The organism is Apibacter adventoris (assembly GCF_002964965.1).
In the GTDB taxonomy this organism is placed as follows: Bacteria; Bacteroidota; Bacteroidia; order Flavobacteriales; family Weeksellaceae; genus Apibacter; species Apibacter adventoris.
The window spans coordinates 57672-114905 of sequence record NZ_PSZN01000019.1; the positions used below are offsets into that span (position 1 = coordinate 57672).

At 29.4% G+C, this 57234-nt stretch carries 64 protein-coding genes (1 of these 64 cut by a window edge); 48 read left to right on the forward strand and 16 right to left on the reverse strand.

Annotation, left to right across the window (positions count from 1 at the left end):
• The 7 genes from ppk1 to C4S76_RS07915 form a co-directional block, all read left to right on the forward strand.
• Positions 1–628: the final stretch of a polyphosphate kinase 1 gene (gene ppk1 / locus C4S76_RS07890; RefSeq protein ID WP_105193930.1), read on the forward strand. Its footprint begins 1442 nt before the window's first position; only the last 628 of its 2070 coding nucleotides appear in the window; its start codon lies off the left edge, out of view; its stop codon occupies positions 626–628.
• Between the two features lie 526 nt (positions 629–1154).
• Positions 1155–2042 carry a Ppx/GppA phosphatase family protein gene (locus C4S76_RS07895; RefSeq protein ID WP_317045853.1) on the forward strand — a complete coding sequence of 296 codons (888 nt, stop codon included), beginning with the start codon at positions 1155–1157 and terminating at the stop codon, positions 2040–2042.
• Positions 2043–2431: 389 nt separating this feature from the next.
• Complete coding sequence (locus C4S76_RS07900) at positions 2432–3100, forward strand: DUF4290 domain-containing protein (protein WP_105193932.1); 669 nt, start codon at positions 2432–2434, stop codon at positions 3098–3100.
• A 3-nt stretch (positions 3101–3103) separates the two neighbouring features.
• The gene (murA, locus tag C4S76_RS07905) at positions 3104–4414 is read left to right on the forward strand and encodes a UDP-N-acetylglucosamine 1-carboxyvinyltransferase (RefSeq protein ID WP_105193933.1); all 1311 of its coding nucleotides are present in this window, start codon (positions 3104–3106) and stop codon (positions 4412–4414) included.
• A 10-nt stretch (positions 4415–4424) separates the two neighbouring features.
• Complete coding sequence (locus C4S76_RS07910) at positions 4425–5516, forward strand: glycosyltransferase (RefSeq protein ID WP_105193934.1); 1092 nt, start codon at positions 4425–4427, stop codon at positions 5514–5516.
• A gap of 70 nt (positions 5517–5586) precedes the next feature.
• Positions 5587–5757, forward strand: coding sequence for a hypothetical protein (locus C4S76_RS11800; RefSeq protein WP_181044086.1), 171 nt, complete (start codon positions 5587–5589; stop codon positions 5755–5757).
• A 213-nt stretch (positions 5758–5970) separates the two neighbouring features.
• Positions 5971–6306 carry a hypothetical protein gene (locus C4S76_RS07915; protein WP_105193935.1) on the forward strand — a complete coding sequence of 112 codons (336 nt, stop codon included), beginning with the start codon at positions 5971–5973 and terminating at the stop codon, positions 6304–6306.
• A 39-nt stretch (positions 6307–6345) separates the two neighbouring features.
• Here the strand turns inward: C4S76_RS07915 and C4S76_RS07920 are convergent, their stop codons facing one another.
• A complete protein-coding gene (locus tag C4S76_RS07920; protein WP_105193936.1) occupies positions 6346–6594 on the reverse strand; it encodes a hypothetical protein in 249 nt (82 codons plus the stop codon).
• Here C4S76_RS07920 and C4S76_RS07925 point away from each other — a divergent pair.
• The 4 genes from C4S76_RS07925 to C4S76_RS11665 all read left to right on the forward strand — a co-directional run bounded on the left by C4S76_RS07925 (position 6582) and on the right by C4S76_RS11665 (position 7757).
• Positions 6582–6983: a hypothetical protein gene (locus C4S76_RS07925; RefSeq protein WP_105193937.1), complete on the forward strand. Its 402-nt coding sequence runs from the start codon at positions 6582–6584 to the stop codon at positions 6981–6983. The two genes, C4S76_RS07920 and C4S76_RS07925, sit on opposite strands and share 13 nt — an antisense overlap.
• A gap of 6 nt (positions 6984–6989) precedes the next feature.
• A complete protein-coding gene (locus C4S76_RS07930) occupies positions 6990–7232 on the forward strand; it encodes a hypothetical protein (protein WP_105193938.1) in 243 nt (80 codons plus the stop codon).
• Between the two features lie 33 nt (positions 7233–7265).
• On the forward strand, positions 7266–7406 hold the full coding sequence (locus C4S76_RS11805; RefSeq protein ID WP_181044087.1) for a hypothetical protein: 141 nt from the start codon (positions 7266–7268) through the stop codon (positions 7404–7406).
• 126 nt (positions 7407–7532) lie between these two features.
• Positions 7533–7757 (forward strand): hypothetical protein, encoded by a 225-nt coding sequence (locus C4S76_RS11665; RefSeq protein WP_146105715.1) that lies wholly within the window; start codon positions 7533–7535, stop codon positions 7755–7757.
• A gap of 85 nt (positions 7758–7842) precedes the next feature.
• On the opposite strand, the gene C4S76_RS07935 is transcribed toward C4S76_RS11665, so the two are convergent.
• Positions 7843–8265: a hypothetical protein gene (locus C4S76_RS07935; protein ID WP_105193939.1), complete on the reverse strand. Its 423-nt coding sequence runs from the start codon at positions 8263–8265 to the stop codon at positions 7843–7845.
• A gap of 416 nt (positions 8266–8681) precedes the next feature.
• Here C4S76_RS07935 and C4S76_RS07940 point away from each other — a divergent pair, with 416 nt between their 5' ends.
• From C4S76_RS07940 to C4S76_RS11810, 8 genes are all read left to right on the forward strand, one after another.
• Complete coding sequence (locus C4S76_RS07940) at positions 8682–10889, forward strand: anaerobic ribonucleoside triphosphate reductase (RefSeq protein ID WP_105193940.1); 2208 nt, start codon at positions 8682–8684, stop codon at positions 10887–10889.
• Positions 10882–11385 (forward strand): anaerobic ribonucleoside-triphosphate reductase activating protein, encoded by a 504-nt coding sequence (gene nrdG / locus C4S76_RS07945; RefSeq protein ID WP_105193941.1) that lies wholly within the window; start codon positions 10882–10884, stop codon positions 11383–11385. Before C4S76_RS07940 ends, nrdG begins: the two co-directional genes overlap by 8 nt.
• A 189-nt stretch (positions 11386–11574) precedes the next feature.
• Positions 11575–14127 (forward strand): DNA gyrase subunit A, encoded by a 2553-nt coding sequence (gene gyrA / locus C4S76_RS07950; RefSeq protein WP_105193942.1) that lies wholly within the window; start codon positions 11575–11577, stop codon positions 14125–14127.
• 1 nt (position 14128) lies between these two features.
• Positions 14129–15508: a tetratricopeptide repeat protein gene (locus C4S76_RS07955; RefSeq protein ID WP_105193943.1), complete on the forward strand. Its 1380-nt coding sequence runs from the start codon at positions 14129–14131 to the stop codon at positions 15506–15508.
• Positions 15509–15639: 131 nt separating this feature from the next.
• Positions 15640–16269 (forward strand): LemA family protein, encoded by a 630-nt coding sequence (locus C4S76_RS07960; RefSeq protein WP_105193944.1) that lies wholly within the window; start codon positions 15640–15642, stop codon positions 16267–16269.
• 11 nt (positions 16270–16280) lie between these two features.
• Positions 16281–16703: a TPM domain-containing protein gene (locus C4S76_RS07965; RefSeq protein WP_105193945.1), complete on the forward strand. Its 423-nt coding sequence runs from the start codon at positions 16281–16283 to the stop codon at positions 16701–16703.
• The gene (locus C4S76_RS07970; protein WP_105193946.1) at positions 16687–17493 is read left to right on the forward strand and encodes a TPM domain-containing protein; all 807 of its coding nucleotides are present in this window, start codon (positions 16687–16689) and stop codon (positions 17491–17493) included. The genes C4S76_RS07965 and C4S76_RS07970 overlap by 17 nt, the downstream gene beginning before the upstream one ends.
• Before the next feature lie 103 nt (positions 17494–17596).
• Positions 17597–17755: a hypothetical protein gene (locus C4S76_RS11810; RefSeq protein ID WP_181044088.1), complete on the forward strand. Its 159-nt coding sequence runs from the start codon at positions 17597–17599 to the stop codon at positions 17753–17755.
• A 25-nt stretch (positions 17756–17780) separates the two neighbouring features.
• Here C4S76_RS11810 and C4S76_RS07975 read toward each other — a convergent pair whose 3' ends face one another.
• The 4 genes from C4S76_RS07975 to C4S76_RS07990 all read right to left on the reverse strand — a co-directional run bounded on the left by C4S76_RS07975 (position 17781) and on the right by C4S76_RS07990 (position 23660).
• Positions 17781–19007 carry an aminotransferase class V-fold PLP-dependent enzyme gene (locus C4S76_RS07975; protein ID WP_105193947.1) on the reverse strand — a complete coding sequence of 409 codons (1227 nt, stop codon included), beginning with the start codon at positions 19005–19007 and terminating at the stop codon, positions 17781–17783.
• A gap of 74 nt (positions 19008–19081) precedes the next feature.
• On the reverse strand, positions 19082–21766 hold the full coding sequence (locus C4S76_RS07980) for a PD-(D/E)XK nuclease family protein (RefSeq protein WP_105193948.1): 2685 nt from the start codon (positions 21764–21766) through the stop codon (positions 19082–19084).
• Between the two features lie 247 nt (positions 21767–22013).
• Positions 22014–22598, reverse strand: coding sequence for a YdcF family protein (locus tag C4S76_RS07985; protein ID WP_105193949.1), 585 nt, complete (start codon positions 22596–22598; stop codon positions 22014–22016).
• A gap of 81 nt (positions 22599–22679) precedes the next feature.
• Entirely contained in the window at positions 22680–23660 is a 981-nt protein-coding gene (locus C4S76_RS07990) for a long-chain-fatty-acid--protein ligase (protein WP_105193950.1), read from the reverse strand.
• 165 nt (positions 23661–23825) lie between these two features.
• Here C4S76_RS07990 and C4S76_RS07995 point away from each other — a divergent pair, with 165 nt between their 5' ends.
• Both C4S76_RS07995 and dnaJ read left to right on the forward strand, forming a co-directional pair.
• Positions 23826–24383, forward strand: a complete 558-nt coding sequence (locus C4S76_RS07995) for a nucleotide exchange factor GrpE (RefSeq protein WP_105193951.1) — start codon at positions 23826–23828, stop codon at positions 24381–24383.
• Between the two features lie 24 nt (positions 24384–24407).
• Positions 24408–25532, forward strand: a complete 1125-nt coding sequence (gene dnaJ, locus C4S76_RS08000) for a molecular chaperone DnaJ (RefSeq protein WP_105193952.1) — start codon at positions 24408–24410, stop codon at positions 25530–25532.
• Positions 25533–25612: 80 nt separating this feature from the next.
• Here the strand turns inward: dnaJ and ric are convergent, their stop codons facing one another.
• Positions 25613–26338: an iron-sulfur cluster repair di-iron protein gene (gene ric, locus C4S76_RS08005; protein WP_105193953.1), complete on the reverse strand. Its 726-nt coding sequence runs from the start codon at positions 26336–26338 to the stop codon at positions 25613–25615.
• Between the two features lie 12 nt (positions 26339–26350).
• Positions 26351–26797, reverse strand: a complete 447-nt coding sequence (locus C4S76_RS08010; protein ID WP_105193954.1) for an RrF2 family transcriptional regulator — start codon at positions 26795–26797, stop codon at positions 26351–26353.
• 327 nt (positions 26798–27124) lie between these two features.
• Between C4S76_RS08010 and C4S76_RS08015 the strand changes: the two genes are divergently transcribed.
• From C4S76_RS08015 to C4S76_RS08110, 20 genes are all read left to right on the forward strand, one after another.
• The gene (locus C4S76_RS08015) at positions 27125–27547 is read left to right on the forward strand and encodes an RrF2 family transcriptional regulator (RefSeq protein ID WP_105193955.1); all 423 of its coding nucleotides are present in this window, start codon (positions 27125–27127) and stop codon (positions 27545–27547) included.
• A gap of 89 nt (positions 27548–27636) precedes the next feature.
• On the forward strand, positions 27637–29112 hold the full coding sequence (locus tag C4S76_RS08020; protein WP_105193956.1) for an MFS transporter: 1476 nt from the start codon (positions 27637–27639) through the stop codon (positions 29110–29112).
• Between the two features lie 41 nt (positions 29113–29153).
• Positions 29154–30509 (forward strand): MFS transporter, encoded by a 1356-nt coding sequence (locus C4S76_RS08025; RefSeq protein WP_105193957.1) that lies wholly within the window; start codon positions 29154–29156, stop codon positions 30507–30509.
• A gap of 17 nt (positions 30510–30526) precedes the next feature.
• The gene (locus tag C4S76_RS08030) at positions 30527–31582 is read left to right on the forward strand and encodes an MFS transporter (protein ID WP_105193958.1); all 1056 of its coding nucleotides are present in this window, start codon (positions 30527–30529) and stop codon (positions 31580–31582) included.
• Between the two features lie 23 nt (positions 31583–31605).
• The gene (locus C4S76_RS08035) at positions 31606–33828 is read left to right on the forward strand and encodes a molybdopterin oxidoreductase family protein (RefSeq protein WP_105193959.1); all 2223 of its coding nucleotides are present in this window, start codon (positions 31606–31608) and stop codon (positions 33826–33828) included.
• Positions 33829–33845: 17 nt separating this feature from the next.
• Positions 33846–34415, forward strand: a complete 570-nt coding sequence (locus C4S76_RS08040; protein ID WP_105193960.1) for a 4Fe-4S dicluster domain-containing protein — start codon at positions 33846–33848, stop codon at positions 34413–34415.
• Positions 34416–34438: 23 nt separating this feature from the next.
• Positions 34439–34948 carry a QcrA and Rieske domain-containing protein gene (locus C4S76_RS08045; RefSeq protein ID WP_105193961.1) on the forward strand — a complete coding sequence of 170 codons (510 nt, stop codon included), beginning with the start codon at positions 34439–34441 and terminating at the stop codon, positions 34946–34948.
• A 4-nt stretch (positions 34949–34952) separates the two neighbouring features.
• Positions 34953–35225, forward strand: coding sequence for a DUF6755 family protein (locus tag C4S76_RS08050; protein ID WP_105193962.1), 273 nt, complete (start codon positions 34953–34955; stop codon positions 35223–35225).
• Positions 35218–36201: a GTP 3',8-cyclase MoaA gene (gene moaA, locus C4S76_RS08055; RefSeq protein WP_105194127.1), complete on the forward strand. Its 984-nt coding sequence runs from the start codon at positions 35218–35220 to the stop codon at positions 36199–36201. Before C4S76_RS08050 ends, moaA begins: the two co-directional genes overlap by 8 nt.
• A gap of 40 nt (positions 36202–36241) precedes the next feature.
• Positions 36242–37429, forward strand: coding sequence for a molybdopterin molybdotransferase MoeA (locus C4S76_RS08060; RefSeq protein ID WP_105193963.1), 1188 nt, complete (start codon positions 36242–36244; stop codon positions 37427–37429).
• The gene (locus C4S76_RS08065; protein WP_181044089.1) at positions 37417–37740 is read left to right on the forward strand and encodes a winged helix-turn-helix domain-containing protein; all 324 of its coding nucleotides are present in this window, start codon (positions 37417–37419) and stop codon (positions 37738–37740) included. Before C4S76_RS08060 ends, C4S76_RS08065 begins: the two co-directional genes overlap by 13 nt.
• Positions 37737–38303, forward strand: a complete 567-nt coding sequence (gene mobA / locus C4S76_RS08070; RefSeq protein ID WP_105193965.1) for a molybdenum cofactor guanylyltransferase — start codon at positions 37737–37739, stop codon at positions 38301–38303. Before C4S76_RS08065 ends, mobA begins: the two co-directional genes overlap by 4 nt.
• Complete coding sequence (locus tag C4S76_RS08075) at positions 38303–38536, forward strand: MoaD/ThiS family protein (protein WP_105193966.1); 234 nt, start codon at positions 38303–38305, stop codon at positions 38534–38536. Before mobA ends, C4S76_RS08075 begins: the two co-directional genes overlap by 1 nt.
• A gap of 12 nt (positions 38537–38548) precedes the next feature.
• Positions 38549–39637: a HesA/MoeB/ThiF family protein gene (gene moeB, locus C4S76_RS08080; RefSeq protein WP_105193967.1), complete on the forward strand. Its 1089-nt coding sequence runs from the start codon at positions 38549–38551 to the stop codon at positions 39635–39637.
• Between the two features lies 1 nt (position 39638).
• Positions 39639–40085: a molybdenum cofactor biosynthesis protein MoaE gene (locus C4S76_RS08085; RefSeq protein ID WP_105193968.1), complete on the forward strand. Its 447-nt coding sequence runs from the start codon at positions 39639–39641 to the stop codon at positions 40083–40085.
• Positions 40086–40275: 190 nt separating this feature from the next.
• Positions 40276–41538 carry an alginate export family protein gene (locus C4S76_RS08090; RefSeq protein WP_105193969.1) on the forward strand — a complete coding sequence of 421 codons (1263 nt, stop codon included), beginning with the start codon at positions 40276–40278 and terminating at the stop codon, positions 41536–41538.
• A 33-nt stretch (positions 41539–41571) separates the two neighbouring features.
• Positions 41572–42483: a bifunctional molybdenum cofactor biosynthesis protein MoaC/MoaB gene (gene moaCB / locus C4S76_RS08095; RefSeq protein WP_105193970.1), complete on the forward strand. Its 912-nt coding sequence runs from the start codon at positions 41572–41574 to the stop codon at positions 42481–42483.
• Between the two features lie 27 nt (positions 42484–42510).
• A complete protein-coding gene (gene modA / locus C4S76_RS08100) occupies positions 42511–43296 on the forward strand; it encodes a molybdate ABC transporter substrate-binding protein (protein WP_105193971.1) in 786 nt (261 codons plus the stop codon).
• Position 43297: 1 nt separating this feature from the next.
• Complete coding sequence (modB, locus tag C4S76_RS08105) at positions 43298–43975, forward strand: molybdate ABC transporter permease subunit (protein ID WP_105193972.1); 678 nt, start codon at positions 43298–43300, stop codon at positions 43973–43975.
• Between the two features lie 28 nt (positions 43976–44003).
• Positions 44004–44660, forward strand: a complete 657-nt coding sequence (locus C4S76_RS08110; protein WP_105193973.1) for an ATP-binding cassette domain-containing protein — start codon at positions 44004–44006, stop codon at positions 44658–44660.
• A gap of 10 nt (positions 44661–44670) precedes the next feature.
• Here the strand turns inward: C4S76_RS08110 and C4S76_RS08115 are convergent, their stop codons facing one another.
• The 4 genes from C4S76_RS08115 to C4S76_RS08130 all read right to left on the reverse strand — a co-directional run bounded on the left by C4S76_RS08115 (position 44671) and on the right by C4S76_RS08130 (position 47594).
• Positions 44671–45324, reverse strand: a complete 654-nt coding sequence (locus tag C4S76_RS08115; RefSeq protein WP_105193974.1) for a T9SS type B sorting domain-containing protein — start codon at positions 45322–45324, stop codon at positions 44671–44673.
• Positions 45325–45575: 251 nt separating this feature from the next.
• Positions 45576–45929, reverse strand: coding sequence for a T9SS type B sorting domain-containing protein (locus tag C4S76_RS08120; protein ID WP_105193975.1), 354 nt, complete (start codon positions 45927–45929; stop codon positions 45576–45578).
• A complete protein-coding gene (locus tag C4S76_RS08125; protein WP_105193976.1) occupies positions 45895–47142 on the reverse strand; it encodes a PKD domain-containing protein in 1248 nt (415 codons plus the stop codon). The genes C4S76_RS08120 and C4S76_RS08125 overlap by 35 nt, the downstream gene beginning before the upstream one ends.
• A complete protein-coding gene (locus C4S76_RS08130; RefSeq protein WP_105193977.1) occupies positions 47094–47594 on the reverse strand; it encodes a hypothetical protein in 501 nt (166 codons plus the stop codon). Before C4S76_RS08130 ends, C4S76_RS08125 begins: the two co-directional genes overlap by 49 nt.
• Positions 47595–47763: 169 nt before the next feature.
• On the opposite strand from C4S76_RS08130, the gene rpsF reads away from it, so the two are divergent.
• The 7 genes from rpsF (at position 47764) to cysK (ending at position 53209) form a co-directional block, all read left to right on the forward strand.
• Positions 47764–48105, forward strand: a complete 342-nt coding sequence (rpsF, locus tag C4S76_RS08135; RefSeq protein WP_105193978.1) for a 30S ribosomal protein S6 — start codon at positions 47764–47766, stop codon at positions 48103–48105.
• 3 nt (positions 48106–48108) lie between these two features.
• Complete coding sequence (gene rpsR / locus C4S76_RS08140; RefSeq protein ID WP_105193979.1) at positions 48109–48414, forward strand: 30S ribosomal protein S18; 306 nt, start codon at positions 48109–48111, stop codon at positions 48412–48414.
• 18 nt (positions 48415–48432) lie between these two features.
• Positions 48433–48891 carry a 50S ribosomal protein L9 gene (gene rplI / locus C4S76_RS08145; protein WP_105193980.1) on the forward strand — a complete coding sequence of 153 codons (459 nt, stop codon included), beginning with the start codon at positions 48433–48435 and terminating at the stop codon, positions 48889–48891.
• Between the two features lie 275 nt (positions 48892–49166).
• Positions 49167–50264 carry a Nif3-like dinuclear metal center hexameric protein gene (locus tag C4S76_RS08150; protein ID WP_105193981.1) on the forward strand — a complete coding sequence of 366 codons (1098 nt, stop codon included), beginning with the start codon at positions 49167–49169 and terminating at the stop codon, positions 50262–50264.
• Between the two features lie 163 nt (positions 50265–50427).
• On the forward strand, positions 50428–51216 hold the full coding sequence (locus C4S76_RS08155) for a zinc ribbon domain-containing protein (RefSeq protein WP_105193982.1): 789 nt from the start codon (positions 50428–50430) through the stop codon (positions 51214–51216).
• A gap of 200 nt (positions 51217–51416) precedes the next feature.
• Positions 51417–52271 (forward strand): serine O-acetyltransferase EpsC, encoded by an 855-nt coding sequence (gene epsC / locus C4S76_RS08160; protein ID WP_105193983.1) that lies wholly within the window; start codon positions 51417–51419, stop codon positions 52269–52271.
• Between the two features lie 29 nt (positions 52272–52300).
• Positions 52301–53209: a cysteine synthase A gene (gene cysK, locus C4S76_RS08165; RefSeq protein ID WP_105193984.1), complete on the forward strand. Its 909-nt coding sequence runs from the start codon at positions 52301–52303 to the stop codon at positions 53207–53209.
• Between the two features lie 61 nt (positions 53210–53270).
• Here the strand turns inward: cysK and C4S76_RS08170 are convergent, their stop codons facing one another.
• The 4 genes from C4S76_RS08170 to C4S76_RS08185 are packed head-to-tail and all read right to left on the reverse strand — an operon-like array spanning position 53271 to position 57221.
• Positions 53271–54974, reverse strand: a complete 1704-nt coding sequence (locus C4S76_RS08170; protein WP_105193985.1) for a phospho-sugar mutase — start codon at positions 54972–54974, stop codon at positions 53271–53273.
• An 18-nt stretch (positions 54975–54992) separates the two neighbouring features.
• Positions 54993–55706, reverse strand: a complete 714-nt coding sequence (locus C4S76_RS08175) for a GIN domain-containing protein (RefSeq protein ID WP_105193986.1) — start codon at positions 55704–55706, stop codon at positions 54993–54995.
• A complete protein-coding gene (locus tag C4S76_RS08180) occupies positions 55703–56668 on the reverse strand; it encodes a glycosyltransferase family 2 protein (protein WP_105193987.1) in 966 nt (321 codons plus the stop codon). Before C4S76_RS08180 ends, C4S76_RS08175 begins: the two co-directional genes overlap by 4 nt.
• Positions 56634–57221, reverse strand: coding sequence for a DUF4199 domain-containing protein (locus tag C4S76_RS08185; RefSeq protein ID WP_105193988.1), 588 nt, complete (start codon positions 57219–57221; stop codon positions 56634–56636). Before C4S76_RS08185 ends, C4S76_RS08180 begins: the two co-directional genes overlap by 35 nt.
• Between the last annotated feature and the right edge of the window lie 13 nt (positions 57222–57234).

The following is a 57234-nucleotide window of genomic DNA, read 5'->3' on the forward strand; positions in this document are numbered from 1 at the left end:
TCAGATAGATGAAGTATTTAATTTTTTTGGAGCTAATTATTTAGTAAAACATTATAAAGATATAGCCGTAAGTCCTTGGGGAATAAGAAGAAAACTAATTTTAGGAATAAAAAGAGAAATAAAAAACAAAAAGTTAGGTTTGCCGGCACAAATAAATATTAAAGTAAACAGTATTTGTGATAAAGAAATTATAGATTATTTATACGAAGCTAGTCAAAATGGGGTAGAAGTAAGGATGGTAGTAAGAGGCATTTGTTCCATTATACCACAGGTACCGGGGTTAAGTGATAATATTAAAATAATTAGTGTTGTGGATAAATTTTTAGAACATCCAAGGATATATTGGTTTAAAAATGGAGGAGATGATATGATATATATATCTTCTGCAGATATAATGCCTAGAAATTTAGATCACAGAGTAGAAGTAGCTTGTCCCGTTCTTAGTCTAAAAAATAAAAAAGAAATAATAAAAACTTTCGAATTGGGGTTTGAAGATAATGTAAAAGGAAGGCTTATTAAAGAAGGTTTGGAAGAACCCTATCAAAGAAACAGGCGTAGAAAAAATCGCTCACAGGAAACTATCTATGAATTTATTAAAAATTTAAATAAGTTAAAATTATATAATTAAATAATTAAAATAATTTATTAATTAATAGTATTAATATTTAAGCATTTTAAATGTAAGTAAATAAATTATTGAATGAGTAAATTATCAAATAATTAAACGATTAGGATTCTTTTAAACGAATCTAATATCAATTAATTTTTATTAATTTATGATATTGAAGTAATTTATATTTTTAAAATTCTCCTTTCAGTCTTTTTTATAGACTCAAGTAAATGTTTTTAATAAACAATCAAATTAAGATTTTTGGTCAAAAATAGATATGTTATATTATAATTAATCTTCTGTAATTATTTATATTTTATCTTATATTTATATAATTTTCCAATTATTTCATAAATTTGATTCATTTTAAAATATTAAATTAAATATTTAATAAACCTAAAAATTGTACTATATAGATATATATTATTAGAAAAATAAAATATAGAATTTATAAATATAAGTTGTAAAGATATATTCTGTTTAAAATATAAAGCAATTTTCTATCTTTGTTTTATAAGAATAATTATTAAAGATTGAATAAATAATGAATATTCATACATATGCAGCTATAGACATAGGATCAAATGCCATAAGATTACTGATAAATACTATTTATGAAAACCCCCAATCTGTTACCTTTAATAAAACTAGTTTAGTTAGAGTGCCTATAAGATTAGGACAAGATGTATTTACAGTGGGAAAAATATCAAAAAAAACTATAAATAGGCTGGCAGATGCTATGACAGCTTATAAATTACTTATGAAAATTTATAATGTAGACCGCTATAGAGCCTTTGCAACTTCTGCAATGAGAGAAGCGGAAAACTCTTCAGAAGTTATAAAAAAAGTAAAAGAAAAAAGTGGAGTTAAGATTGAGATAATATCAGGGAAAGAAGAAGCTAAAGTAATTTTTAGTTCAGAACTTAGAAATTATTTAGAATCAGATAATTACTACTTATATGTAGATGTTGGAGGGGGAAGCACAGAAATATCTTTATTGAATAAAGGGTCTGTTCTTTATAGTCAATCATTTCCTATAGGTACAGTTCGTCTATTAGATGGAAAAGTAGAAGAATCCTATATACCAAAAGTAATAAAACCTTGGGTAGAAAAAATAACACAGAATAAACATATAGAGTTAATAGGTTCAGGAGGAAATATCAATTATATATTTAAAGAATCCGGAAAAAAAGAAGGGAAATTTCTTTCATATCATTACATCCATCAACAATATGAATTGCTTAAAAATCTTACTTACGAGGAAAGGATAGAAAAATTTAACATGAAACCCGACAGAGCGGACGTTGTAGTTCCGGCGCTATTAATTTACAATTCTATTATGAGATATGCTCATGCAACAAGGATTCACATCCCTAAAATAGGCGTAGCAGATGGAATGATAAATCTTATGTTTAAAAGAAATCGAAAATGATAATATAAATAATTAATACACTTAATTTATAATCAAAATTTATTTTTTCTAAAAGAACATTCAGATTCACATTTTTTTGTTAATTTATTTTAATAAAACAGCTTAGTATAAATACAAAATATCTATAAAAATATATAAGAAAAAGCAGATAAATAATAGGGAATTACAAGAATATTTTTATATTTGTGCCACTCTACAGCTTTAAATATTTAAAAAATAGAATTGAAATAATACATTTATATAAAAAAGGGATTAAAATTATACACAATTGTTAGCCCGGTGTTTAAATAAAATATTACCCAACACAAAATACAAAATAACTTACAATTTAAAATTTTTTAATAAATTTTAAATCAAAATAATTGCAAATAAACAGTATTTAAATAATTATGGAGTATAATACTCAAAGGAAAAAATTAATTATTCCTGAATATGGCAGACATATTCAATTGTTAGTAGATCATTGCATGACGATTGCAGATGAAAAAGAAAGAAATAAATTTGCAAAATCCATTATAGATGTAATGGGAGATCTAAATCCGCATTTAAGAGATATTCCCGATTTTCAGCATAAATTATGGGATCAGCTTTTTATGATGTCAAATTTTCAGCTAAAAGTAGATTCACCTTATCCCATCCCTACAAGGGAAACCATGTATACCCCTCCAAATAAAATGAAATATCCCGTTAATGAGTCAAAATATAGATATTATGGCAATAACGTAAAAAAAATGATTGAAGTTGCCGGTGCATGGGAAGAAGGAGAAAAAAAAGATGGCTTGACATATGCAATAGCCAATCAAATGAAAAAAAATTATTTAAAATGGAATAAAGACCAGGTAGAAGATGAAGTAATTTTTCACCATTTGGAAGAATTATCCGGAGGTAAGTTAAAGACAGTAGAAGGCGAAACGCTAATGAATGTAATTCCGACAAATACTAATTATAATTCCCATAGTTCAAATAAAGGGAAAAATCGTAACAATATAAATAATAATAGAAATAATAATTTTAAAAATCAAAAGAAAAACAATAATTACACTAAAAATAAAAAATAACTTATGAATACTTTTCAAATTGTTGGAGGTAATCCCCTACATGGAAATTTCCATCCTCAAGGAGCAAAAAATGAAGCATTACAAGTTATTTGTGCCATATTACTCACATCAGATTCAGTGAGAATAAAAAATATTCCTGAAATTCAAGATGTACTAATACTTATAGAAATACTAAAAACTGTCGGAGTAAAAGTAATCAGAAATTCCAAAGGCGATTATACTTTCTGTTCAGAAGAAATAGATTTCGATTTTCTGAAAAGCAAAGAATTCCGAAAAAACGGAGCGCAACTAAGAGGGTCTATAATGTTGCTAGGCCCCTTATTAGGAAGGTTTCAAGAAGCCTATATTCCTGTACCCGGAGGAGATAAAATAGGACGAAGACGGCTAGATACTCACTTTCAGGGATTTATAAGTTTAGGTGCTAAATTTTTATACGATGAAGAAGAAAAATATTATGCAGTAACAGCAGAAGAATTACAAGGTAACTATATACTATTAGCAGAAGCCTCTGTGACCGGTACAGCCAATATTATTATGGCTTCCGTATTAGCAAAAGGAACCACACAAATTTATAATGCGGCTTGCGAACCTTATATACAACAATTATGTAAAATGCTTAATTCCATGGGAGCAAATATTCAGGGAATAGGTTCCAATTTTTTAACTATTGAAGGAGTTGAAAAACTTAGAGGAACAGAGCATACCGTACTCCCAGATATGATTGAAATTGGAAGTATAATAGGATTGGCAGCAATGACAAAATCCGAGATTACCATAAAAAATGTAAGTTGGAAAAACCTGGGAAATATTCCCGATACATTTAAACGCTTAGGAATACACATAGACAAACAAGAAGATGATATGCACATTCCAGCACAAGAACATTATAAAATCCAAAAGTTTATGGATGGGTCTATCCTTACCGTTTCCGATGCCCCTTGGCCTGGTTTTACTCCCGATTTATTAAGTATAATATTGGTAGTATCTACACAAGCCCAGGGAAGTGTACTTATCCATCAAAAAATGTTTGAAAGCCGTTTATTTTTTGTCGATAAACTTATAGATATGGGAGCCCAAATTATTCTTTGTGATCCCCATAGAGCTACGGTTATAGGTTTAAATCAGGAAATTCCGTTAAGAGGAACAATGATGACTTCTCCCGATATTCGTGCAGGAATCTCTTTATTAATAGCCGCTCTTTCTGCAAAAGGAACCAGTCTTATCCATAATATTTATCAAATTGACAGAGGCTATGAAAACATTGATGGAAGATTACAGGCCTTAGGAGCAGACATAACAAGGATTAAAATTTAATTTGAAACCTATGCACGGAGATTTACGAGTACAATTTTCCCTTATTATTGCCGTATATAATCGAAAAGATGAACTTCGGGAATTATTAAACAGTCTGGTAGAACAAACAGATAAAAACTTTGAAGTTATTATAGTTGACGATGGTTCTGCTGAAAAACTGGAATCTGTAGCCCTTAACTACTCAGGTAAATTAGATATAAAATATGATTACAAGCAAAACAGCGGTGCAGGACTTGCCAGAAATTATGGTTGTAAAAAGGCAAACGGAAATTATTTTATTTTTTTAGATTCAGATTGTATCGTACCCAAGCATTATATTGAAAATGTACGAAAAGAATTATACACCCGGTATACAGATGCTTTTGGAGGAGCAGATGCAGCCGATAAAAATTTCAATACCCTTCAAAAAGCCATTTCCTATTCTATGACTTCTTTGTTTACAACAGGTGGAATAAGAGGAAACAAAAAATCCGTAGATAAATTTCAACCCAGGAGCTTTAACATGGGAATATCCCGAGAAGCCTTTCAAGACACAGGAGGTTTTTCAGAATTGAGGGTAGGAGAAGATCCCGATTTAACCTTAACCCTTTGGGAAAAAGGATTTCAAACCCGTTTTTTTCCCGATTGTAAAGTATTTCATAAAAGAAGGGCTACTCTTAACAAATTTGCCCGTCAGGTATATCATTTTGGCATAGCCCGTCCTATACTAAACCAAAGACATCCCACTTATGCCAAAATTACCTTTTGGTTTCCAAGTCTTTTTATGATTGGCACTATCATTGCCGTGCTTTGCGGACTTTTTTACTTTTTTATTTCCCAAAAATTATATCATTTTGCTGTTTGGGGAGCATATTCTTCAACCATAACTGCCATAAGAGAAATTTCCCTAATTCCTTTTATTCTGCTATGTATTTACAGTATCCTCTTAATTTCCGATTCTTCCATAAAAAATAAAAGTCTTACCGTTGGCCTACTTTCTTGGATAACCACCTTTATACAGTTCTTTTCTTACGGTTTTGGATTTTTACAATCCTTTATAGTCCTCAATATTTTAAAACAAAAACCCCAAAAAGCCTTTCCTTCGCATTTTTATACACAATAAGTGTATTATTAAATAAAAAATAGTATATTTACCCTGTTATTATAGCATTTGCATTATTATTTATTTTTTTATGGGAGAAGAAAATATACATTTGATCTCTTTGGGTAAAGCAGAGTTTTCCTATGGAGTTATCTTTAGGTATGATCAAGGAGATAACAAAGAAAAACAAATTCATTATTCTGTAGATTATAGCCTTTGTTCCCTAAGGGAGACACAATCTACTTACCCTATCCAAAGCTAAGGTATATTATAATAATGAATGTGCCGATTTAATATCTGAGCAGTTTTCCGAAGCCGTAGGAAAACCCTTATTTCCGCTTGAGTAGGAAGTTTACCGGCAAATGGAGCTGATAAGCCTTCTCTATGCCTATAAAATTGAAGAACACTGGAAGAAGAAGCGAGCTTTTTTACAGAACTATTACATAGAAAGACCGCATAAAAAGTATTTTCCCTTATGCACGAAGCTTATAGTCATTCAGCCCATATAAGGCAGATCATTAAGAAAAACCTATTTTTCGATTTATATTTTTTTCCTGCCATATACCGGGAAGTAAAAGAAGAAGTTAGTTTCAATATTTATCACTTTATTCCACCCATCACTTATACCCTTAATGAACGAAAAATAGATAAAAGCCGCAGTGGGAAAATCAGGGTACCTCTTAAAGGAAACTGTACTGATACACGTTCTTGGACCAGTATTGAAAATAAAGACCATATTTTTATTCCAGCTCGGCAGCAGGAACTTATCGGTAGCCTAGATCTCCAATATAAATTGGATGAATCTTCGTGACTGTTATATTCTCTTATCGGAAACCTTTCTATAGGAATATCAAAAAAACAAAAAAGAAAAATAGAAGCGGAAATCCTTAGGAGTTGTCTGTGCATACCATACAATATCTTTAACTAGCACATCAGCCAGTGCTGTTATTAACGGAGCTGGAGCTGGATTAGCCGGAGCTATAGGTAGAATATCAGCAGTAGCAACTGGTGGAACTAGTGCGGTTGCTTCTGCTTCAGCATCAAAGTTTAGTAAATAAAATAGTAAATAATATAAACTATAATAAAATGAAAAGAACAAAATGTAAAACAGTTAAAAATTTATCAGTAATACTATTTATCGCTTTGTTAACAATGGTTTCATGTAATAGCAAACCAGAAAATAACACAACCGATTTAAATAAACTAAATGGAAAATGGGACAGGCTAGAATCTACTATACGGGCTCAGTATGCTAATATTAATATGAGTAAAGTTCCTCCTCTTTATGAATTTAAACTTGAGAACGACAGTACAATTAATGTAAATCAAAATAGTATTACAGGTTTTAAAAATTTTAAAATCAAAATAGATAGTGTAAAAAAAGATACCATATATACAAATTATGAAGATTTTGTATTTAAAAATGATACTCTTTATATGGTAGATTATAAATATAAGAGATTTATCCGTCTTTTAAAAAGAAAATAAATTAAAATGAAAGAACTATACAGCATAAGGCTCAGAGAAAAAACGTATAGAATTATTATTATTGCTTCTTTTCTTGTGTCCGGAACTATTTCCGCAGTCAGCCTTATTTATTCGTATAATACTATTCAGGAAAGTAAAAAAAATATTTATGTATTGGAAAATTCTAAATCATTAGTAAAAGCGAAATCTACTAATATTAATAATTCCTATGATATTTTAGTCAAAAACCAGATTCAAACTATAAATTAATTAATATATCAACAAGATCTAGATCCAGGCAACATGAACAAACAATTGAGCTTTACCGATAGTCTGTCTTTTGTATCTAGCGTACCCTATCATTTGCAAGGCTGGACCGACGGAGAAGTTTTTAAAGAAGAATATTCCCTTCAACTCAAAGCTCAGGTAGTTGCTTTTTATTAGGATATGATAAATGCCTATTAAAAAAAGGAATGGAACTATATACGAACACAATATTTACAATCAAATAAGGAAGTATATCAGGCAGAATATATCACAAATGAGAATATTGAAAAATTTCAAAAAGGATTGGAGAATAGTAAAATAGATCGAAAGTTTTTTCCATTAGAGTATTATAAGTTGGGCATTTACGGAAACGGAAGGGTTTTATGTTTTAAAACGGTCTCAGGAAAAAATATGGGAAAATCTTCTTTTGATTATACCTATGAAAATGAGGAAGAAAGAGGAATTATGTATTTAGATTTATACCTGTATCGCCCTAAAGGCTCTTCCCAATTTCAGATTATTCGTTAATAGAGAATGAAAAGAAATATATACAGAATAAAAATAATTACTGTAAGTTAGTATTTGTTTGCCCGTTAAAGATAACATATAACATTTAGTTAAAAGAAGAATTGTTGCTTATTTTAATCAATTTTCCACTACTTGTTACCTCTTTTTTCCCGTCAAAATAAGAAGTTTTATAATACAAAATGTCATTTTCTATTTTCACCATTTTAACAATAATTCCACCATTATGGTTTATATATTTTTTAAAAGGGTCTTTTTTACTGTCTTTTTTAGAAAAAAATAGAGAATAATCACAATCATTTAACCAATGAATTTTTTTGTAGGTATATTCTTGATTGGTAATCTCTAATTGTTTTTGTCCGTTTCTTATAATAATCGAACTTAAAGTAGCATTATCGTCATTAATACTTTTAAACTCCCCTTTAGTAAAATCTAAACAGGTCAAGTTTTTATTTTGAGCATGTAAAATACACGAAAAAATAAAAAATAAAAAAAATATAGTTTTATTCATGAATCAAAGATAGTAAAATAATTTATCCAATATAAAAATACTGTTAATAATTAAAATGATTATTTTTTATAATGTATAGAATTGTTTGATATTTTATTTATAATGTAAATTATTTATTTTAAACTGTAATTCTATTAAATTATTATAAATTATTTATATTAATTATATAATAATAATTATGTTGAAAAGTTAAAAAGACCTCCAAATATATTTTTAGAGAAAAAAATTACCTTTGTACAAGCATCTAAAATAAAGGAAAAAATAAAATTTCGCTATATTTTTTCGATATATAGCTTGTAGGAAGGTTAGTCACGATAAGCAATACTACTTAAATAATTATCTGAAAGCAATCATTTTTTAAGTGATTAAAATTTCTTCCGTGGAGCATAAACGTTGTTAATAAAAAAATAAATAACATGATTCAGACAGTTGTTAAAAGAGATGGTCGCATTGTAGAATTTAATGAAGATAAAATTATTAGTGCAATTCGTAAAGCTATGCTGCAAACAGATGAGGGAGAAGACCTTTTCCTAATAAAAGCAATAGCAAAAAATATATCTTGTCAGGGTATAAAGCAAATGACTGTAGAGGATATTCAAGATATGGTAGAAATGGAACTCATGAAAAGTCCACGTAAAGAAGTCGCAAAAAAATATATAGCTTACAGAGATCAGCGAAATATAGCTCGTAAAGCAAAAACCGGAAATATGTTTTTGGAGATTATTGAAATCCAATCTAATGAAGTTACTCGTGAAAATGCAAACATGAATGCCGATACGCCTGCCGGAATGATGATGAAATTTGCCAGTGAAACCACTAAACCTTTTGTTGATGATTATTTATTAACCCCGGAAGTTCGAGAAAGTATACGTTTAAACTATTTACATATTCATGATAAAGATTATTTTCCTACCAAAAGTCTTACCTGCGTTCAACATCCGTTAGATAAAATATTACATGATGGGTTTTATGCCGGGCATGGAGAATCCCGTCCTGCAAAAAGAATAGAAACAGCAAGTATGCTTGCTTGTATTTCTCTTGAAACTGCTCAAAATGAAATGCATGGAGGACAGGCTATTCCTGCTTTTGATTATTATCTAGCTCCTTTTGTTCGTAAAAGTTTTATAGAAGAAATAAAAATTTTAGAACAAATTAACGGGAAAAATTATGAATCTCTTTATAACTCAGAAATAGATGATTATTTATATCATCCATTAGAACAGCTGGAAGGAGATAAACGCATTATACAACATGCTATTAATCGTACGGTCAGCAGGGTACATCAATCCATGGAAGCATTTATACACAACATGAATACCATACACTCACGAGGAGGAAATCAGGTAGTATTTAGTTCTATAAATTACGGAACCGATACAACAGCGGAAGGTCGGTGTGTAATCAGAGAATTGCTTAAAAGTACTGAAGAAGGAGTAGGAAACGGAGGAACCGCTATATTTCCCATACAAATATGGAAGAAAAAACGCGGAATCAATTATCTTCCGGAAGATCGAAATTACGATTTATATCAATATGCATGTAAAGTAAGTGCCCATAGGTTTTTTCCTAATTTTTTGAATTTAGATGCTACTTTTAATCAACATGAGGAATGGAAATCAGAAGATCCTGAACGTTATAACTACGAAGTGGCCACTATGGGATGCCGTACGCGTGTATTTGAAAATCGTTTTGGAAAAAAAACATCTGTGGGTAGAGGTAATATTTCTTTTTCCACCATAAATTTAGTACGCCTTGCCTTAGAATGTAGAAATATAGAAATCAGAAAAGAAAGGTTAAACACATTTTATCAAAAACTGGATAAACTATTAGATATAGTGGCTGTACAATTACATCAACGTTTTGAATTTCAAAAAACGGCAGCCCCCAAACAATTTCCTTTGCTTATGTCTGTATTATGGGAAGGAAGTCATGAACTCAGCAATGAAGATACCATAGAAAAAGTTATAAATCAAGGAACGTTAGGAATTGGTTTTATAGGTTTGGCAGAATCATTAATAGCTTTAATTGGTAAACATCATGGGGAAGATGAAGAAGCTCAAAAATTAGGTTTAGAAATAATCACCTATATGAGAGATAAAGCCAATGAATTTTCAGAAAAATACCAACATAATTATAGTATATTAGCTACGCCGGCAGAAGGGCTCGCAGGCAGATTTACACGTCAGGACAAAAAAGACTTTGGAATAATAGAAAATATTACAGATAAAGAATACTATACCAATTCTAACCATGTGCCGGTTTATTATAAATGCAGTGCTCATCATAAAGCAAAAATAGAAGCCCCATATCATGAATTGACACGAGGTGGCCATATTTTTTATGTGGAAATAGACGGCGACGCAACCCATAACCCCGAAGCCATTATGACAGTAGTAGATATGATGGATAAATATAATATGGGATATGCCTCTGTGAATCATACCCGTAACAGATGTTTACACTGTGGATATGAAAATGCCTCTTCTCATATAGAAGAATGTCCAGAATGCGGAAGTGAAAATATTGATCGCTTACAACGTATTACCGGTTATTTAGTAGGAACCACAGATCGATGGAATAAGGCGAAACTTGCAGAGCTAAATGACCGTGTAACCCATGGGTAAATTATCTATATTAAATATAATACAAGATACTACTGTGGATGGTCCTGGTTTTAGGACTTCCATTTATGCTGCCGGATGTATTCATAAATGTGAAGCCTGTCATAATCCGCAATCTTGGGACAAACATAATGGAAAACTTTATCATATAAATGAATTGTTGGAGGTTGTTAAAGAGGCAGATTTTGCAAATGTAACATTTACAGGCGGAGATCCTCTAATACAGGTCGAAGGATTTACAGAATTGGCTACTTTAATAAAGAAAGAAACACGCAAAAATATCTGGTGTTATACAGGTTTTACTTATGAACAAATATCCAAATCAAAAAAACTATCCCTAATATTGCCTTATATAGACGTCATTATAGATGGAAAATTTATAAGTTCACTACATAAAGAATCCTTACTATTTCGTGGTAGTTCCAATCAAAGGATAGTTGATGTGCAACAGTCAATACTTAACAAAAAGCTAACCTTATGGGGAAAGGAAAACTATTGAATATAAGTAAAATACTTTTGCTATGTATTTCCTAATTTTTTAATGGTTCTGACAAAAATATTATAACTACTCATTTTTATTTTATAATAAGGGATGAAGCTCATTTGGTAAGAATTGTCTGTTCCATAAAAAATTATTAATTTTACAGAAATAATCATATACACATAAAGAAAAAATAAACACGAAAATATGACAGGAGAAGGGGAAAAATTGATTCCTATAAATATTGAAGATGAAATGAAATCTTCATATATAGATTATTCCATGTCCGTAATAGTATCCAGAGCCTTACCAGATGTAAGAGATGGTTTGAAGCCGGTACACAGGAGGGTTTTATTTGGGATGTATGAATTGGGGGTAACTTCAAGCAGTGCCTACAAAAAATCAGCAAGAATTGTAGGGGAGGTAATGGGAAAATACCACCCTCATGGAGATTCTTCCGTTTATGATACTATGGTTCGTTTAGCGCAAGAATGGTCTATGCGGTATCAATTAGTAGACGGACAAGGAAATTATGGTTCTGTAGATGGTGACCCACCTGCAGCTATGCGATATACAGAGGCAAGATTAAAGAAGATTTCAGAAGAAATTTTATCAGATATAGATAAAGATACTGTAGATACACAATTAAACTTTGATGATACTTTAGAAGAACCAGAGGTAATGCCTACACGCATTCCTATTTTGCTGGTTAACGGAGCTTCCGGTATAGCAGTAGGAATGGCTACGAATATGGCACCTCATAATTTGTCAGAATCCATAGATGCCATTTGTGCCTACATAGATAATAATGAAATATCAGTAGAAGGCTTAATGAAGTATATAAAAGCTCCCGATTTTCCGACAGGTGGAACTATTTACGGTTATGAAGGAGTGAAATCTGCTTTTGAAACCGGCAGAGGGCGAATTATAATTAGAGGAAAAGCCAATTTTGAAGAAGTTCACGGAAAAGATGCAATTGTTGTTACAGAAATTCCTTATCAGGTAAATAAAGCAGATATGATTGCCCGTACTGCAGAACTGGTTAAAGAGGATAAATTACAAGGTATTGCAGAGATTAGAGATGAATCTGACCGGAAAGGGATGAGAGTGGTTTATATACTTAAAAATGAAGCAATACCTAATGTAGTCTTAAATCTTTTATATAAATATACAGCCTTACAAACTTCATTTAGTGTAAATAATATAGCGCTGGTCAAAGGAAAACCTGTTCAGCTTAATTTAAAAGATATTATACATCATTTTGTAGATCACAGACATGATGTTGTAGTTAGGCGTACCCAATACTTACTTAGAAAAGCTCAGGAAAGAGCTCATATCCTGGAAGGTTTTATGAAAGTAATAGCCACTCAGGATTCATTAGATTTAGCCATAAAAATAATACGTGAAAGTGCAAGTCCGGCAGAAGCTAAAACCGGATTAATTCAAGAGTTTGAACTTTCAGAAATACAAGCTCAGGCTATTTTGGATTTACGATTGGCTCGTCTAACAGGAATGGAGCTAGATAAAATTCGGGATGAATATGAGGCTATAATGAAGGAGATTGAAAATTTAAATAATATTTTAAATGATAAAGGGCTTCGTTTTCAAATTATTAAAGACGAATTATTAGAAATTAAACAAAAATACGGAGACGAAAGAAGAACAGATATAGATTTTGCCGGTGGTGAAATGAGTATTGAAGATATTATCCCTGATGAAAAAGTGGTATTAACAATTTCTAAAATGGGTTATATTAAGCGAACTTCACTATCTGAATATAGAACCCAATCACGAGGAGGAGTAGGAAACCGTGCTGCATCTACAAGAGATGAAGATTTTTTAGAGTATGTAGTTTCTGCCACAGCGCATCAATATATGTTATTTTTTACAGAAAAAGGAAAATGTTTCTGGCTTCGTGTATTTGAAATACCGGAAGGTTCAAAAACCGCTAAGGGTAGAGCAATTCAAAATCTTATAAATATAGAGACTGACGATAAAATTAAAGCCTATATTCTTACCCATGACTTAAAAAATGAAGAATATACCAGCAATACATTTTTAGTGATGGTAACCCAAAAGGGAACGGTTAAAAAAACCAGTTTAGAAGCATATTCACGTCCTAGGGCTAATGGTATTAATGCCATTAATGTTAAAGAAGGAGATACATTAGTTAGTGCCAGTCTTACCTCTGGAAAAGATGAAATAATGATAGCTACCAAATATGGAAAAGCGATCAGATTTCCTCAAGAAACTTTAAGACCTATTGGAAGAAATGCTTCAGGAGTGAGGGGTATAACTTTAGGAAGTGAGAATGATGAAGTGATAGGTATGGTTATTATTTCAGACCCAGAAAATGATACTATTTTAGTAGTTTCAGAAAAAGGTTATGGAAAAAGAACCCATGTAGATGCATATAGAATTACAAATCGTGGCGGAAAAGGAGTAATAACTTTAAATATTACCGATAAAACCGGAGATTTGATAGCCATTCAAAAAGTAACAGATGAGAATGATTTAATGATTATTAATAAGTCTGGTGTTGCTATACGTATGTCAGTTGAAGAATTGAGGGTAATGAGCAGGAATACTCAAGGAGTAAGGTTGATTAATTTAAAGAAAAACGATGAAATTGCCGCAATTACAAAAATTGAAAAAGAAGAAGGAGTGGAAGAAGAGGAAAATTCGGAAACTATGAATTCAGATGAAACAACAAATAAAGATGAAAGATCACAAGATCCAAATATAGAAATTCAAGATTAAGATGAAAAAGATAACTTTATCATTATTGACTTTATTTTCAATACTTTCTTTTGGACAAGAAAAAGAAATAAAAGAAGCCTTTAATTTTTTTGAAAATGGAAATAAAGCACAAGCGCAGACCTTAATTCAACAGGTAGATCCTGTAGTGTTAGAAAAGGCTCAGGCTTTAGAACCCGATGTTTATGCTAAATTTTTATATATTAAAGGGAGTACCCTTTTAGAAAATGGGAAAAACTTAGAAGCTGCACAAACATTTTCGATTTTGTCTGCTTATGAGCAAGGTCCGGTATATTCACTGAAAAATAAAAGTAATAAACAAAAAGCTTTTACTTTGTCTAAACAAGAAGCTAATAACTTGCAGACACAAGGATTTAGCGGTCTTAAAGAAACTAAATCAGGGACTAATTTTTTACAAAAAGTACTTCCAGTTATAGAACAAAAAAAACAAACCATAGCTAACCAAGCTACAGAAGAATACAATGCTAAAAATTATGCCAGCTCTGCCAATGATTTTTTAGAAGCACATTATTTAAATAAAGCCGCTGGTAGCAATGATGAAATATATATGTACTATGCTGCCATTTCTTATCATGCAGCCAAGAACAATGCTAAAGCTCTGGAATTATATAAAGAACTAATTAATACCGGGTATACTGGAAAAAAGACTTTATATACAGCTATACAAAATGGAGTAAGAGTAGGTTTGACGGAACAACAGTATAATTTATTCAAATCTACCCCTAATTCCGGATTTTCTGATTTTAAAACGGAAGAAACACCCTCTGTAGAGGCAGAAATATACAGTTATGCTATAGCAATATTATCAGCAGATAAAAAATATGATGAGGCCTTAACTATTGCAGAAAAAGGATTAGTTAAATTTCCTGGAGATAAAAATTTAAATAGTCAAATAGGGGAGCTTTATTATCAGACCGGACAAACTGATAAATATATAAATCAATTAAAAAGTGCGGTACAGAAAGATCCAAATGATTATATCTCTTTATTTAACTTAGGGGTAATATATAGTAAAGATCCTAAAACTTATGATTTGGCTAAATCTTACTATAATAAGGTTATATCTATAAAACCCGATTATGCTGTTGCTTATCTTAATTTAGCTTCATTAAGTTTATCTCCTGATAAAGAAATTGTTGAAAAAATGAAAGCTTTAGGGGCTAATAAAGCGGATCAACAAAAGTATGATGTATTATTATCTCAGAGAAAAAATATGTTTAAAGAAGCTCTTCCTTATATAGAAAAAGCTTACGAATTTGATAAAAAAGATATAGAAATTATTCAAGTACTTAAAGAAGCATATAGAGTTTTAGGAATGAGAGATAAACTAGATGAGATAAGAAAAGCAGAAAATGCATTATAAATATAAAATTTTTTATAATAAAAATAAAAAAAACTATCTTTTTTGGGATAGTTTTTTTATTTTTCCTGTAAATTATATAATTAAATAGTCTATCTTTGTAAGCAATAATAGTATTATAATATTTAAAGAATATGAAAAGTAAAGGATGTCTAATAGGAGGAGGTATATTTCTTATATTGTTTTTAATTTGTATTGGTATTTTCTTTTGGGGATTATCTATATATAATAATTTGGTTCAGCTAGATAATGATGTGAATCTTAAATGGGGAAATGTAGAAAGTTCTTATCAAAGAAGGGCAGATTTAATACCTAATTTAGTAGGGACTGTTAACAAGGCTACAAATTATGAAAAAGAAACTTTAACTGATGTTATAAATGCACGAGCTAAAGCTACGTCTGTACAAATAGATCCCTCTAATCTTTCTCCTGAAAAATTAGCAGAATTTCAACAAGCTCAATCCGGCTTGGGATCAGCATTGAGCCGATTATTAGTTTCAATTGAAAGATACCCGGATCTGAAAGCTAACCAAAATATATTATCTCTTCAGAATCAATTAGAAGGAACTGAAAATAGAATTAAAATAGATCGTGATAATTTTAATCAATCTGCAACTACATATAATATAAAAATACAACAATTTCCTTCCAGTATTATAGCCGGATTAAGAGGATTTAAAGAAAAGGGATTATTTAAAGCAGATTCAGGAGCACAAAAGGCTCCAGATGTAAATACCCTATTAAACGGTACAGATAATAAATAAAATAGAAAAACATGTTGTTTTCGTCAGAAGATGAAAAAGAAATTATAGAAGCTATTAGAAATGCTGAGCTATTATCTACCGGAGAAATTCGGGTTCATTTGGATCAACATCTAAAAGGTGATGCTTTAGCTACAGCACAAGATATATTTTATAAAATTGGCATGCAAAAAACAAAGAACAGAAACGGTGTTCTTTTTTATGTTTCCGAAAATTTGAGAAAAGTGGCGATAATTGGAGATGAAAATATACATAAGTTAGTAAGACAATCTTTTTGGAACGAAATTTTGGAAGAAATTATAGAATCTTTTAAAAAAGAAAAATATAAAGAAGGCTTGATTAATGCAATTTTTAAAACAGGAAATCAATTAAAAAAATATTTTCCCTCTGACGGAGACAATAATGAAAATGAACTAGCTAATGAGATTTCGCGTTAAGAATTTATTTATTTTATGCACTTTTCTTTTTGGATTTTTATCTTATGCCCAAACAGAATTTAAAATTCCTGAAAGACCAAAAATTATATATCCTGTTAATGATTATGCAGGAATACTTACTACGCAACAAAAACAAGAGATAAATCAAAAACTTATTTCTTATAGTGATTCTACTTCTACAGAAATTATAGTTTGCACAATAAAAACCTTAGATGGTGACGATATAAATTACGTTGGAGCCAAATGGGGAACTCAATGGGGAATAGGGCAAAAAGATAAAAACAATGGTATTTTATTATTAATAGCAGTAAATGATCATAAGTTGGCAATTCAAAATGGAAAAGGAACAGAAGATGCAATGACAGATCTTTATTCTGGCATAATTATAAACCAGTATATGGTGCCTTATCTTAAAAATAATGATTTTTTTGGAGCTATAAATTCAGGAACAGATCAAATTATTAAAGTATTGCAAGGTAAGTTTAAAGCATCTCCGAAAACGGATGATACAGACGATGGTATGTCAGGATTTGTTGTAGCGTTGATTCTTTTTTTCTTTATTTTATTTATAGTATTGATGAAAAAAAAATCAACAAGTAGTACCTACTACGATAGAAATGGAAAGAAGAAAAAGAAAGATGATGATGATGATTTTTGGGGAGGTTTTGGCGGAGGTTTCTTAGGCGGAGGCTTTGGTGGTTTTGGCAGAGGAAGCTCAAGTGGTGGAGGTTTTGGAGGTTTTGGTGGCGGAGGAAGCTTTGGAGGTGGTGGAGCCAGTGGTAGTTGGTAAGAAAACAGTTATTATTATAAATTAAAAAAACTATAAATAAGGATTTTAAAATCCAAAAAATTAAGATTTATATTCATGTCTTAATTCAAATGAAAAAATCAATATGATTATAAATAGATTATTTTTATTATTTCTCTTACTTACGTGTTTAAGTAGTTGTAAAACATTAAACAATTCTCAATTAAATCCCTATGATCAAGATGATTACTATTATGATTTAGATTATGATTATTATGATTATGATGATTATGACCGAGGATAATCTCTGATCATATAATTTTTATAAGCTATTGCAGCATTTTTTGTGCTAATGTAATTCCTTCAATCAAAAGATCTATTTCTTCTTTTGTATTATATATAGCTACAGAGGCTCTTACAGTGCCTGTTACTCCAAGATGTCTCATAAGAGGTTGTGCACAATGATGTCCCGTTCTTACTGCAATTCCTTGCTTATCCAAAATGAATCCAACATCTGAAGAATGTATGTTATTAATATCTAAATTAAAAGAAACCACTCCGGTTTTAGAAGTGCTATTTTTAGCATAAGTAGTAATACCATCTAATTCCTCTAATTTTTTCGTAATATATTTTAAAATGCTATTTTCATATTTTTCAATATTTTCTAAACCAATATTCTGTATAAATTCAATAGCTTTTTTTAATACAATATTTCCTGCTATATTAGGAGTTCCTGCCTCAAATTTGAAAGGTAAATCTGCATAAGTCGTTTTCTCAAAAGTAACTTCTTTAATCATTTCTCCTCCACCCTGATACGGTTTCATTCTCTCTAGTAATTTTTCTTTTCCATATAAAATACCTACCCCTGTAGGTCCATACATTTTATGTGCTGAAAATACATAAAAATCAACATTTAGCTTTTGAACATCTATTTTTTTATGGGAAATTGCTTGAGCTCCATCAATTAATACATAAGCTTGCGCTTCATGAGCTTTTTTTATTATATGTTCTATAGAATTTACAACCCCTAAAGCATTTGAAATATGATTTATAGCAACAATTTTTGTTTTATCTGTTATAAGTTTTTCATATTCATTTAATAGTAATTCTCCATTTTCATCAATGGGAATAACTTTTAATATTAAATCTTTTCTTTCTGCTAAAAATTGCCATGGAACTATATTAGAATGATGTTCTAAAGTCGATATTATGATTTCATCTCCTTTGTTTATCAAAGTCTCTATGCTTGAAGCTACTAAATTGATTCCATCAGTAGTGCCTTTGGTAAATATAATTTCATAATCTTTTTTAGCATTAATAAATTCTTTTACAGCTCCTCTAGTAGCTTCCATTTCAATAGTTGAAAGCTGGCTTAATGTATGCACACCACGATGTACATTGGAATTAATAGTTTTATAATAAATATCTTCAGCCTCCAAAACGGAAAATGGTTTTTGGGTAGTAGCAGCATTATCCAGATAAATTAAAGGTTTCTGATTAACAGTTTGAGTTAATATAGGGAATTGGCTGCGAATATATTTAAGGTCTATCTCCATGAGGTAAATTATGTTTTCAAAGATAATTATCTTTTAGTACATATAAAAAATATAATTTTTGATACTAATAAAACCTAATCTTTTTCAGAAAACGGAATATTAGGATTTGCAATTTCTTCTATGAGGAAAGTTACATTTTTAAATAATGTAATTACTTCAGAATAAGTAAAAACATCATTATTATCCATAGATAGTATTTCTAAACCTTTGAAAGGTTTTTTAAAACTCCAGATGCCTACTTTTACAGTTTCAGACATTTTTTCATTTAAAATCATATAAGCATAAAATATTAATTGAATAAAAAATTTGTAATTATTATTCTCTCTTATTTTATCTATTTTTTCATATTTAAATTTTAAAGGATTTACAGAAGATGTTTTGTAGTCTATAATACGATTTTGACCATTAAAAATATCCCATCTATCAACGAAACCTTTTAAGTGAATTTCGCCTATATGATCAAGGGTAATTTTTGAAAATAACCTTTTTTCAATATCTTTAATGAAAATTGTATTTCCATTTTTTATATCGGTAATATCTCTGAGAATTATCTTTTCAACGGTTTTTTCTGCTAATAATTTTTGTAAATAATTATGGCCTCTTTCAAATAGATCTTTATTTAAATTTTGATTTATGTATGTATTTAATTTCAAAGGATATTCTTTTAACATTTGTTCTAAAATATCTATTGAAAGTTGTTTTTCTTTATAAGGAGAATAAAGAGATTCTAAGGTATGATGAATTAAATTCCCATAATTAAGAGGGGAAATTTCTTCTTCTATTTCCTGTTCTTTCTCTAAATGTAATATTTTCTGTATATAAAAAATAATAGGATTATAATGGTAATTTGTCAAATGAGTAGGCGAGATAGGTTCCTGTAGCCACTCATTTATTGCCTTCATTAATACAGGAGTTTTAAGTATAGATAATTTTTTATTTTTTTGTAAATTTCCGGAATAGGTAGCTACAATTTCATTTATTTGATAACCGGATTCAAATTGTAGTTGACTGATAAACCTGCTTTTTTCACCAGAATTTATTCCCTCAGTATAATTATTATATAGTAAGGTTATATTTTCTGCATGTTGCAATAATCGGTAAAAATGATAGGCATAAATAGCGTCATTTTCTAAATAAGTATTGATATTATAATTTTTCTTTACATCAAAAGGAATAAAAGAATTATCTGTTTTACCGGCAGGCAGTATTCCCTCATTAACTCCAAGCATAATGATATTTTTGAAGCTTAATAAACGAGATTCCAATAATCCCATAAGCTGAAGTCCCTCTAAAGGTTCTCCAATAAAATCAATTTTTTCATTGTTTAATAGATGATGGTAAAAGGTTTGTAAAACAGAAAAACTATCTATAATTGGATTTTCTCCTAATTGAAAAATAAGTTGAGAAAAAATATTTTTAAATCTTAAAAAATTTTCTTTTAATATCGGTTCTGTTTCCTTTGTTTCTTCATGCATAATTTCACAGAACTCTTTCAATTTTATTAATAAATGTATAGGGCTTGAATATTCTTTAAAAATAAAGAGAATATTGAGATTCGATAATTGTTTATAAATTAAAGAATCAGATATAAACACACGGTTAGATTGCTTAATTTCATTAACAAAATTAGAAATAATAGGATCGGAATTTATAATGGAGTGAGTTAGTATATTTATAACATCTTCAAAATAAAATCCTTTAGAATTATTTTTTTCTTTAAAAATATGAAGTTGAAATATTTGTTTAAAAAAAGAAGCCAAAAGAGAGTTTTTTAAAGAATAACCCATTGTTATATTAACCTTTTGTATATTTTTTGGAAGGCTTTCTATTACTGAAGGGAGTATTGTTTCATCACATAATATAAGGGCGGTATTTTTTAATTCTTTATTAGAAAAAGTGTTTAAAAGGTTTCCAGCATATTTAGCTTGTGTAACTTCTTGTGAAGTACTTATAACATTAATAATTTTTGGTTCTTTAAAATTATTTTGTATCCATTGAAAGTCTCTGCTAGCATAATAATTCCATTTTAAATAATTTCTTAAAAAATATCCGGCTTCCTGCGTAGGATTATTTAAATAATAACTATCAGCATCCCAATATAAAAAGGTGTTGAAATTTGAAATAAAATATTTAATTATTTTTTCCTCTTTAGGAGTTAGCGCATTAAAACCAACAAAAACAAAATTTTCTTTTTGAGGTATAGAAATTGTTTTTAAATTTTCAACAACAGAAGTTATAAGCATACCCTTAGTTCCTAGCCCTTTTTCTTTTAAGGATTGGGTTAATTTCTTATAGAGTATAAGATTATTTTCCCAAAATTTTATATTTTTAAAAAATAGTTTATCTTGATGTTGAGAGTTCAGTGATTCTCCCCAATTTTCTATTCTCTCAATTGAAGAAAGGTGTTCTATAATCTTTAATGGATGATCAGAAAAAGTTTCAATGTCATTAAAATCATTGAGAAGTGTAGGTATCCATTTTAAAAAATCTTCAAATTTTTCCTCAGGATTAATATATTCTTTCTGAATTTTGTAAGCTTCAAACCATAACGGAATATTTTCTATTTGAATTAAATCAGAATATTTTGATATAAAATCTTCTATTGTAAAAAATGCAGGAATAAAACCATTATATTTTTGTTCAGCAAAATATTTTTTAAAAAATATTATAGGTCTTTTACTGGGAAGTATTAGATTCGTTTTTGATAAATCTAAATTTTTATCAAGTAAAGCATTAATTACATTTTCTATAAAATTCATTATTTGCAAAATTAATAAATAAAGATATGGATTTCTATTTAATCGCAAATGTTCTTATAATGTGTTTTATTATAAATAATAACAGGGTCATTTATTTATAAATAATTTAATGGGGAATTTTAAAAATAATCTTATTTTTAGCTAAAAATTGTATTATTAATGAGGAAATTTAATGTATTTATTACTATTCATAAAAAAATTATGAACCAAAAATATAAACCTAATTTTATAATATTTCTATTATTAATTAATAGAAAAAATAGTAATAATAAAAACCTAAGAATTCTCGAATAAATATTTTCGGATCGTGTTTTTTACTAAAATGTCTTGAACTTACAGATCCAATATTATAAAATCCTCGTTTATAATACATTAATTTTATACGTGAAATATGATAATACTGTGAAATAATAATTAATCTTTTATAATTATTATTTTTAATAATTTCAAGAGAGTTATCTACATTCTCTTTTGTATTTTTTGCTTTATTATCAATAATTATATCCCCTAAACGAACTCCTTTACTTATAAGAAAATCTTGCATTAAATCAGATTCACAGAATCCCTTATTGGCTATTCCGCCAGATAATAATATTTTTTGTATTCTTCCTTCCTGATATAGTTTTAAACCGATATTTAATCTTCTTAACATTGATTGTGAGAGAGAACCATCTTTTTTATTCTTGGTACCAAATATAACTCCAATATCAGCCGGTCTAGTATCTTCTTGGGTTCCGTCTGTTATAATTGTTAAAGTATGTAAAATAAACCAAAAGAAAATGAGAAAAATACACAAAAACATATATTTTAATATTTTCTTGTAGTAATACATATGTATAGTTTGATTTTTTTATTAATTATGCAAAAAAAATGCCATACAAGTTTTATTATTCTTATTTAAATGTTAAAAATATTATAATAAAAGGAGACTACACCCTCTAATATCAGAATTATCCATTCTTCCCAATATTTCAAAATTATTATCACTTTGACGACCTAAATCTTGTGTAGAAATAAAAGAACAACTATACACATTAGCTAAATCTATAATGCTTATTCCCCCTGATTTATTATTATCAACATAAAAATGAAAGGGATCTTCTATATCTCGAATTAAAACTTTCATCCAAGGAGGCGTTTGATAAATATTATTCCCCATAGAATAAGCTTGCGATAATAATTCTGTCATACTATACTCAGAAAAAATATTCGATGTGTGGAAAGAATTCTGCAATTTTTTTAATAACTCTTCTTTGGTTATTTCTTCTTTTCTTCCTTTCATACCTCCAGTTTCTATTATTACCGAATTTTTGAGTGTTTGCGGGAACTTTTCAGAAAAATCTATTAAAGCATAGGAAACCCCAAATAAAATAGTTTTTTTATTATTTTTTTCTAATTTTTTTAATAAAGAATTTAATGCTTCCCAATTATTTAAGAAATATCCATTTTCCTCATGATTAGATTGTTGCATCAGATAATTAACCATATATATTAGAGAAGAATTTTCTCTTTCCAAATAAGAAGGTAATAAACCTAAAAATACATATTGTGAGGGATCACCGAAAAAAAGTTTAAAAGAATTAATGATACTTTTCTGATATATGGATTCATCTGCAATATAATGTTTAGATAAATTCATAGATGTAGTTCCACTACTTTGAAAATATAATTGAGAATTATAATTTTGATGGATTATTTTTTTTGTTTTGTAAAATTCTATAGGAATAAAAGGAATTTGAGTGTAATGAGAAATACCATTAATATCTATATTAAACAAATCAACAAATTTTTTATAAATCAAAGTATTATTATATTGAAACTTGAAAATTTCTAGAGCTTTTTTATTAAAATCTTCTTCTGATTGTATTGAAAAAATATTAAAATTGTTAAGCATAATTATTTCGTGTAGGCTTATGCAAATTTAATAACTAGAATTTTAATTTTATGTATCACTATATATGTATCTATAATTTGCTATATGATCCAGTCGATTTGACAGTTTAAATAAACATGGCAATAAAATTGATTAACATTAGGTAATTTTTTAAATAGAACAGCCATGTCGAAACATAAAGATCAAGAAGAAAATGAGTTAATTGAAGAAAACAATAATCAAGAAAACTCAGTTAAAGAATCAGAAAGTACTGAAAATATGTCAGATAATAAGAAGGAACTTACTCCAGAAGAAAAACTGGCACAAGAAAAGGATAAATTTATTCGTCTTTTTGCAGAATTCGATAACTATAAAAAACGGACTACAAAAGAACGACTAGACCAGATTAAATACTCAAATAAAGATATGGTTGAGGCTTTGTTACCAGTTTTAGATGATTTTGATAGAGCAATTAAAGAATTAGAAAAAGATGATAAAAGTGCTGATGCTTTAGAAGGGATTAAATTAATTTATAACAAGCTTTTTAATATTTTAAAAGAAAAAGGTGTATCTATAATAGAAGTAAACCCTGGTGACGATTTTAATATAGATTTACATGAAGCAATTACACAGATACCTGCACCAGATCAAAATTTAAAAGATAAAATAGTAGATGTAGTACAACAAGGATATTTATTGCATGACAAAGTCATCCGATATGCAAAAGTAGTAGTAGGTAAATAAAATTTTAATAGACTATTAAAAATCATGTCAAAGAGAGATTATTACGAAATATTAGAAGTTTCAAAGAATGTTACTGAGGTAGAATTAAAAAAAGCATATAGAAAAAAGGCATTGAAATATCATCCAGATAAAAATCCGGGAGATAAAGATGCCGAAGAAAAATTTAAAGAAGCAGCAGAAGCTTATGAAGTGTTAAGTGACCCTCAGAAAAGAGCTAGATACGATCAATTCGGTCATGCTGGAGTAGGAGGTGCAGCTGGAGGAGGTTTTAGTGGTGGAGGAATGAATATGGAAGATATATTCTCTCACTTTGGTGATATTTTTGGAAGCGCTTTTGGAGGTGGTGGTTTTGGAGGATTTTCTTCAAGACCTCAACAAGTACAAGGATCTAATTTAAGAATACGTTTATCACTCACTTTAAAAGAAATTATTAATGGAGTTGAAAAAACTGTAAAAGTAAAGAGATTTAAATTAGCTCCGGGTGCCACTTCAAAAACTTGTACAACTTGTAAAGGTTCTGGACAAACCCGAAGAGTGATGAATACTCCTTTTGGGCAAATGCAAACCCAGACTGTATGTGGGACTTGCAACGGAACTGGGAAAATAGCAGATCATATTCCTCCCGGAGCCAATAATATGGGCTTGATAAAAGTTGAAGAAGAAGTTTCTATAAAAATACCTGCAGGGGTCAGAGAAGGAGTTCAACTTCAAGTAAGAGGTAAAGGAAATGATGCACCATTTGGAGGAATACCCGGAGATTTGATTGTTGTTATCGAAGAAATTGAAGATGAAAACCTAAAAAGAGAAGGAGACAATCTTCATTATGAATTATATATAACAGTTCCTGAAGCAATTTTAGGAATAAAAAAAGAAGTGCCTACTGTTGCAGGAAAAGTTAAAATAACTATTGAAGCAGGAACACAGTCTGGAAAAATTTTAAGATTAAAAGGAAAAGGCTTACCTCAGATGCAAGGATATGGGCACGGTGATTTGTTTATTCATGTAAATGTTTGGACGCCAAATCCCAATAAGTTAACTAAAATACAAAAAGACTTTTTTGAAGAAATGATGAATGATGAACATTTTACACCCAAACCTACAAAAAATGATAAAACATTTTTTGAAAAAATAAAAGATATGTTTTCCTAATATTTACTATTTTTATATGTCATAAAAAAATGCTAATACTTCATGTATTAGCATTTTTGTTTTAAGAAAGAGGTGTATATTTATGATAAATGCATAGATTTTTCCATGATTATAGCTTTAGGAAAAAGAATATTATTTTCCAGATGAATATGTTTATGAAGTTTTTGCTCAAAGTCATCTAGCATTGCAAAAGAAACTTTATAAGTATTGCATGCTTCAGGGGGAGGAGTATATCCTTTAGAAAGTTCAGATATTCTTTTGAATCTTTCTCCTTCCACAGAATGGTCATCCATCATCATTCTTATAGGATTTTCTACACTTCCGAAATGAGCATTTTCTAAAGGAATTTGTGTAATTTGAGCATGTACCATATTTCTTATGAAAGGAAATAATATCATTTCTTCCTTTTGTAAATGATTTAATAAATCATTGGAAGATTTAGAAAACAAATCAAAAATTTCAAATAATTCAGGATGTCTTTCCCCATGAACTTTCTGTACTTTATTTAAAAATTGAGATAATGGTGGAATTTTTTCACGTATGTATCTATGAAATGTTTTTTCAATATAATCTGCCAGTAGATCTAAGGGCCAAGACTGATAATCAATATTTTCATTTTTACTATCAGTAACAATTTCATTTAATTTATTCTTTAATTCATCAATATTGATGGATTTTCTTTCACAAGCCTGTTCTATTGTACGATCACCCTTACAACAAAAATCAATTTTATATTTAGAGAAAACGGCAGCAGTTCTGAAGTCATCTGCAACAATGCTACCAATAGTGCCATCAAAGTTTTTCATACTATTATTTTTTTAAATTAACTCTTTATATTTTAAAAATGTTATACCCTTATTTATATTCATTGCAAGTTCTTCAACGCTGATTGAAGTAAGCATATCTTTCAGTTGCTTCCTAATAGGTTTAAATTTATTATGTACAGGACAAGGGGAATGTTCAGAACATTTAGGAAGGCCAAGAATACAACCTTCATAAATAGAATCTCCATCTATAGCTTTTACTATATCTAAAAGTTTTATGTTGGAGATATGTTCTTTTTTCACACTAAATCCGCCAGAAGGGCCCTTAGTAGAATTAATTATTTCATGCTTAACAAGTATTTGTAAAATTTTTGCTGTAAATGCTTCTGGTGAATTTATTTGATTAGAAATTTCTTTAATACCAGGTTTGTTTCCCTTGTAGTATTCTGAAATAATAAATAATGTAGCACGTATTCCATATTCGCAACTTTTTGAAAACATATTTATATATATAATTTTTCAAAGTTAGCAAATATTTCTCCAATAAAAGACATAAATATCTTTTATTATTTTTCTTGATTTTTCTTAAAATAAATTTATAAACACATAAAAAATAGTAATATAAAATATATTTATTTTTTTAAATAAAAATAAATATATACTTAAATTTTTATTAAATTAATATTATTAACTTATTTCAAATAATTCTAAATTTGATTATTATTTAAGATATTAAGATGTTTATATCTTTTATTATTTGAAAAATTTTATATATTTGACAAAAAAATCTAACAAAATTGGATAAATAAGAAATATATATAAAATTAGATGTTTTCAAAAACCAGTGAATATGCAATAAAAATTATGATATATTTAGGGACTCATAAAGAAAATGAAAAATTGCATGGTGTTAGAGAAATATGTGAAATGCTGAAATCTCCCGAAGCATTTACAGCAAAAATTTTACAACAATTAGTAAGGGCTGAATTATTAAGCTCTATGAAAGGTAAAAATGGAGGTTTTAAAATTGAAAAAAAAACTAAAGAAATAACAATATTTGATATTGTTAAAGCTATAGACGGAGATAAATCATTCACTAGATGTATATTAGGCTTAGCAGATTGTTCCGGCGAGAATCCTTGTCCGTTACATCATAAATATTATAAAATTAAAAATGAAATCCAAAAAAATATATTAAATACAAATATTCAGGATTTAAAAGATAATTTAAGACATATTAAAATTCATTAAAAATTGTGAAAATCTAAATATGTTATAATTATTTGTTTAATTAATTAACAATTAAAAAACTATATATAATTATTAAAAGTACATTTTGTATGGGTGCTAATTTATTTCAATCTCACAAAATTTTATTTTTAAATACCTTAGCTTTTACTATTTGTTTTGCCTGTTGGACTCTTAATGGGGTTTTGGTAACTTATTTGGTAGACAAAGGTATTTTTAACTTTACTGTAGTACAAACCGGATGGTTGTTAGGGATTCCTGTTTTAACAGGATCAATTTTAAGACTTCCGATAGGAATTATGACAGACAAATTTGGAGGTAAATATGTTTTTTCAGGGTTATTACTTTTTTGTTCAATACCTTTATTCCTTTTACCTTTTGCTCACACGTTTACTACGTTTGCTATATTAAGTTTTCTTTTTGGGATCATAGGTACCAGTTTTGCAATCGGGGTAGGATACACTTCAGTTTGGTATCCTAAAGAATGGCAGGGGAGAGCATTAGGTATTTTTGGAATGGGAAATGCAGGAGCAGCTTTAACTACTTTTTTAGCTCCGACATTATTAAACTATTTTTCTGAAAATGATCCTGAAAATGGATGGAAAATGCTTCCGATTACTTATGGGAGTATTTTAGTAATTATTGGGGTTTTGTTTATATTATTTGCTAAAAATAAAAAACCTGCAAGTAGCTCCAAAACTATTGTACAATTATTAACACCTCTAAAAAAAGGTAGAGTATGGCGTTTTGGATTGTATTACTTATTGGTTTTTGGTTTTTTTGTAGCCTACTCTCAATGGTTAGTTCCCAATTTTATGAATGTGTACGGGATAAGTTTGGTAATGGCAGGAATGTTTGCCTCTTTCTTTAGTTTACCCTCAGGCGTTATACGTGCATTTGGAGGTTATCTTTCAGATAAATATGGAGCAAGAAAAGTTATGTATTGGGTATTAGGATCTTCTATTGTACTGAGTTTTTTGCTTATGTTTCCTAAAATGGATATTTATACAGACGGACCAGGCATTTTATCTTCTAATACAGGAACAGTTACACAAGCTACAGCTTCACACATATCAGTAGATAAAAAAGAATATTCAGTAAAAGAAAGACTTTCACAAAAAGTAAACGAAACAAGTTTTCTGCCAGTTCAAACCTCCTGGCAGGAAGTAGTAGTGAAAGAAAATCAATCCATAAAAAAGAAAGACCTCTTAGCCAAAGGAGTAACTGAAATAAAATTTGGAGCCAACATGTGGGTATATCTTACTTTGGTTATTTTAATTGGAATCTCTTGGGGAATAGGAAAAGCTGCTGTTTACAAACATATTCCCGAGTATTTTCCTAATGAAGTAGGAGTAGTAGGAGGTATGGTTGGACTTATAGGAGGTTTAGGAGGATTTATAGGGCCTATCGTATTTGGGTATTTATTGAATTATACAGGATTATGGACGAGTTCCTGGATGTTTATATTGATCATATCTCTAATTTGTCTTATTTACATGCATCGTGTAATAATAAAGATGTTACGTGAGAAAATGCCTGAAATATCCAGAGATATTGAAAAAAAATAAATCGAAAAAATAAAATTAATTAAAATATAAAGATTATAATTATGGCTACATGGCTTAAAGAATGGAAACCGGAAGATGCTAATTTTTGGGAATCTACAGGGAAAAAAATTGCCTGGAGAACACTTACAATAACTACCATTTCATTAACACTGTCTTTTATAGTTTGGTATTTGATGAGCGGAATAGTAACTAAACTTCCTGGAGTAGGATTTAATTTTTCAGAAAAGGAATTGTTTTGGTTAGCATCCCTTCCAGGCTTAGCAGCAGGAACTTTAAGAATAATACATACCTTTTTAATTCCTATTTATGGTACAAGACATACCATAACTATATCAACACTTATAAAATTAATACCAGTTGTAGGAATTGTGTTGGCAGTAATGAATCCCAACACACCCTTTTGGGTATTTGCCATTTTAGCTTTTACAACAGGTTTTGGAGGTGGTGATTTTTCTTCCTTTATGCCTTCAACCAATATGTTTTTTCCAGCCCGATTAAAAGGAACCGCATTAGGTATTCAGGCTGGTATAGGAAACTTTGGTGTAAGTATAGTACAGTTTTTAACTCCTGCATTATTAGGTATAGCCATTGTAGGAGCTCCGCAAATATTAAAAACTGTAGATCCTGTATCACATGAAGTAACAACTAAATCTCTTTATTTACAAAGCCCTGTAATAATTTATATTCCCATATTAATTATTATGACCCTGGTTTGTTGGTTTGGATTAAAAAGTATTCCGTTAAAATCTTCTTTTAAAGAACAATTAGAAATTTTTAAAATTAAACATACCTGGTTTTGTACCATTACTTATTTTATGACATTTGGTACTTTTTCAGGATTATCAGCAGCCTTTCCTTTAATGATTAAGTCATTATATGGAGATTTTCCCGGAGCACCAGATCCTTTACAATATGCTTTTTATGGACCTTTAATTGGTTCTGCTAGTAGAGTGTTGTTTGGATTCGTTGCCGATAAAGTAGGAGGAGCACTTTTAACCACTATTACTGGAATTGGATTTATTGGCTGTATTATAGTTATGATTTCAATGGGATTAGTAGCTCCAACATCAATTGATCAATTTCCTTATTTTCTTATTACTATGTTATTAATTTTCTTTTTTTCAGGAATAGGAAATGCAGGAACATTTAGACAATATCCGATTATATTTAAAGATAATCCTGTGCATGCAGCTGGTGTAATAGGCTGGACAGCTGCTATAGCTGCATATGGACCATTTATTTTTTCAATAATCATTGGAGCTGTTTTACATTCTTCTAAAGAATTAGGTATAAAAAATGCAAATAGCTTCTTTTGGGGATTATTAATCTTTTCTGTTGCTGCTACAATTATTAATTGGTATTACTATCAAAGAAAAGGAGCTGAAAGACCTAGTTAACACTAACAGATTAAATTATGTTTAAATTATTTCAGAATCTGAATAAAGATGCTTTACTAAAAGCGATTATAGTTTGTATTATTGCTATTATTTTGGTGATTGTAGGTTCAAGAGATTTACAGAATTTTGACGCAGCATTAATAGCCTATCTTTTTGGAACCGTCTTTTCCATATTCGGAGTGACATATAGATATTCTATTTGGTTACAAAGACCACCCACTAAAATGTATTGGAAACGTTCTTGGCAATTTTTATTTAGTAAACATTTTCTTGAATATATAGGAAAAGGTATAAGCCTTTTTTTCCAAAACATATTATTTCAAAAATTTATCTATCCAAGAGGTAAAATCCGTTGGATTGGTCACTTTTTGTTAGCTACCGGATGTATGATTGCATTTTGTATAACCATACCTTTAACTTTTGGTTGGATACATTTTACTTTAGAATCTGGTACTCTTACAACTTATGAAGCACATATGTTTGGTTTTAAAGTTTTAAATTTTGAATTAGGGTCAATTATAGCTTTCATAACATTCCATGCCTTAGTATGGTGTTCAGTATTAGTAATTTTAGGTTCCATAATGATGATGAAACGTAGAATGACTAACGGTGGGCTAATTTCTACTCAGACATTTGAAGGAGACTGGCTTCCATTAATTCTTCTTATAGCTATATCAGTAACCGGGATAGGAATATCTTTCGATTATACATATTTAGAAGGAAAAACTAATCAATTTATGTCTGTTGCTCATGCAGTTACTGTTATATTATTCTTAGTATGGATTCCGTTCGGAAAATTTTTTCACATTTTTCAAAGACCTGCACAGTTAGGAGTTAATATCTATAAAACCGTAGGAATAAAAAATGGAATGGCAGTATGTCCACACACAGGAGAAGAGTTTGCTACTAAAATGCATATAGAAGATTTAAAAACTGTCACAAATGAATTAGGGTTTGATTTTACTATGGATAATGGTGAAAGTCATTTAGACTACAGCCCTGAAGGAAAAAGATCAGCATTAGCCCAAGCACATTTAAAAGCAAGAGAAGAATCAGGAAGTTTTTTTGGTTAAAAAAATAAAAAGGAAAATAAGTAATGGCTAAATTACCAGTACAAGACAATATAATTATAGAAAAATTTGGACCTCACAAACAATATACTCCAAAAAATGGTTTTAAAGGGGTATCAGAGCCAGATAAATTAGTGAAGACCCATTGTTGTTTTTGTGGAATGCAGTGCGGTATTCAGCTGAAAGTAAAAGATAATAAAGTAGTAGGTTTTGAACCTTGGAAAGAATTCCCTTTCAATCAAGGAAGACTCTGTCCAAAAGGAGTTCAAAGATATTTACAAAATAATCATCCTGATCGGTTACTTTCTCCACTAAAAAGAGTAGAAGGAGTAGGATTTGAACCTATTAATTGGGAAGAAGCTATAGATACCACAGTCTCACAAATTCAGAAAATCCAAGAAAAATACGGAAGAGATGCTATGGCTATGTTATCAGGAGTCTCCCTTACCAATGAAAAAAGTTATATGATAGGTAAGTTTGCCAGAGTAGCGTTAAAAACTAAAAATTTGGATTATAACGGACGTTTATGTATGGTAAGTGCCGGTACAGGGAATAAAAAAGCGTTTGGATTAGATCGAGCTTCCAATAACTGGTCTGATTTAAAACATGCAGAAGTAATTATTGTTACAGGAGCCAATGTAAGTGAAACATTTCCTACTTTAACTTATCCTATTTGGGAAGCAAGAGATAACGGAGCTAAGTTGATTGTTATAGATCCAAGAATAATTCCATTGGCGAGGACTGCAGATTTACATTTGGATTTACGCCCCGGTACAGATTCTGCCTTATATGGAGCTATGTTAAAAGTTTTATTTGATAATAATTGGGTAGATAAAGAATTTATAGAAAAATATACTTCGGGTTATGAAGAAACATTAGCTTCTGTTCAAGATCATACGTTAGAATGGGCTGAGAAAATAACAGGAGTTTCAGCAGAGAAAATCTACAAGGCTGCAGAAATATGGGGAAAAGCTAAAACTAGTTTTTTATTACATGCAAGAGGAATTGAGCACCACACAAAAGGAGTAGATAACGTAGTAGGATGTATAAATTTAGTATTAGCAACCGGAAGAATAGGAAAGCCCTATTGCGGATATGCTACAATTACTGGTCAAGGTAATGGACAGGGAGGAAGAGAACATGGGCATAAATGCGATCAATTACCGGGAAACAGAGACATAGAAAATCCTGAACATCGTAAATATATATCAGCAGTTTGGGGAATAGAGGAAAAAGATTTACCAGGAAAAGGATATAGTGCTTGGGAAATTATTGAAGCTATACATAGAGGAGAAATTAAAGGACTTATATCTATTTGCTTTAATCCGTTAGTGTCACTTCCCAATAATAATTATGTACGTTCAGCTCTTGAAAAACTAGAATTTTATGTAGCTATAGATTTCTTTTTAAGTGAAACCGGAAGACATGCAGATATAATTTTAGCAGGATCTCTACAAGAAGAAGAAGAAGGAACGGTTACAACAGCAGAAGGTAGAGTTGTTCGTATCAATCAGGCTATAAATCCTCCGGGAAAAGCAAGGAAAGATAGTGAAATAATTAAAGAAATTGCAAGTCGTTTAGGAGCCGGAGATAAATTTAATTTTACAACTGCAGAAGATATATTCAATGAACTAAGAGTAGCATCTAAAGGCGGAACAGCAGATTATTATGGAATTACTTATGAAAAGATAGAAAAAAATATGGGGGTATTTTGGCCTTGTCCAACATTAGACCATCCCGGAACTCCAAGACTTTGGGAAGATTATAAATTTAAAACTCCCGATGGAAAAGCTCACTTTAATCCTGCTCCCTATAAAGATCCTTCTGAATTAACAGATGAGGAATATCCGGTTACACTGACTACTGGAAGAGTAGTTTCACAATATTTGAGTGGATCACAAACCCGAAGAATAGGTAAATTAGTAGATCAATATCCAGAACCTTTATTAGAAATTCATCCAGAACTGGCAAATAAATATGGAATTATAGATCGGGATTTAATTAAAGTAGTAACTCGCAGAGGTGAAGCTATTTTTCCGGCAAATGTTGTGGAAACTATAAGAAAAGATACCGTATTTATACCTTATCATTGGGGAGGAATTCATTCTGCTAATATATTAACCATTAGTAGCTTAGATCCTATGTCTAAAATTCCAGAGTTCAAAGTATGTGCCTGTAAATTAATAAATACAGGTGAAAAAGCCTCGAAATCAGATAAATCCAATGCATTTCAAAGTTTTGATGAATAACTAAAGAAGAAAAGATTATGACAATTACAGAATATAATAAAAATATGGGTTTTTTTGTGGATATGCAAAGATGTATTGGTTGCCATGCATGTGAAATGGCTTGTGCGGAATGTGAAACAAATGGACAGGAGAGTATGATCCATATTCATTATGTTGACAGAAAACACACAATACAAACTACCGTACAGGTATGTATGCATTGTGAGGATCCTGTCTGTGCTAATGTTTGTCCGGCAGATGCCATAACTAAAGATAACTTAGGGGTTGTCCATTCAGCAAATACAGCACGTTGTATAGGTTGCTCCAATTGTGTAATGGCATGTCCATTTGGAGTACCTAATAAAAAAGAAGAAGCAGAATTAATGATGAAGTGCAATATGTGTTATGATCGAACCAGTGCAGGTTTAAAACCAATGTGTGCCACAGTTTGTCCAAGTGGAGCCTTATTTTACGGTACATTAGAAGAAATAGAAGAAAAACGTCCACATAGTACCCCTGTAAATAAGTTTATTTTTGGAAAACAAGAAGTTATAACAAAAGTAAATGTTATGATGCCTAAAGGGAGTAAAGAATTAAAAGTTCATTAATTAACATAAAAGACTATACAGAAATGTCACATAACAAAGAAAAAGAAACCCCGTTTTGGAAATCAGATTTTCCTATAAAACAAGAGGAATCTACTCATGTTTCCAGACGCGAGTTTGCTAAATTTTTATGCCTTTTGTCTGGAAGTTTAGCAGTAGGAAATGGAATGATAGCAGCCAAATCTCTTTTATTTTCAAAAGATAAAAAATATCAGGAACACTTAATTTGTTCAACTTCTGAAATACCTATTGGGGAAATGAAATCATTTGTAATTAATGATAATCATAAAGTGCCCTATATATTAATACATTTAGGAGAAGATAAATGGCGCTGCTTTGAACAGAAATGTACACATCTTTCCTGTGCAGTTTTGTATAAACATGAAATAAACAAAATAGTGTGTCCTTGTCATAAAGGTTTTTTTGATCCAGAAACAGGAGAAGTATTACAGGGGCCTCCACCAAGACCTTTACCCCAACTATCTGTAGTTATTAGAGATGGAAATGTTTATGTAACAGAAAAAGAAAAGAAATAAAATTATGAGTAATTTTCGAGAAGCACAAAATACAGCACATCCCAGTAAAACTAATACATTAATGTCAGCTATTATAATAATACTTATTTTAATTCTGAGTATACAAATATGGCTAATGTATGGTGCATTGAACAATGCCTTGGATGATAATCAGCCTTTTGCATGGGCTACTTTTGGAGGATCTTTATTTCTTTTTATTTCAGCATTGTTTTTATTAAAATATTTGCCAGATGCTCGTAAAAGCGAAGCTAAAGATTCCGAAAATAAATATGAATAATTTACAGGATACATATAATAGAATTCATAACTATTTAAGAATATCTCTTACGGATAGCTGTAATTTTCGTTGCTTATATTGTATGCCCGAAGAAAATATGCAATGTCTTTCCCAAAAAGATTTGATGCATCCTCAAGAAATATTTACCATAGCAAAGACCTTTGTAGATTATAATTTCAATAAAATTCGTCTTACCGGAGGAGAACCTTTGGTAAGACATGATTTTTCAGAAATAGTACAATGTCTAGCACAATTGCCTGTAAAACTAACTTTGACAACCAATGGAGTATTGATTCATAAATATGTAGACTTATTTAAAAATGTAGGTATTAAGTCTATAAATATTAGTATTGATAGTTTAAATGAAAGTACATTTAAATCAATTACTAAAAGAAATGCATTATCGCAAGTATGGAAAAATATACATCTTTTAGTAAAAGAAAATTTTCACGTAAAACTTAATGTTGTAGCAATGAGAGGAATTAACGAACATGAAATTACAGATTTCGTGAATTTAACCTGTAGTTTGCCTCTACAAGTTCGGTTTATAGAATTTATGCCTTTTAGCGGAAATCGGTGGGAAAAAAATAGGGTATTAACCACCACTGAAATGTTACATAATATAGAAAAACATTTTTCTATTGTTAAATTACAAGATTCTATACACAATACAGCAAAAACATATCAGGTATTAGGTTCTAAAGGCACCTTTGCTTTTATTACGACTATGAGTCAACCTTTTTGTTCAGGTTGTAACCGCATGCGAATAACGGCAGATGGTAAAATGAAAAATTGTCTTTTCGGAAAAGAAGAATTTGATATTTTAGGAGAATTACGAGCAGGTAGAAATATAAAACCTGTGATAGAGAATTGTGTATATAAGAAACATAAAAAAATGGGGAAACAATTTCAAAATTTCAAAAATTTAAATCCTGATCATTTAGAGAATAGAAGTATGATAAAAATAGGCGGATAATTTTTTTATAACCGTTATGTTAAAAAAAACCTATTGAAATATGAACTTTATAACAGTAAAGAAAGCTAAAGAAATAATAGAAAAGGAAATTTTTAAAACTGTAGAAAATAAAATTTCACTTAAAGATTCCTTACATTATTATACAGCACAAAATATATATGCTCCCTTAGATGTTCCAAATTTTGATAATTCAGCTATGGATGGGTATGCCTTTTCTTATAAAGATTTTGAAGAATGTAAAAAAATAAAAGTATCATATACTATTCAGGCTGGCGATAGTAATATACCGAGTTTACGTTCGGGGGAAGCGATCCGTATTTTTACAGGAGCTCCCATTCCTCATGGAGCAGATACAGTAATAATGCAGGAAAAAATATCTTTAAAAAATGATTATCTTATTTTTAATGATTCACAAATTAAAAAAGGACAAAACATACGTTTACGTGGTTCTCAATCAAAAAAAGGAGATCTATTGATTTCTTCAAATACAAAAATTACAGCTGGAGTTTTAGGTTTTTTAGCAGGGTTTGGTTTTACTCATTTATATGTTAATTCTTATCCGAAAATAGGGATAATAGTAACTGGTAATGAATTAACAGAAGTAGGTAACCCCTTAGAATTTGGTCAAATTTATGAAACTAATTCATGGGCATTACAAGCAGCTTTACAAGAATTAAACATACTCCCGACAATTTTAATAAAAGTAAAAGACAATAAAGAATTAACCTTACAAGCTATAAAAAAAGCGTGGGAAAAAGCAGATATTCTACTTATTACAGGAGGGATATCTGTAGGAGATTATGATTTTGTACAAGAGGCATTAGAAAATTTAGGTACTAAAAAACTCTTTTATAAAATTCAGCAAAAACCAGGGAAACCTATATATTTTGGTAAAAAAGAAAATCAGTTTGTTTTTGCTCTCCCCGGAAATCCGGCATCTGTTCTGACTTGTTTTTATCAATATGTACAACCATTTATAGAAGGGATAAAAGGTAGAAAAAATTTTTATGAAGAAAAATATTTAGGGGCTTTGTCTTCAGATTTTGAAAAAAACAACAACTTAACTTTATTTTTAAAAGCATATGAAAAAGATGGGAAAGTGAAAATTTTATCAGCTCAAGAATCTTATAAGATGGATAGTTTTTCTAAATCAAATTGTATAGCAGAAATAGAAGGAGGACCTAGAATCTTGAAACAAGGAGAAAAAATATCATTATGGAAAATCTGAAAATAGAAGGTTTTATATGGATAGAAAGCTCAGAAGGGCTGAGGATAGGAAAAGGAAGAGCTTTGTTATTAGAATATATTGAAAAAAGCGGCTCTATAGCTGAAGCAGCAAGACAAATAAAGATTCCATATCGAAAAGCTTGGAATATGATAAAAGAAATGAATAAAAATAATTCTGAAGCTTTAGTAATTAAAACAATTGGAGGAAAGGATGGAGGAAGCTCTGAATTAACTAAAGAAGGGAAACGGTTACTTTTAGAATATAAAAGGCTAAGTAATAAATTTATCCAATTTAAAAAAGAGCAGATATGATTGGGGATGCATATATATTAGCAGGTGGGAAAAGTTCCCGAATGGGGGAAGATAAAGGATTAAAATTACTTAATGGATTTCCTATTATACAATATGAAATAAATGTTTTAACTACTTGCTTTTCTGAAGTAAAAATTAATACACAAAATTTAGAATATAAGAAATTTAATTTAGAATTAGTTCCTGATATTGTTTCTAGTGCAGGTCCTATAGGAGGAATTTACACCTCACTTAAAAACTCTGGAAAAGATATATTTGTTATAGCTTGCGATATGCCTTTTATTACAAAAGAAGCAGTTACTTATCTCATAAAAAACCATACAGAAGCTTCTGCTACTGTAGCTGGATATAATAAAAAAATACAACCTTTATTTGGAATATACACTCAGCAAATACTTCCTTTATTAGAAGAAAAAATTAATAAAAAACAATTTAAAATGAGAGAACTTATACAGGATATCCAAGGAGAAATTATAGAAATGAATCCTGTGTTTTCCTCAAAAGTATTTGTGAATATTAACAATCCAGAAGATTTTACTCAAATAGAAACAAAAAAGATATAATGAAGAAAATTAAAATTTTTGGAAATTTAACAGATGTTTTCAAGACAAATGAATATGTATTTAAAGAAGAGATAAATACAGTTTCCGAATTAAAAGAAAAATTAGTTATACAATTTCCAGAATTAGCCTCTAGTAAATTTTTAATAGTGGTTAATAATGAATATATAAATGATAAAAAAATTATAGAATCAGATGCAGAAATAGCCTTACTTCCCCCTTATTCGGGAGGATAAAAAAATCAGAAAATGAATACACATAGATATAATAGACAAATAATTTTACCTGAGTTTGGAGAAAATTCTCAACAGAAACTTTTAAAATCGAAAGTTCTTGTTATAGGAGCAGGAGGTTTAGGCTGTCCGGTCTTGCAATTTTTAGCTACAGCCGGTGTAGGTCATATAGGAATTGCAGATGATGATAAGGTAGATATATCTAACTTACATCGGCAAATTTTATATAATGAAAATTCCATAGGAAAAATTAAAGCAAATGAAGCAAAAGAGAAACTTCATCAAATAAATTCTGAAATAGAAATTACAGCTTATTCGTATAAAATTACTCATGATAATATTTTACCCTTAATAGAACAATATGACATTATTGTAGATGGTACAGATAATTTTCAGATACGTTATTTACTTAACGATGCTTGTAAATTGTTGAAAAAACCTTTGGTTCATGGAGCTATCTACCAATATGAAGGTCAGGTATCAGTTTTTAACATAGAAAAAAATGGACAAATAACTAATTATAGAGATTTATTTCCCGTTGCGCCAAAATCCTTTGAATTTCCAAACTGTAATCAATCAGGAGTATTAGGTACACTTTCTGGTATAATAGGAACAGTTCAAGCTAATGAAGTAATTAAACTAATCACAGGAATAGGAGACCTATTAGTACATAAACTGTATCTTATAAATGTGCTTAATTATGAAACAAGGATCATTAAATATAATAAATTAGAAATAGTGATGGGCCCTAAAAATAAAGAGGAATTTTTAACTATGAATTATGATACATTTTGTAATATATCCTCCTTTTCGAAAAAAGAAATTGCTAATAAGGAAGAATTGCGTTCTCTTTTAGCTAGGGAAAATTCAATATTAATTGATGTTCGGAATGAAGGAGAAATTCCAGTAATAAATAAATATGAATATATAAGAATTCCTTTAACGGAACTTTCACATAGACTAGAAGAATTAGAAAACTATACAACCATTATTTTTGTTTGTCAATCGGGAGTAAGGAGTGAACAAGCCTTTAAACTTGTACAACAAAAATATCCTCAAAAAGATATCTTCCATATTTATAAAGGAGTAAAAACCATACTATAGAATGAAAACAATAAAAATAAAAAACCTATTTGTTGATGGTCCCGTTTCTCCTGAATTTATAGCTGAAAGTATTCAAAAACATAGTTTTAAAACCCAAATAGGAGGGCATAGTATTTTCTTAGGGCAGGTAAGAAATGATAAAAAAGAGGGAAAAGAAGTTACAGCAATAGAATTTACCACATATCAGGAAATGGCAATACAGAAATTAGTCCAGATACGAGAAGAAATTTTTGTTAAATACAACTTAGAGTGCGTGCATGTATATCATAGTTTAGGAAAAGTAAAAAAAGGAGGAATTTGTTTATTTGTGTTTACTTCATCTAAACATAGGAAACCTGCCATAAAAGCCTGTGATGAAATGGTGGAAAGGATAAAAAAAGAAATACCCATTTGGGGAAAAGAGATTTATAATGATAATACCCATACATGGAAAGAAAATATATATTAGTAATTTAATTAAAGAAAAATAACACTATCTAGCTTTTTACATATAGGAAACATAAATCAATAGTTATCCTTTAATATTCTGGCTTTAAGTTGGGAAAATTTACTTATAAAACGATTAGAAACAGAAATCGTTGAAAACTTACAAAGACGTTTATTTAAAAAATAGTAAAATCTAAATTTTTATAAATATTATGAATTATAAAAGACTACTTTTAGTTCTCTTAACATACTCATTATTAATAAATGTAAATATTTATGGTCAATCTATAAAAATAGAAGGAGAATTGCGAACAAGGGGAGAATTCCGGGATGGATTCCGAGCTCCTTTGGCAGATAGTTTGAATCCTGCATTTGTAAACAATATGAGAGCCCGTTTAACAGCTTTTTATGAAACTAAAGAATATCGCATAAAAGTAACTGTGCAAGATACAAAAACCTATGGGTCAACAGGAATAAATAATACAGGAAATTCATTAGGTCTGTATGAAGCATGGGCAGAATATTTTTTCTCACCAAAATTTTCGGGCATATTAGGCCGTCAGGCTTTAGAATATGATGATAATCGTTTATTTTCTTCAACTAATTGGAGTAATACTCCAATTGCTCATGACCTTTTGAAACTGAAATATGAATCATCTAAATTTAAAGTTCACTTAGGAGGAGCCTGGAATAATGCCAGTGATGTTTTATATGAATCGGTTTATGATAAAGGTTATCAATCATTATTATATAGTTGGGTACAAAAAACTTTTGAAAATTTTACCACCTCATTTATATGGGTAAATGATGGATTTCAAAGAAAAAATGAAACACAAAATCCTAAGACCTCCATATATAGAAATACAACAGGAATAAATGTAGAAATGAAAAATAAAGAAATACCAATTTCATTTTATACAACCGGCTATTATCAATTTGGTTATGATCGGGATGATCATAAATTAGATGCATTTTTATTGGCATTAAAATCGCACTATAAATTTTCAGATAAAATAACAGCTATTTTTGGAGGAGATTATTTTTCAGGTACTAAATACAATGCTTCCAAAAATAAAGATTATACCTTTAATAAATTATATGGAGCCAATCATGCCTTTAATGGATCTATAGAATACTGGACAACTCCCCCTAGACAGGGACTAATAGATTTATATGGAGGAATAGAAATTAAAACTAATTCAAAATTAAAATTTTCAGGAAATTTTCACACCTTTTCTACTTCTCAAAAAATGAAAAATAGAGAAAATAAAGATATTGGGTCTGAATTTGATCTGCAAGTAGACTATAAACTTTCTCCTTCTTTATCTATTCAGGGAGGATGGAGTACCTATTTGAAAAACAGAGGTACAGAAATTATAAAAAAACAAGAAGAAATAAACACTCATTTTCCACAATGGGCATATATAATGATAACAATTAAACCGGTTTTCTTTTCAACAATAAAAGAAAAATAAAAAATCAAAGATATATAATAAAAAATATAATCAATGGTAGATATAACATATAAAAATAAAACATTAAGAAAAGCTATAGCGCAAGCTATAGTCAAAGTAAGTTTGCTTGATACTATTACTGCGATAAAGGAAAATAACGTTCCTAAAGGAAATGTCTTTGAAATGGCAAAAACTGCCGGATTATTTGCGGCTAAACGTACCAGTGATATGATTCCGGATTGTCATCCCCTTCCTATAGAATATACATCGGTAAATTATGAAATAAATGATTTGCAAATAATTATCACCGTAGAAATAAGAACAATTTATAAAACCGGGGTAGAAGTAGAAGCTATGCATGCCGCATCCATTGTTGCACTTACCTTTTACGATATGTTGAAACCTATAGATAAAAATATAGAAATTCAAAATATCAGATTAATTGAAAAAAAGGGAGGAAAATCTGATAAAAAAGATAAATTTAATATTCCTTTAACAGCATCAGTGATTGTTTGCTCCGATAGCATTTCTTCTGGCAGAAAGGAAGATCGTGCAGGGAAAATAATTATTGATAAACTATCTAAGTTTGGAATTGAAAATTCAGAATATATAATTATTCCGGATGAAATAACTAAAATACAAGAATTAATAAAAACATATTGCGAAAAGAAAATAGATATGATTCTGATTACTGGGGGTACGGGATTGTCCAAACGAGATGTAACTCCGGAAGCTGTAAAACCATTATTGGAAAAAGAAATACCCGGAGTAGCAGAAGCTATGAGAAGCTACGGACAAGATAGAACTCCTTTATCTATGCTTTCTCGTAGTGTTGCCGGTTTGATAAGAGATACTCTTATAATTACACTACCGGGCTCTACAAAAGGAGCTGAGGAATCGATGGATTCAATATTTCCGGCAATTTTGCATATTTTTAAAATTATAAATGGAGGTCAACACGAATAATAATAAATATTGTAATAATTTAATTCTATGAAACGTAAATTTTATCTAATATTGATACTATTGGCAGTGATATTAGCCATATTCTTACCTAGGTTTTTCACTTATAATCATAAAGTAACCATAGCTGCAGCGGCAAATTTAAGGTATGTTTTAGAAGAAATAAAAAATCAATATAAAAAAGAATATCCTAAAGCAGAAATACAAATAACTTACGGATCTTCAGGAACCTTGACACAACAAATTTTAAATGGAGCCCCCTTTACTCTTTTTATGTCAGCAGATACTAAATTTCCTCAAAAAATTGCTAAACAAGGTTTTGCTGCAAGTTCGATTAAAACCTATGCTTACGGAAAAGTTGCTATGTGGAGTTCTTCTCAAGAGGTTTCTAAAGGTTTACATTTAGTATTATCTCCAGAGGTGAAAAAAATTGCTATAGCCAATCCTGATAATGCTCCTTATGGTAGCAATACAGTTAAGGCTCTTACCTCTCAACAGTTATATAATAAAATAACAAAAAAAATTGTATGGGGAGAAAATATTAATCAAACAGCACAATTTGCTTTTTCAGGAAATGCTGAAATAGGGTTTATAGCATTGTCTTTAGCTTTATCTCCGGAAATGAAAAATAAAGGAAGATATTATGTATTGCCCCGTGAAATATGTCCTTGGGTAGAACAGGCGGCAGTTTTAATTAAAGGAAGTCAGGATGATGAAGAGACCCTTCGCTTTTTTAAATATATAAATAGCCCTGCCTGCAATTCTATATGGGAAAAATATGGATATGGATTACCTTCAGAAATAAATATAAAATAAATTGGATTTAGATTTTTTTAATACACTTATTTTAACAGCTAAATTAGCAATAATTACAACCTTATTACTACTAATTATAAGTTTGCCGGTAGCGTATCATTTGGCTTATTCACATTTTAAAGGTAAAGCCTTTATTGAAGCACTAATTTGTATGCCTATGGTTTTACCCCCTACTGTAATGGGATATTATTTATTGGTAGCATTTAGCCCTCATAATGCTTTAGGAATTTTTTTTGATAAATATTTTAATACACGATTAGCATTCACATTTAAAGGAATAGTAGTAGCCAGTGTCATAGCTGGACTTCCTTTTATGATTCAACCTCTTCAAAATGGTTTTACTTCATTACCTAAAAGTTTTAGAGAAGCCTCTTATACTATGGGAAAATCAAAATGGGTTACCTTTTGGAGAGTATTGATTCCTAATATAAAACCTTCATTAATTACAGGAATAGCCTTAACTTTTGCACATTGCATAGGAGAATTCGGAATTGTTTTAATGGTAGGGGGAAATGTTCCAGGGCAAACTCGTATAGCATCCATAGCTATTTACGATCAAGTTCAGGCACTTAATTATGAAGTAGCCAATCAGTATTCTATAATTTTATTTATAATTTCTTTTATTTTGCTAACGCTTATTTACAGTATAAATAAAAGTTTTAGAATTAACACTTTGTAATTCGTAAGAAAAGTATGAAAATTCATATATGATAGAAATAGATATAAAACATCACATACAAACTTCTGAAGAAAAAAGTATTCTAGATATAAAAGCAAAAATACCAGAAAATCAGTTAGTATGTATTTCAGGTAAATCCGGAGCAGGAAAAACCACTTTACTTCGTATATTGGCCGGTTTAACTAAGCCTATGTTTGGACAAATAAAGTTTGGAGATACAATAGTTTTCGATTCAACCGAAAAAATTAATCTATCTCCACAAAAAAGAAATATAGGTTTTATGTTTCAGGATTATGCTCTTTTTCCTAATTTAAATGTAGAAGAAAATATCCTTTTTGCACAGCCCTCAAACCAAGAGGGGATATGGGCGGGTAAATTAATCAAAATATTTGATTTAGAAGGACTTAAAAAACAAAAAATAGAAAAACTTTCCGGAGGTCAAAAACAAAGAGTAGCTTTGGCTCGTGTTCTGGTTCAAAAAGCGCCTATTCTCCTCTTAGATGAGCCACTATCAGCTATTGATCGGGAAATGAGGATTGAATTACAAGATGAAATTATAAAATCACATCATCTTTTACATTCAACAACTTTTGTAGTAAGCCACGACGAAGATGAAATTAATAAGATGGCCTCATGCATTTTATATATTAAAAATGGAAAAGCAGAGTTAGTTTATATAAAATAAACAAGAACTTTTATCTATCTTTTTCATTATAATTTTTAACCACAATCCATCCGGTTAATTTTCTGCCATCGGTAATTTCAATTACGTACCAGTAGCTATCAGAAGGTAAAATTTTCCCCAGATGAGTACCATCCCAAACAAATCCATTGTTATCAATTTTAGCATTGACTAATATAATGCCGTATCGGTTAAATATTTTCACAGAACTTCCCGGATATAATTCCAATCCTTTCAGATTCCAAACATCATTGATTCCGTCTCCGTTAGGAGTGATTATATTAGGAAGATTTAAAATGCCGAAAGGAAAAGCATTAGATATACATCCATAAGCATTCCTTACATAAGCATTATATACCTCATTTTTTAAATTATGAAAAATTGGTGAATTTTGCCAATGAATATTATCCAGACTATATTGTAAAGGAGGATTTCCTACAGCTATTATTTCTGCTCTATAATTATTAACCTTTACTTCTTTAATAAAAAGATTATTAATATTGACAGAAGAAGAGGAATTACATAAGTTTCTATCAGTTGTAGAATTTAAATATGTGTCGGAAGAATTAACCTTATGGAATTGAATGACATCATTATTATTTTCTAGTTGAGCGCTTGCAAATGGAGATAATAATAGTATAGTTAGTGTTAAAAATAAGCTTTTCATAAGACAGTAATAATAATTTTAATAAAAAAATAATAATGCAAAAATAAACATTTTATTCTAATAATTATTATATAATTACTATATACAATTTATGAACTAATATGGTAACTTTTTATACTTATCAAAAGAAAATAAGAGAGAAGAAAATTATATTTTCAAATATTATTATTTAAAATTATGAAATATAGTCTTTTTATTCAACGCTTCGTAATTACTTATTGATCTTTCTCATTATAATTTCTAACCATAATTTAACCACTTAATTTTCTCCCATCCGTAAGTTCAATTATATACCAATAGCTTGCTGTAGCTACATTTTTTCCTAAATATTTACCATCCCAAACAAAACCTTTATCAATTTTAGTATTGACTAATAATTTGCCATATCGGTCAAAGATTTTCACAGAACTTCCCAAGTATAATTCCAATCCCTTTAGGTTCCATACATCATTTATTCCGTCTTTGTTAGGAGTAATTATATTGGGAACATTGAGCAAACCAAAAGGAAAAGGGGCAGAGATACAGCCGGAAGCATTTTTAACATAGGTATTATAAATTTTAAATTCCAGGTTATAAAAAACAGGAGAATACTGCCAGTGAATCATATCCCAGACTGTATTGCAAAAGAGAGTTTTCTATCGCTACTATTTCCGCAGTATTCTTATTAACTTTAATCTCTTTAATAAAAGGATTAAGGAAATTAATAATCACTGAAGAAGAAACACTACAATTGTTATAATCAGTCACAGTTACCGAATACGAGCCGGACTTAATAACGTTGATAGTTTGGGTAGTCTCACCGGTACTCCACAGATAAGAGGCTCCGGGGTTACCAGCATCCAAAGTTAAGGAAGCACCTTCACATAGGATTTTATCGGGACCTAAGTTGACGGATGGTTTGGGATGTATTGTAATAGTTTTATCGAATGTTATGTTTTGCTCATTTTCATACTGGTCTTTATATTTTAGGGTAACCTTAACTAGATAGGTTCCGAAAGTAGAGAAAGTATGAATAGGAGTATTATTATTAATAACTGTATTTCCATCTCCAAAATCCCAGTTAGCAGTATAAGTAGAAAGGTTTGTATTTAAGGAAAAAGTAAGCGGTTCATTTAAGCAAAATTCAGACAGGTTTAAATTTCCATTAATAAGAATAGTTCCATTAAAAAAAGAGACAATAAAGGAGGAGAGTCCATAGGTGGAAATTTTTCCTCCTAGATCGATAGAAAGAGGTTTAAAGTTTGCTCCTGATCCATATATATCAGGATTTTCAATTACAGATAGGGCTTTATCATTTATTGCAGTATGATAAATTTTTTTATCTAGACCTAATTGTAGAGCTCCAAAATAACTTTGATTATTACCTTTATATAAGAGAAATTTACTATTTGGTATAGAGATTGCAGTTAAATCATATTGATGTATTGTGCTTTCAACGTTTTCAGACGAATAAAGTATTTTACTATTAGGAGAAAATTCTACTCCGTAAAAATGTTTGTTAGTATCTAAAATAACTTCATTACTAACACCACCAGTGAAAGAATTAAAATCATAGATAGCTAAAGCTTTTGAATAGTGGGCAATTGCTAGTTTTTTACTGTCAGGAGAAATTTTAATATAACCTAAACGACAATCATGGTCTAAAGGAACAGATATTCCAACTTTACTTATTACGGGAATGGTATTTAATCCTGAATTATCTATTTTAAAAGCATAAAATTTATCAATAAATTGGGTAATAATCCAAATATCTTCTCCATTAGCATGTTTTACTGCAGTAATATTTTCAAAACTTTTTTGTACACCATTGAGAGGCAAAGGAATATTTTTTTTCCTGATATTACAGCTCCATTTCCGGAATCTAAAGTCATATCCACTAAAGAGTAGTGTATTCCTACAGAATTTGTTGGGCTAATATCATTTGTATGAACACTAAATATATAATAAAGAGTTGGGGTGTAAGGATCAGGAATTATAAGTCCTGATTGAGTACTGGAACTATTTCCTAATAAACCGGTATCATTAGACATAATGGAATGATTTTTATTGTAAACGGTTGAACCATCGGTATAAAATAATAAATTTCCATTTTTATCGGATATTGAAGAACAACATTCATGGGTGTACAAAGCGCCATTAGTATCGGCTATGGGGGATCTTGAAGTAAAATCTAGCCCTGCATGATTGCCAAAGAACCAATGAGCGGTTTCCAATTGTGCATATATAAAATAGGATAATAATACGTAAATAATTAAAAAATATCTCTTCATATGTGGAATAATTAGTAATTAATTTATAAACATACAACTTTTATTTCGTATTGTGAAAATTATAGATAATGATCAATTATGACAGTTTTCTATAATAGAATTACCTTTTGTAAATTCAATTAAGTTTCTTATATTTGCCGTTCGAAAAAATAATTAAACAATTTGATTTATGAATCATTATGAAACTGTTTTCATTTTAACTCCCGTTCTATCGGATTCTCAGGTAGAGGAAGCAGTTAAATCGTTTGAGAACTTACTCAAAGAAAACAACGCAACTATTGTAAACCAGGAAAACTGGGGATTAAAAAAATTAGCATACCCTATTCAATTAAAAAGAAATGGGTTTTATAACCTAATTGAATTTGAAGCTCCTGGTGATATTGTTAACATTCTAGAGTTAGCATTTAAAAGAGATGAAAGAGTATTAAGATTCTTAACTGTGAAGCTAGATAAACACGGAGTAGAATGGGCTAGAAAGAGAGAAGAAAAAGTTAAATCATTAAAAAAATAAGACATGGCAATAGATGAATTAGCAAAACAGGCAGCAGGAGGAAATGCCAGTGAAGTAAAATTCTTAAGTCAGTTAGATATTGACACTAAGACAGAAAAGAAATATTGCCGTTTTAAAAAATACGGTATAAAATATGTTGATTATAAAGATCCTGATTTCTTATTGAAATTTGTAAATGAGCAAGGTAAAATTCTTCCCAGAAGACTTACCGGTACATCTTTAAAATTCCAAAGAAAAGTATCTCAGGCAATTAAAAGAGCAAGACATTTAGCTTTATTGCCATATGTAGGAGATCAATTAAAACCTTAATTTTATAAAAAAGAGATCATGGAAGTTATTCTTAAACAAGACGTAGAAAATTTAGGATTAGAGTTTGATGTGGTAAATGTAAAACCTGGTTATGCTCGTAATTATTTAATACCTAAAGGATGTGCTTTATTAGCAACCCCAAAAAATAAAGCTGCTTTAGAAGCTACTTTAAAAGAAAGAGAAGCAGAAGAAGCTGCCTTAGTAAAAACTGCTAATGATATAGTTGCGAAATTGAAAGAGGTAGTTGTAACTATTCCTGCAAAAGTTGGTGCTGGTGATAAGTTATTCGGTTCTGTTAATAATTCTGATTTAGCAGAAGCATTAGCAAAATCCGGAGTTGAAATAGATAAAAAATATATTAAAATTCCAGGTAACACGATTAAAAGATTAGGAAAATATACTGCAAAAGTTCGTTTACACAGAAATGTGGAGTATGATTATTCTTTTGAAGTTGTTTCTGATGGTGTAACGGAATAGAAATTATAATACAAAATATATATGAGAAAAGCAGTTTTATAACTGCTTTTTTCTGTCTTATTTAACTATTGGAGTTAAGTTAAATAGTTTTTAATATTTTCTAAGATAAATTTAATTACTTACAAGAAAAATAGAGTACTAAAATATAATTTTTTTGATTTTCTAAAAAAATAGATTTTTAAATCTAATTTTACAAACTACTACAATTCTAATCTAATTTTCGTGATTATTATTTAAAATACTACCTTTGTTTTACTTAGATAAAGCATATAAAAATGAAAGTAGGAAAAATAGCTTTAATGCTTGAGAAATGGGCTCCTGAATCTAATGCCGAAAGTTTTGATAATGTAGGTTTATTAGTTGGGAATGTTGATGAAGAACTGACAGGGATTTTAGTAACTTTAGATTGTTTGGAAGAAGTAATAGAAGAGGCAATACATAAAAAATGTAATATGATTATTACTTTTCACCCTATAATTTTTTCTGGATTAAAATCTATTACAGGTAATAATTATGTAGAAAAGGCTGTTGCTAAAGCTATAAAGCATGATATTGCAATTTATGCAATACATACCAATTTAGATATTGCAAAAGAAGGGGTAAATTTTGAAATAGGAAATCGTTTACATCTCAAGAATCTGCGTCCTCTAATAAGTAAAAAACAATGTATAAAAAAACTTCATACCTATGTTCCTTTTGTTCATTTTTCTAGTGTACAACAAGCTTTGTTTAATGCTGGAGCTGGTGAAATTGGAAATTATAAAAATTGTAGTTTTAGAATGGATGGAAGAGGAACATTTATACCAACACAAAATGCCAATCCCTATTTAGGAAAAATAAATAATTTGGAAGAAGTAGAAGAGGCTTTATTAAGTGTAATTTTTGAAGATTATAAATTGCCTGATGTTTTACAAGCGCTAAAAAAATCTCATCCATATGAAGAAGTGGCTTATGAAGTATATACATTGGATAATGAAAATCAAGATTTAGGAATGGGAAGGATCGGAGAATTAGAACAAGAAATTTCTGAAGAAGAATTTTTATTAAAATTAAAAAAGAATTTTTTAACCCCATGTATAAGACATACTGTTTTAAGAAATAAGCCTATTAAAAAAGTGGCTGTATTAGGAGGATCCGGCAGTTTTGCCATAAAAAATGCTATTTCACAAGGAGCCGATACCTTTGTTACAGCAGATATTACATATCATAAATTTTTTCAGGCAGAAGGCAAAATATTATTAATTGATATAGGACATTATGAAAGTGAACAATATACCAAAAATTTAATATATAATTATTTAACAGGGAATATTGGAAGTATACCCATTTACATATCTGAGTATAATACTAATCCTGTGAATTATTTTATTTAAAATAAGGAATTCATGGAGTCAGTATTACTAAAATAAATTACCTGTTACATAAAGTTTTAAAGTGTAAATGTTTGATTGGGTGTTAAACATATTATAAAATTTAGTAATTTTACACTTTGATTAAACACAAAATAAAATTCCAAAAAAATAACTATAATAATTTATGGCTACAAAGAAAAAAGCAGATACTACTACAATTGAGGAGAAGCTAAGGGCATTGTATGATTTACAAATTATAGATTCTCGTTTAGATGAACTAAGAAACTTACGTGGTGAGTTGCCTATGGAAGTAGAAGATTTGGAAAATGAAATAGCAGGATTAGAAAAAAGAATAGGAAAGATAGAAGATGAAGTATTGAATTTTGTTAATGAAATTAAGATTAAGAATGAATTGAATAAAAATTCTGAAGCTCAAATAAAAAAATATAAATCCCAACAAGATAACGTAAGAAATAATAGAGAATTTGAAGCATTAGCAAAAGAAATTGAATATCAGGAATTAGAAATTCAATTACAAAATAAAAAGATAAAAGAAATTAATGCTAAAATTGAATTTAAAAAATCTCAAATTGAAGAGCAACAAACAAAATTATCAAGTTATCAGGAACATTTAAATCATAAAAAATCAGAATTAGAAAATTTAATTCGAGAAACTGAAAAAGAAGAAGATTTTTTAATAAAAAAATCTGAAGAGTTCGGTTCTAAAATTGATGAAAGATTATTAAATAGCTATCATAGAATCAGAAAAAGTTCTAAAAATGGTTTAGCTATTACTAGTATAGACAGAGGGGCTGTTGTTGGGTCATTCTTTACAGTTCCGCCTCAAAAACAAGTGGAAATAGCTTCTAGAAAGAAAATTATATCTGATGAACATAGCGGAAAAATTCTTGTAGATGAGTTTTTAGCTAAAGAAGAACAAGAAAGAATGGAAGAATTACTAAAAGGTAATTAAATCAATAAAATTTATAAAATAAAAAACAGAAGGCAATTAATTTTAATTGCCTTCTGTTTTTTATTTCAATTATTCATTAGTTATCTCAAAAATAATGAAATTTATAAAAATATAAATACGTATGATATGAATATTTTCTAAATTTGCTTATAAAGAGGAAAAAAAATAAAAAGGTTTGCAAAAAATATTATAAATTCTATATGGATAAAGGTAAAAATAAACAAGAACAGGGTATAGCTACAAAGATATCAGAATTAATAAATAAATTTAATTCTCAGCCAATTTATTTACCTATCAATAAAAAGGATCTAGAACAAGTAATAGATATATTTTTTTCCCAAATGTTTCCAATATGTCAAAAAACAAATAAGAAAAAATCAGAATTAGAACTAACTCAGGCATATAAAATACTTTTAAAAAATATTTCTAAATTATTAAATAAAAAAGAAGCTGAATACAAGTTAGAACTATTTTTAAATAAATTATTAGATATACAATTAAGTTTAGAGAAAGATGCAAAAACGTTTTTAGCCAACGATCCAGCCGCTGAATCTTTAGAAGAAGTAGTGTTGACATATCCCGGTTTTTATGCCATAACAGTTCACAGAATAGCTCATGAATTTTACAAATTAAAATTTCCTATAATACCCCGTTTGTTTTCAGAATATGCACATACTCGTACAGGTATTGATATTCATCCAGGAGCAGTAATAGGAGAAAATTTTTTTCTTGATCATGGGACAGGTACTGTAATAGGTGAAACTTGTATTATAGGCAATAATGTAAAAATTTACCAAGGTGTTACTTTAGGGGCACTCTATGTAGCAAAGAATCTGTCTAAAGTAAAAAGACATCCCACCGTAGAAGATAATGTAGTTATTTATGCAGGAGCTACCATTCTAGGCGGTGATACGATTATAGGACATGATTCAACTATTGGAGGAAATGTTTGGCTTACTCAAAGTGTGTTACCCTATACTTTAGTTTATTACTCTTCAGAAATGAAAATTAAAACTATTAAAGATTTTAAGGAACCTATTAATTATGTTATATAGAAAATTTAAAAACAAATAAAAACAAATTTATGAAAGCAAATAGTATATTAGAAGTTATTGGTAATACTCCACATGTACGGATAAAAAAATTATTTCCTGATTACAAAGTCTATATCAAGCTAGAGAAACAAAACCCCGGAGGTAGTATTAAGGATCGTATTGCTTTAGCTATGATTGAGGATGCTGAAAAAAAAGGTTTATTAAAAGCAGGTGGTACCATTATAGAACCTACTTCGGGAAATACAGGCGTAGGTTTAGCATGGATAGGAAAAGTAAAAGGGTATAAAGTTATGTTAACTATGCCTGAATCTATGTCAATTGAAAGAAGAAGATTAATGTCTGCTTATGGAGCAGAATTGGTATTAACTCCAAGGGAACAAGGAATGAAAGGAGCTATAGCAAAAGCTGAGGAATTAAACAAAAAAATACAAAATTCTTTTGTTCCTCAACAATTTAAAAACCCTGCAAATCCTAAAATACATGCAAAAACGACAGCTAAAGAAATCATAGATGATTTTCCTGAGGGAATAGATGCATTAATTTCCGGAGTAGGAACTGGTGGACATATAACAGGTGTTGGTGAAATGTTAAAAGAAAAATTTCCTACCATAAAAGTTTTTGCTGTAGAGCCTACAGACTCACCGGTAATATCAGGAGGAAAACCTGGACCTCATCCTCTTCAAGGCATTGGAGCAGGATTTATTCCTGATACTTTAAATGTAAAATTATTAGATGGGACTATTCAAATATCTAAAGATGAGGCATTTGAATATACTAAAAGATTAGCTTTTGAGGAAGGAATATTAGGAGGAATATCCACAGGAGCATCCTTAGCAGCAGTAGCCAAAAAAATAAAAGAGCTCCCTAAAGGGGCTACGGTTTTAACTTTTAATTATGATACAGGAGAAAGATATTTTTCAGTTGAAGGATTATTTTAAAAACTTTATAAAAAAAGAGATGTTATTTTATAACATCTCTTTTTTATTTATTAATGAAAATTTATTTTAAAAATTCTTTAATTTTTTGAATTTTAATCTGAGCTTCAGAAATTTTTTCTGCAAATTCATCTTTAGTTGTTAATGTACTTTGTACGGAAAAATAAAACTTAATTTTAGGTTCTGTCCCGGAAGGCCGGCAAGCTAATTTTGTTCCTTTGTTTGTATAGAAAATTAAAACATTGGACTTAGGAATATCAATGTTTGTTTTTTCACCTGTAGTTAAATTTAAGGAAATAGATGATTGATAGTCATCTGATTTGATTACATTTTCTCCAGCTATTTCTTTAGGAGGGTGAGCACGGAATTCTTCCATCATCTTTGAAATTTGACTTGCTCCATCTTTTCCAGTCTTTACGATTGAAACCAATTCTTCATAGTAAAAGCCTACTTTTTCATATATATCAATTAACTTTTCAAATAAGGTTTTTCCTTCATTTTTAGCTTCCTGCGCAGCTTCACAAGCTACAAGAATAGATGATATTGAATCTTTATCTCGAACATAATCACTCGGCATAAATCCAAAGCTTTCTTCGCCTCCGCAAATAAATTTTTCTTTTCCTTCTTCTTTTCTTATTAAGTCAGCAATCCATTTAAATCCTGTTAAACCTACTTTACAATCAACACCGTAATGATTAGCTAATGCAAAGAAAATATCAGAAGTAACTATAGTAGATCCAATAAATTGTTTTCCGTCAATTTTTCCATTTTTTTTCCATTTCTGTAAAATATAATCTGTAAGTATAGTATTTGCTTGATTACCATTTAATAAAACCAATTTTCCGTTTATATCTCGAATTGCAATTCCTAATCTGTCAGCATCTGGATCTGTCCCGAAAACAATATCTGCATTTTGTTCTTCAGCATATTTTAATGCCAAAGATAAGGCTTCGGGTTCTTCCGGATTAGGGGATTTTACTGTAGGGAAATTTCCGTCAGGTATTTCTTGTTCTGGAACAATAAATACATTTTCATATCCTGCATTTTCTAAAGTTTGAGGTAATATTTTTATTGAAGTTCCATGAAGAGAAGTATAAACAATTTTAAGATCTTTTTTTCCTTTTAAAAACATAGTGTTTTCAATTGCAGCATCAATAAATTGATTATCTATCTCTTGATCTAAATAAGTAATTTTAGAATCATCACCATCAAATTTGATTTCAGCAAAATCTACTTTTCGTACTTCTTTGATAATTGCTGAATCGTGAGGAGGTACTATTTGAGCCCCATCATTCCAATATACTTTATATCCGTTATATTCGGGTGGATTGTGGGAAGCTGTTAAAACAATTCCGGCATCACATTTTAATTTACGTACAGTAAAAGATAATTCTGGTGTGGGCCTGAATTCTTTAAATAAATATACATAAATTCCATTGGCTGTAAGGACATTTGCTACAAGTTTTGCAAAAGTGTCACTATTATGTCGTACATCAAAGGCTATGGCAACTGTAATTTTTTTTCCAGTGAATTGTTGGTGTAAATAATTGGCTAAACCTTGGGTAGCCTGTCCATATGTGTATTTATTTAGTCGATTGGTACCTACCCCCATGATTCCTCGCATTCCACCTGTACCAAATTCCAGATTTTTGTAGAAAGCTTCATCTAACTCTTTAGGGTTGGTTTCAATTAACTTTTGAACTTCCTTTTGTGTATTTTCATCAAAAGGTGATTTTAGCCATGTTTTAGCAATTTCTAAGGAATTCATTTTATAAAGTAATTTTAGTTATTGTTTTTGTTTAATTTCAGCCATATCCACTTGTTTTAAATCTTTTTCAGGGTTTCCTATTAAAGTTAAAGTAGTATTATTTTTAATTTTACCGGTCAATTTACTTTTAATATTAAGTTCTGCAGTAGCTACATTAGCTAATTGTATATCTGCTACAGAAATTTCAAAAAAAGGAGCTGAAAAATCACTATCGTTTTTAGCATTTAATTTTAGTTTATTGCCACTTCCTTGTAAATTAATTTTAGAGGCATTTTCTGTTTTAACGTTTAATTCATCAACAACAATATTGCTTGCTAATAATTTGGAATTATTATATAAAAAGATGGTTAATTTAGAAGTTCTAATTTGTGAGTTAATATCTACATTTACGTTATTGTACAAATTAAATTGGATTATTTCAGGATTATAAATATATATATTATATAAATCAGTATCTTTTACTTCTTTAGATTCGGACAAACTTAGTAAGCCATCTTTATTTTTTATATTTAAATTATTTATTATATTATTATAAGATTCTATTATCATTCTCGGGTTTTTATCGTCATATAAATAAATAAGGCGGTAATTTCCTTTTGCAGAGATTTGTTTGATATTACTTAGTTTTATTTCTTTAGTAATAATATTTCCTTCACCTTTAATAGAAAAATTGCAGGATATGCAAAACATTATTAGCACAGGCATAAATGCAAGATATATAAGTTTTTTCATTCTTTTATATTTATATATTTGGAGATAGTATAATCTTCTTTTCTTCCTCTTTTTAATTCGACAATAAGCTCACCTAAAAATCCTGCAATAAACAATAGGGTACCTAATACCATCATGATTAAAGAGATATAAAATAAAGGATCAGTAGTAATTAGTTTAGCAGGAATATTTTTCCATACTTTAATTAATTTGCTGATTCCCATCCATGCAGCTGAGAAAAAGCCCAAAATAAACATAAGAGTCCCAATAAATCCAAAAAAATGCATAGGTCTAGATCCGAAACGAGACATAAACCATATGGTTATTAGATCGAGAAAGCCTCTGACAAAACGATTAGCTCCAAATTTTGATTTTCCATATATACGAGCTTGATGTGGTACTTCTTTTTCGGTTATTTTAGTATATCCTTCATTTTTTGCTAAAACAGGAATGTATCTATGCATATCTCCATAAACATCGATTGCTTTTATAACTTCATTTTTATAAGCTTTTAGTCCACAGTTAAAATCATGTAGTTTTACTCCCGAAGTACTTCTTGCAGCCCAATTAAAAAGTTTTGAAGGAAGATTTTTGGTGATTACATTATCATAACGTTTTTTTTTCCACCCGGAAACCAAATCATAATTATCTTCTACTATCATTTTATGTAGTGCAGGAATTTCTTCAGGAAAGTCTTGTAAATCTGCATCCATAGTGATAACAACTTCACCTTTAGCTATTTTGAATGCAGCATTTAGAGCTTGGGATTTCCCATAGTTTCTTGCAAATTTAATTCCTTTTACTTGTGGATAAATTTTTGAAAGGTTATTAATTATAATCCAAGAATTATCTGTACTGCCATCATCTATAAAAATTACTTCATAGCTAAATTTTTCTTGAATACAAACATTATGTATACGATCAAAAAGCTCATTCAGTGAATCAGCTTCATTGAGTAGAGGAATAATTATTGAGATTTGCATTGGATATTCGAGTTCTAAAAAATATTGACAAAAGTACGGATATTGTAAAGTAAAAAAGATACAGTATAATTAAAATAATAAAAGAATTTTTCAAATTAAACAAAGGTTCATTTTTTAAAGATTCAGAAGTTAAACTTTTATGGTGCATTTTATATTTAAATGTGTCCTCTTCAGTTGGGTTTTGTAAAGATTTATAATCTTTATTTAGTTCTTTTAAGCTCTGTTCAAGTCTTTGATTCCTTAATAATTTTTCTGAATTTTTATCTATAACGTTAAAAAAAAAGGCTATAAATAGATATGAGAGTGTTCCTCCTATTAATAATGTGCTAAATGAGTATTGTAAACATTTAAAAAAAGAAAGTTTTTTAACATTTGTTTTTTTATATAATAAGATTATAGTAAGTAATGTATAGATAAATGGAAGAACAAAAAAATTAACTTTTGCACTAATCATATAATAATCAGAATTTATAAAAAAAAAGTAAACAGCAAAAAATATTACAAGAGTTATTGCTGTTAATAATAATCCATAATTAATAGGTTTACTTTTCATAATATATTTAATG

What these genes read in the sequence shown, in the direction of transcription:
- C4S76_RS07895 (WP_317045853.1), top strand. Translation starts at nt 1,155, where the DNA reads ATGAATATTCATACATATGCAGCTATAGACATAGGATCAAATGCCATA.
- C4S76_RS07900 (WP_105193932.1), top strand. Translation starts at nt 2,432, where the DNA reads ATGGAGTATAATACTCAAAGGAAAAAATTAATTATTCCTGAATATGGC.
- murA (WP_105193933.1), top strand. Translation starts at nt 3,104, where the DNA reads ATGAATACTTTTCAAATTGTTGGAGGTAATCCCCTACATGGAAATTTC.
- C4S76_RS07910 (WP_105193934.1), top strand. Translation starts at nt 4,425, where the DNA reads ATGCACGGAGATTTACGAGTACAATTTTCCCTTATTATTGCCGTATAT.
- C4S76_RS11800 (WP_181044086.1), top strand. Translation starts at nt 5,587, where the DNA reads ATGGGAGAAGAAAATATACATTTGATCTCTTTGGGTAAAGCAGAGTTT.
- C4S76_RS07915 (WP_105193935.1), top strand. Translation starts at nt 5,971, where the DNA reads ATGCACGAAGCTTATAGTCATTCAGCCCATATAAGGCAGATCATTAAG.
- C4S76_RS07925 (WP_105193937.1), top strand. Translation starts at nt 6,582, where the DNA reads ATGAAAAGAACAAAATGTAAAACAGTTAAAAATTTATCAGTAATACTA.
- C4S76_RS07930 (WP_105193938.1), top strand. Translation starts at nt 6,990, where the DNA reads ATGAAAGAACTATACAGCATAAGGCTCAGAGAAAAAACGTATAGAATT.
- C4S76_RS11805 (WP_181044087.1), top strand. Translation starts at nt 7,266, where the DNA reads ATGAACAAACAATTGAGCTTTACCGATAGTCTGTCTTTTGTATCTAGC.
- C4S76_RS07935 (WP_105193939.1), bottom strand. Translation starts at nt 8,265, where the DNA reads ATGAATAAAACTATATTTTTTTTATTTTTTATTTTTTCGTGTATTTTA.
- C4S76_RS07940 (WP_105193940.1), top strand. Translation starts at nt 8,682, where the DNA reads ATGATTCAGACAGTTGTTAAAAGAGATGGTCGCATTGTAGAATTTAAT.
- nrdG (WP_105193941.1), top strand. Translation starts at nt 10,882, where the DNA reads ATGGGTAAATTATCTATATTAAATATAATACAAGATACTACTGTGGAT.
- gyrA (WP_105193942.1), top strand. Translation starts at nt 11,575, where the DNA reads ATGACAGGAGAAGGGGAAAAATTGATTCCTATAAATATTGAAGATGAA.
- C4S76_RS07955 (WP_105193943.1), top strand. Translation starts at nt 14,129, where the DNA reads ATGAAAAAGATAACTTTATCATTATTGACTTTATTTTCAATACTTTCT.
- C4S76_RS07960 (WP_105193944.1), top strand. Translation starts at nt 15,640, where the DNA reads ATGAAAAGTAAAGGATGTCTAATAGGAGGAGGTATATTTCTTATATTG.
- C4S76_RS07965 (WP_105193945.1), top strand. Translation starts at nt 16,281, where the DNA reads ATGTTGTTTTCGTCAGAAGATGAAAAAGAAATTATAGAAGCTATTAGA.
- C4S76_RS07970 (WP_105193946.1), top strand. Translation starts at nt 16,687, where the DNA reads ATGAGATTTCGCGTTAAGAATTTATTTATTTTATGCACTTTTCTTTTT.
- C4S76_RS11810 (WP_181044088.1), top strand. Translation starts at nt 17,597, where the DNA reads ATGATTATAAATAGATTATTTTTATTATTTCTCTTACTTACGTGTTTA.
- C4S76_RS07975 (WP_105193947.1), bottom strand. Translation starts at nt 19,007, where the DNA reads ATGGAGATAGACCTTAAATATATTCGCAGCCAATTCCCTATATTAACT.
- C4S76_RS07980 (WP_105193948.1), bottom strand. Translation starts at nt 21,766, where the DNA reads ATGAATTTTATAGAAAATGTAATTAATGCTTTACTTGATAAAAATTTA.
- C4S76_RS07985 (WP_105193949.1), bottom strand. Translation starts at nt 22,598, where the DNA reads ATGTATTACTACAAGAAAATATTAAAATATATGTTTTTGTGTATTTTT.
- C4S76_RS07990 (WP_105193950.1), bottom strand. Translation starts at nt 23,660, where the DNA reads ATGCTTAACAATTTTAATATTTTTTCAATACAATCAGAAGAAGATTTT.
- C4S76_RS07995 (WP_105193951.1), top strand. Translation starts at nt 23,826, where the DNA reads ATGTCGAAACATAAAGATCAAGAAGAAAATGAGTTAATTGAAGAAAAC.
- dnaJ (WP_105193952.1), top strand. Translation starts at nt 24,408, where the DNA reads ATGTCAAAGAGAGATTATTACGAAATATTAGAAGTTTCAAAGAATGTT.
- ric (WP_105193953.1), bottom strand. Translation starts at nt 26,338, where the DNA reads ATGAAAAACTTTGATGGCACTATTGGTAGCATTGTTGCAGATGACTTC.
- C4S76_RS08010 (WP_105193954.1), bottom strand. Translation starts at nt 26,797, where the DNA reads ATGTTTTCAAAAAGTTGCGAATATGGAATACGTGCTACATTATTTATT.
- C4S76_RS08015 (WP_105193955.1), top strand. Translation starts at nt 27,125, where the DNA reads ATGTTTTCAAAAACCAGTGAATATGCAATAAAAATTATGATATATTTA.
- C4S76_RS08020 (WP_105193956.1), top strand. Translation starts at nt 27,637, where the DNA reads ATGGGTGCTAATTTATTTCAATCTCACAAAATTTTATTTTTAAATACC.
- C4S76_RS08025 (WP_105193957.1), top strand. Translation starts at nt 29,154, where the DNA reads ATGGCTACATGGCTTAAAGAATGGAAACCGGAAGATGCTAATTTTTGG.
- C4S76_RS08030 (WP_105193958.1), top strand. Translation starts at nt 30,527, where the DNA reads ATGTTTAAATTATTTCAGAATCTGAATAAAGATGCTTTACTAAAAGCG.
- C4S76_RS08035 (WP_105193959.1), top strand. Translation starts at nt 31,606, where the DNA reads ATGGCTAAATTACCAGTACAAGACAATATAATTATAGAAAAATTTGGA.
- C4S76_RS08040 (WP_105193960.1), top strand. Translation starts at nt 33,846, where the DNA reads ATGACAATTACAGAATATAATAAAAATATGGGTTTTTTTGTGGATATG.
- C4S76_RS08045 (WP_105193961.1), top strand. Translation starts at nt 34,439, where the DNA reads ATGTCACATAACAAAGAAAAAGAAACCCCGTTTTGGAAATCAGATTTT.
- C4S76_RS08050 (WP_105193962.1), top strand. Translation starts at nt 34,953, where the DNA reads ATGAGTAATTTTCGAGAAGCACAAAATACAGCACATCCCAGTAAAACT.
- moaA (WP_105194127.1), top strand. Translation starts at nt 35,218, where the DNA reads ATGAATAATTTACAGGATACATATAATAGAATTCATAACTATTTAAGA.
- C4S76_RS08060 (WP_105193963.1), top strand. Translation starts at nt 36,242, where the DNA reads ATGAACTTTATAACAGTAAAGAAAGCTAAAGAAATAATAGAAAAGGAA.
- C4S76_RS08065 (WP_181044089.1), top strand. Translation starts at nt 37,417, where the DNA reads ATGGAAAATCTGAAAATAGAAGGTTTTATATGGATAGAAAGCTCAGAA.
- mobA (WP_105193965.1), top strand. Translation starts at nt 37,737, where the DNA reads ATGATTGGGGATGCATATATATTAGCAGGTGGGAAAAGTTCCCGAATG.
- C4S76_RS08075 (WP_105193966.1), top strand. Translation starts at nt 38,303, where the DNA reads ATGAAGAAAATTAAAATTTTTGGAAATTTAACAGATGTTTTCAAGACA.
- moeB (WP_105193967.1), top strand. Translation starts at nt 38,549, where the DNA reads ATGAATACACATAGATATAATAGACAAATAATTTTACCTGAGTTTGGA.
- C4S76_RS08085 (WP_105193968.1), top strand. Translation starts at nt 39,639, where the DNA reads ATGAAAACAATAAAAATAAAAAACCTATTTGTTGATGGTCCCGTTTCT.
- C4S76_RS08090 (WP_105193969.1), top strand. Translation starts at nt 40,276, where the DNA reads ATGAATTATAAAAGACTACTTTTAGTTCTCTTAACATACTCATTATTA.
- moaCB (WP_105193970.1), top strand. Translation starts at nt 41,572, where the DNA reads ATGGTAGATATAACATATAAAAATAAAACATTAAGAAAAGCTATAGCG.
- modA (WP_105193971.1), top strand. Translation starts at nt 42,511, where the DNA reads ATGAAACGTAAATTTTATCTAATATTGATACTATTGGCAGTGATATTA.
- C4S76_RS08110 (WP_105193973.1), top strand. Translation starts at nt 44,004, where the DNA reads ATGATAGAAATAGATATAAAACATCACATACAAACTTCTGAAGAAAAA.
- C4S76_RS08115 (WP_105193974.1), bottom strand. Translation starts at nt 45,324, where the DNA reads ATGAAAAGCTTATTTTTAACACTAACTATACTATTATTATCTCCATTT.
- C4S76_RS08120 (WP_105193975.1), bottom strand. Translation starts at nt 45,929, where the DNA reads ATGATTCACTGGCAGTATTCTCCTGTTTTTTATAACCTGGAATTTAAA.
- C4S76_RS08130 (WP_105193977.1), bottom strand. Translation starts at nt 47,594, where the DNA reads ATGAAGAGATATTTTTTAATTATTTACGTATTATTATCCTATTTTATA.
- rpsF (WP_105193978.1), top strand. Translation starts at nt 47,764, where the DNA reads ATGAATCATTATGAAACTGTTTTCATTTTAACTCCCGTTCTATCGGAT.
- rpsR (WP_105193979.1), top strand. Translation starts at nt 48,109, where the DNA reads ATGGCAATAGATGAATTAGCAAAACAGGCAGCAGGAGGAAATGCCAGT.
- rplI (WP_105193980.1), top strand. Translation starts at nt 48,433, where the DNA reads ATGGAAGTTATTCTTAAACAAGACGTAGAAAATTTAGGATTAGAGTTT.
- C4S76_RS08150 (WP_105193981.1), top strand. Translation starts at nt 49,167, where the DNA reads ATGAAAGTAGGAAAAATAGCTTTAATGCTTGAGAAATGGGCTCCTGAA.
- C4S76_RS08155 (WP_105193982.1), top strand. Translation starts at nt 50,428, where the DNA reads ATGGCTACAAAGAAAAAAGCAGATACTACTACAATTGAGGAGAAGCTA.
- epsC (WP_105193983.1), top strand. Translation starts at nt 51,417, where the DNA reads ATGGATAAAGGTAAAAATAAACAAGAACAGGGTATAGCTACAAAGATA.
- cysK (WP_105193984.1), top strand. Translation starts at nt 52,301, where the DNA reads ATGAAAGCAAATAGTATATTAGAAGTTATTGGTAATACTCCACATGTA.
- C4S76_RS08170 (WP_105193985.1), bottom strand. Translation starts at nt 54,974, where the DNA reads ATGAATTCCTTAGAAATTGCTAAAACATGGCTAAAATCACCTTTTGAT.
- C4S76_RS08175 (WP_105193986.1), bottom strand. Translation starts at nt 55,706, where the DNA reads ATGAAAAAACTTATATATCTTGCATTTATGCCTGTGCTAATAATGTTT.
- C4S76_RS08180 (WP_105193987.1), bottom strand. Translation starts at nt 56,668, where the DNA reads ATGCAAATCTCAATAATTATTCCTCTACTCAATGAAGCTGATTCACTG.
- C4S76_RS08185 (WP_105193988.1), bottom strand. Translation starts at nt 57,221, where the DNA reads ATGAAAAGTAAACCTATTAATTATGGATTATTATTAACAGCAATAACT.